Source organism: Teichococcus aerofrigidensis, assembly GCF_054073225.1.
In genome coordinates this window covers 1-52,311 of sequence record NZ_JBSXMU010000017.1, presented here as the reverse complement: position 1 = coordinate 52,311, position 52,311 = coordinate 1, and the positions used below count along the sequence as shown (strand labels likewise).

At 71.7% G+C, this 52,311-nt stretch carries 49 protein-coding genes, 1 tRNA gene and 1 pseudogene; 26 read left to right on the top strand and 25 right to left on the bottom strand.

From position 1 onward, the window contains the following. Both ACVMLK_RS06450 and ligA read left to right on the top strand, forming a co-directional pair. A pseudogene (locus ACVMLK_RS06450) lies at positions 1-611 on the top strand (DNA repair protein RecN); the annotation flags it as partial. Between the two features lie 76 nt (positions 612-687). Further along, the gene (gene ligA / locus ACVMLK_RS06445; RefSeq protein ID WP_457485919.1) at positions 688-2,874 is read left to right on the top strand and encodes an NAD-dependent DNA ligase LigA; all 2,187 of its coding nucleotides are present in this window, start codon (positions 688-690) and stop codon (positions 2,872-2,874) included. Here ligA and ACVMLK_RS06440 read toward each other — a convergent pair. Beyond that, positions 2,801-3,712, bottom strand: coding sequence for a hypothetical protein (locus ACVMLK_RS06440; RefSeq protein WP_457485918.1), 912 nt, complete (start codon positions 3,710-3,712; stop codon positions 2,801-2,803). The genes ligA and ACVMLK_RS06440 overlap by 74 nt on opposite strands. Continuing rightward, the gene (locus tag ACVMLK_RS06435; protein ID WP_457485917.1) at positions 3,682-5,463 is read right to left on the bottom strand and encodes an aminopeptidase P family protein; all 1,782 of its coding nucleotides are present in this window, start codon (positions 5,461-5,463) and stop codon (positions 3,682-3,684) included. Before ACVMLK_RS06435 ends, ACVMLK_RS06440 begins: the two co-directional genes overlap by 31 nt. Before the next feature lie 179 nt (positions 5,464-5,642). Here ACVMLK_RS06435 and ACVMLK_RS06430 point away from each other — a divergent pair, with 179 nt between their 5' ends. Next, positions 5,643-6,023, top strand: a complete 381-nt coding sequence (locus ACVMLK_RS06430; protein WP_198366092.1) for a DUF1127 domain-containing protein — start codon at positions 5,643-5,645, stop codon at positions 6,021-6,023. 159 nt (positions 6,024-6,182) lie between these two features. Here ACVMLK_RS06430 and ACVMLK_RS06425 read toward each other — a convergent pair whose 3' ends face one another. Genes ACVMLK_RS06425 through ACVMLK_RS06415 form a run of 3 tightly spaced genes read right to left on the bottom strand, consistent with a single transcriptional unit; the run spans position 6,183 to position 9,795 of the window. Beyond that, complete coding sequence (locus tag ACVMLK_RS06425) at positions 6,183-7,073, bottom strand: 50S ribosomal protein L11 methyltransferase (RefSeq protein ID WP_198366198.1); 891 nt, start codon at positions 7,071-7,073, stop codon at positions 6,183-6,185. Further along, positions 7,070-9,280 carry an ATP-dependent helicase gene (locus ACVMLK_RS06420; RefSeq protein WP_198366091.1) on the bottom strand — a complete coding sequence of 737 codons (2,211 nt, stop codon included), beginning with the start codon at positions 9,278-9,280 and terminating at the stop codon, positions 7,070-7,072. The genes ACVMLK_RS06425 and ACVMLK_RS06420 overlap by 4 nt, the downstream gene beginning before the upstream one ends. Continuing rightward, positions 9,277-9,795 carry a pentapeptide repeat-containing protein gene (locus tag ACVMLK_RS06415; protein ID WP_370591971.1) on the bottom strand — a complete coding sequence of 173 codons (519 nt, stop codon included), beginning with the start codon at positions 9,793-9,795 and terminating at the stop codon, positions 9,277-9,279. Before ACVMLK_RS06415 ends, ACVMLK_RS06420 begins: the two co-directional genes overlap by 4 nt. 207 nt (positions 9,796-10,002) lie before the next feature. Here ACVMLK_RS06415 and ACVMLK_RS06410 point away from each other — a divergent pair, with 207 nt between their 5' ends. Continuing rightward, positions 10,003-10,815, top strand: coding sequence for a hypothetical protein (locus tag ACVMLK_RS06410; RefSeq protein WP_232477033.1), 813 nt, complete (start codon positions 10,003-10,005; stop codon positions 10,813-10,815). On the opposite strand, the gene metF is transcribed toward ACVMLK_RS06410, so the two are convergent. Then, positions 10,812-11,813, bottom strand: a complete 1,002-nt coding sequence (metF, locus tag ACVMLK_RS06405) for a methylenetetrahydrofolate reductase (protein WP_457485916.1) — start codon at positions 11,811-11,813, stop codon at positions 10,812-10,814. The two genes, ACVMLK_RS06410 and metF, sit on opposite strands and share 4 nt — an antisense overlap. A 217-nt stretch (positions 11,814-12,030) precedes the next feature. Between metF and ACVMLK_RS06400 the strand changes: the two genes are divergently transcribed. Together ACVMLK_RS06400 and ACVMLK_RS06395 are read left to right on the top strand one after the other, a co-directional pair. After that, positions 12,031-12,846 carry an MlaA family lipoprotein gene (locus ACVMLK_RS06400; RefSeq protein ID WP_457485915.1) on the top strand — a complete coding sequence of 272 codons (816 nt, stop codon included), beginning with the start codon at positions 12,031-12,033 and terminating at the stop codon, positions 12,844-12,846. 11 nt (positions 12,847-12,857) lie between these two features. Further along, positions 12,858-13,490 (top strand): MlaC/ttg2D family ABC transporter substrate-binding protein, encoded by a 633-nt coding sequence (locus ACVMLK_RS06395; RefSeq protein WP_457485914.1) that lies wholly within the window; start codon positions 12,858-12,860, stop codon positions 13,488-13,490. 3 nt (positions 13,491-13,493) lie between these two features. Here ACVMLK_RS06395 and ACVMLK_RS06390 read toward each other — a convergent pair whose 3' ends face one another. Beyond that, positions 13,494-14,471: a hypothetical protein gene (locus ACVMLK_RS06390; protein WP_457485913.1), complete on the bottom strand. Its 978-nt coding sequence runs from the start codon at positions 14,469-14,471 to the stop codon at positions 13,494-13,496. 232 nt (positions 14,472-14,703) lie between these two features. On the opposite strand from ACVMLK_RS06390, the gene ACVMLK_RS06385 reads away from it, so the two are divergent. The 4 genes from ACVMLK_RS06385 (at position 14,704) to ACVMLK_RS06370 (ending at position 18,746) form a co-directional block, all read left to right on the top strand. Continuing rightward, positions 14,704-15,717: an ABC transporter ATP-binding protein gene (locus tag ACVMLK_RS06385; RefSeq protein WP_457485912.1), complete on the top strand. Its 1,014-nt coding sequence runs from the start codon at positions 14,704-14,706 to the stop codon at positions 15,715-15,717. Positions 15,718-15,732: 15 nt separating this feature from the next. Continuing rightward, a complete protein-coding gene (locus ACVMLK_RS06380) occupies positions 15,733-17,007 on the top strand; it encodes an ABC transporter substrate-binding protein (RefSeq protein ID WP_422921611.1) in 1,275 nt (424 codons plus the stop codon). A gap of 85 nt (positions 17,008-17,092) precedes the next feature. Then, positions 17,093-17,938: an ABC transporter permease gene (locus ACVMLK_RS06375; protein WP_198366084.1), complete on the top strand. Its 846-nt coding sequence runs from the start codon at positions 17,093-17,095 to the stop codon at positions 17,936-17,938. A gap of 1 nt (position 17,939) precedes the next feature. Beyond that, entirely contained in the window at positions 17,940-18,746 is an 807-nt protein-coding gene (locus tag ACVMLK_RS06370) for an ABC transporter permease (RefSeq protein ID WP_198366083.1), read from the top strand. A 4-nt stretch (positions 18,747-18,750) separates the two neighbouring features. Here the strand turns inward: ACVMLK_RS06370 and ACVMLK_RS06365 are convergent, their stop codons facing one another. Together ACVMLK_RS06365 and ACVMLK_RS06360 are read right to left on the bottom strand one after the other, a co-directional pair. Further along, positions 18,751-19,077, bottom strand: a complete 327-nt coding sequence (locus ACVMLK_RS06365; RefSeq protein ID WP_198366082.1) for a DUF1330 domain-containing protein — start codon at positions 19,075-19,077, stop codon at positions 18,751-18,753. A 20-nt stretch (positions 19,078-19,097) separates the two neighbouring features. Further along, positions 19,098-19,490, bottom strand: a complete 393-nt coding sequence (locus ACVMLK_RS06360; protein WP_422921612.1) for a hypothetical protein — start codon at positions 19,488-19,490, stop codon at positions 19,098-19,100. Positions 19,491-19,623: 133 nt separating this feature from the next. Here ACVMLK_RS06360 and ACVMLK_RS06355 point away from each other — a divergent pair, with 133 nt between their 5' ends. Continuing rightward, on the top strand, positions 19,624-20,430 hold the full coding sequence (locus ACVMLK_RS06355) for a helix-turn-helix domain-containing protein (RefSeq protein WP_457485911.1): 807 nt from the start codon (positions 19,624-19,626) through the stop codon (positions 20,428-20,430). 9 nt (positions 20,431-20,439) lie between these two features. Here ACVMLK_RS06355 and ACVMLK_RS06350 read toward each other — a convergent pair whose 3' ends face one another. From ACVMLK_RS06350 to ACVMLK_RS06330, 5 genes are all read right to left on the bottom strand, one after another. Beyond that, positions 20,440-20,862 (bottom strand): hypothetical protein, encoded by a 423-nt coding sequence (locus ACVMLK_RS06350; RefSeq protein WP_198366080.1) that lies wholly within the window; start codon positions 20,860-20,862, stop codon positions 20,440-20,442. A 226-nt stretch (positions 20,863-21,088) separates the two neighbouring features. Continuing rightward, positions 21,089-21,634: a GNAT family N-acetyltransferase gene (locus ACVMLK_RS06345; protein ID WP_232477030.1), complete on the bottom strand. Its 546-nt coding sequence runs from the start codon at positions 21,632-21,634 to the stop codon at positions 21,089-21,091. 10 nt (positions 21,635-21,644) lie between these two features. Continuing rightward, positions 21,645-23,324, bottom strand: coding sequence for an energy-dependent translational throttle protein EttA (gene ettA / locus ACVMLK_RS06340; RefSeq protein WP_198366078.1), 1,680 nt, complete (start codon positions 23,322-23,324; stop codon positions 21,645-21,647). Positions 23,325-23,439: 115 nt separating this feature from the next. After that, positions 23,440-23,512: transfer RNA gene (locus ACVMLK_RS06335), tRNA-Ile, on the bottom strand. A gap of 60 nt (positions 23,513-23,572) precedes the next feature. Continuing rightward, complete coding sequence (locus ACVMLK_RS06330; protein ID WP_422921615.1) at positions 23,573-24,796, bottom strand: E22 family MetX-like putative esterase; 1,224 nt, start codon at positions 24,794-24,796, stop codon at positions 23,573-23,575. A gap of 153 nt (positions 24,797-24,949) precedes the next feature. On the opposite strand from ACVMLK_RS06330, the gene ppa reads away from it, so the two are divergent. After that, positions 24,950-25,471: an inorganic diphosphatase gene (gene ppa, locus ACVMLK_RS06325; protein ID WP_422921616.1), complete on the top strand. Its 522-nt coding sequence runs from the start codon at positions 24,950-24,952 to the stop codon at positions 25,469-25,471. Between the two features lie 66 nt (positions 25,472-25,537). Here ppa and ACVMLK_RS06320 read toward each other — a convergent pair whose 3' ends face one another. The 4 genes from ACVMLK_RS06320 to ACVMLK_RS06305 form a co-directional block, all read right to left on the bottom strand. Further along, a complete protein-coding gene (locus tag ACVMLK_RS06320) occupies positions 25,538-26,113 on the bottom strand; it encodes an N-acetyltransferase family protein (protein ID WP_457485910.1) in 576 nt (191 codons plus the stop codon). Between the two features lie 2 nt (positions 26,114-26,115). Beyond that, entirely contained in the window at positions 26,116-28,041 is a 1,926-nt protein-coding gene (rpoD, locus tag ACVMLK_RS06315) for an RNA polymerase sigma factor RpoD (protein WP_457485909.1), read from the bottom strand. A gap of 194 nt (positions 28,042-28,235) precedes the next feature. Beyond that, entirely contained in the window at positions 28,236-30,098 is a 1,863-nt protein-coding gene (dnaG, locus tag ACVMLK_RS06310) for a DNA primase (protein ID WP_457485908.1), read from the bottom strand. A 42-nt stretch (positions 30,099-30,140) separates the two neighbouring features. After that, positions 30,141-30,599 (bottom strand): GatB/YqeY domain-containing protein, encoded by a 459-nt coding sequence (locus ACVMLK_RS06305; protein ID WP_457485907.1) that lies wholly within the window; start codon positions 30,597-30,599, stop codon positions 30,141-30,143. Between the two features lie 233 nt (positions 30,600-30,832). On the opposite strand from ACVMLK_RS06305, the gene carA reads away from it, so the two are divergent. The 5 genes from carA to ACVMLK_RS06280 all read left to right on the top strand — a co-directional run bounded on the left by carA (position 30,833) and on the right by ACVMLK_RS06280 (position 38,247). Further along, positions 30,833-32,263 carry a glutamine-hydrolyzing carbamoyl-phosphate synthase small subunit gene (carA, locus tag ACVMLK_RS06300; RefSeq protein ID WP_198366071.1) on the top strand — a complete coding sequence of 477 codons (1,431 nt, stop codon included), beginning with the start codon at positions 30,833-30,835 and terminating at the stop codon, positions 32,261-32,263. Between the two features lie 41 nt (positions 32,264-32,304). Further along, positions 32,305-33,057 (top strand): SDR family NAD(P)-dependent oxidoreductase, encoded by a 753-nt coding sequence (locus tag ACVMLK_RS06295; protein WP_422921620.1) that lies wholly within the window; start codon positions 32,305-32,307, stop codon positions 33,055-33,057. Positions 33,058-33,099: 42 nt separating this feature from the next. Next, positions 33,100-36,345: a carbamoyl-phosphate synthase large subunit gene (carB, locus tag ACVMLK_RS06290; protein WP_422921621.1), complete on the top strand. Its 3,246-nt coding sequence runs from the start codon at positions 33,100-33,102 to the stop codon at positions 36,343-36,345. A gap of 169 nt (positions 36,346-36,514) precedes the next feature. After that, a complete protein-coding gene (gene greA / locus ACVMLK_RS06285; RefSeq protein ID WP_198366068.1) occupies positions 36,515-36,988 on the top strand; it encodes a transcription elongation factor GreA in 474 nt (157 codons plus the stop codon). A gap of 5 nt (positions 36,989-36,993) precedes the next feature. Further along, positions 36,994-38,247: a threonine ammonia-lyase gene (locus tag ACVMLK_RS06280; protein ID WP_457485906.1), complete on the top strand. Its 1,254-nt coding sequence runs from the start codon at positions 36,994-36,996 to the stop codon at positions 38,245-38,247. Positions 38,248-38,262: 15 nt separating this feature from the next. Here ACVMLK_RS06280 and ACVMLK_RS06275 read toward each other — a convergent pair whose 3' ends face one another. Next, entirely contained in the window at positions 38,263-38,742 is a 480-nt protein-coding gene (locus ACVMLK_RS06275; RefSeq protein ID WP_198366066.1) for an Lrp/AsnC family transcriptional regulator, read from the bottom strand. 139 nt (positions 38,743-38,881) lie between these two features. On the opposite strand from ACVMLK_RS06275, the gene trxB reads away from it, so the two are divergent. Together trxB and ACVMLK_RS06265 are read left to right on the top strand one after the other, a co-directional pair. Then, entirely contained in the window at positions 38,882-39,853 is a 972-nt protein-coding gene (gene trxB / locus ACVMLK_RS06270; protein WP_198366065.1) for a thioredoxin-disulfide reductase, read from the top strand. Between the two features lie 4 nt (positions 39,854-39,857). Beyond that, positions 39,858-40,751, top strand: coding sequence for a LysR family transcriptional regulator (locus ACVMLK_RS06265; RefSeq protein ID WP_198366064.1), 894 nt, complete (start codon positions 39,858-39,860; stop codon positions 40,749-40,751). Positions 40,752-40,941: 190 nt separating this feature from the next. Here the strand turns inward: ACVMLK_RS06265 and ACVMLK_RS06260 are convergent, their stop codons facing one another. Further along, positions 40,942-41,358 (bottom strand): OmpA family protein, encoded by a 417-nt coding sequence (locus ACVMLK_RS06260; protein WP_198366063.1) that lies wholly within the window; start codon positions 41,356-41,358, stop codon positions 40,942-40,944. 115 nt (positions 41,359-41,473) lie between these two features. Continuing rightward, positions 41,474-41,785, bottom strand: coding sequence for a hypothetical protein (locus tag ACVMLK_RS06255; protein WP_198366062.1), 312 nt, complete (start codon positions 41,783-41,785; stop codon positions 41,474-41,476). 485 nt (positions 41,786-42,270) lie between these two features. Between ACVMLK_RS06255 and fhuF the strand changes: the two genes are divergently transcribed. The 7 genes from fhuF to ACVMLK_RS06220 all read left to right on the top strand — a co-directional run bounded on the left by fhuF (position 42,271) and on the right by ACVMLK_RS06220 (position 48,213). Next, a complete protein-coding gene (fhuF, locus tag ACVMLK_RS06250) occupies positions 42,271-43,032 on the top strand; it encodes a siderophore-iron reductase FhuF (protein WP_457485905.1) in 762 nt (253 codons plus the stop codon). Positions 43,033-43,072: 40 nt separating this feature from the next. Beyond that, positions 43,073-43,399, top strand: coding sequence for a multidrug DMT transporter permease (locus tag ACVMLK_RS06245; RefSeq protein WP_198366060.1), 327 nt, complete (start codon positions 43,073-43,075; stop codon positions 43,397-43,399). Positions 43,400-43,441: 42 nt separating this feature from the next. Beyond that, positions 43,442-44,332, top strand: coding sequence for an alpha/beta fold hydrolase (locus ACVMLK_RS06240; RefSeq protein ID WP_457485904.1), 891 nt, complete (start codon positions 43,442-43,444; stop codon positions 44,330-44,332). Between the two features lie 42 nt (positions 44,333-44,374). After that, the gene (locus tag ACVMLK_RS06235; protein WP_457485903.1) at positions 44,375-45,157 is read left to right on the top strand and encodes a M48 family metalloprotease; all 783 of its coding nucleotides are present in this window, start codon (positions 44,375-44,377) and stop codon (positions 45,155-45,157) included. Between the two features lie 97 nt (positions 45,158-45,254). Further along, entirely contained in the window at positions 45,255-46,457 is a 1,203-nt protein-coding gene (locus ACVMLK_RS06230) for a pyridoxal phosphate-dependent aminotransferase (RefSeq protein ID WP_198366194.1), read from the top strand. Continuing rightward, on the top strand, positions 46,454-47,485 hold the full coding sequence (locus ACVMLK_RS06225; protein ID WP_457485902.1) for a GNAT family N-acetyltransferase: 1,032 nt from the start codon (positions 46,454-46,456) through the stop codon (positions 47,483-47,485). Before ACVMLK_RS06230 ends, ACVMLK_RS06225 begins: the two co-directional genes overlap by 4 nt. Positions 47,486-47,625: 140 nt before the next feature. Then, positions 47,626-48,213, top strand: coding sequence for a type 1 glutamine amidotransferase domain-containing protein (locus tag ACVMLK_RS06220; RefSeq protein ID WP_457485901.1), 588 nt, complete (start codon positions 47,626-47,628; stop codon positions 48,211-48,213). Between the two features lie 58 nt (positions 48,214-48,271). Here ACVMLK_RS06220 and ACVMLK_RS06215 read toward each other — a convergent pair whose 3' ends face one another. From ACVMLK_RS06215 to ACVMLK_RS06200, 4 genes are all read right to left on the bottom strand, one after another. After that, entirely contained in the window at positions 48,272-49,474 is a 1,203-nt protein-coding gene (locus tag ACVMLK_RS06215) for a pyridoxal phosphate-dependent aminotransferase (protein WP_198366055.1), read from the bottom strand. Positions 49,475-49,607: 133 nt separating this feature from the next. After that, positions 49,608-50,417 (bottom strand): DUF2189 domain-containing protein, encoded by an 810-nt coding sequence (locus tag ACVMLK_RS06210; RefSeq protein WP_198366054.1) that lies wholly within the window; start codon positions 50,415-50,417, stop codon positions 49,608-49,610. A gap of 163 nt (positions 50,418-50,580) precedes the next feature. Further along, entirely contained in the window at positions 50,581-51,390 is an 810-nt protein-coding gene (locus ACVMLK_RS06205) for an ABC transporter permease (protein WP_370591970.1), read from the bottom strand. Then, the gene (locus ACVMLK_RS06200) at positions 51,387-52,259 is read right to left on the bottom strand and encodes an ABC transporter permease (RefSeq protein ID WP_370591969.1); all 873 of its coding nucleotides are present in this window, start codon (positions 52,257-52,259) and stop codon (positions 51,387-51,389) included. The genes ACVMLK_RS06205 and ACVMLK_RS06200 overlap by 4 nt, the downstream gene beginning before the upstream one ends. Positions 52,260-52,311: the final 52 nt, after the last annotated feature.

Here is a 52,311-nt window from a genome sequence, read left to right as displayed (position 1 = left end):
GCGCCGCCTATGCCGAGGCCGCCGGCGCGCTGTCCGCCGCGCGCGCCGCCGCCGCCCGGCGGCTGGAGAAGGCCGTGGCGCAGGAGCTGGCGCCGCTGAAGCTCGACCGCGCCCGGCTGCATATCGAGCTGGCCCCGCGCGAGGAGCGCGCCTGGGCTGCCGACGGGCAGGATCGCGTCACCTTCCTGGTCACCACCAATCCGGGCCAGAAGCCGGGCCAGCTGGAGAAGATCGCCTCGGGCGGCGAGCTGTCGCGGCTGATGCTGGCGCTGAAGGTGGTGCTGGCCCGCGGCTCGCCGGTGCCGACCCTGGTCTTCGACGAGGTGGACAGCGGCATCGGCGGCGCCACGGCGGCGGCGGTGGGCGAGCGCCTCGCCCGCGTGGCCGAGCGGCTGCAGGTGCTGGTGGTGACGCACAGCCCGCAGGTGGCGGCGCGCGGCGACCAGCACTGGCGGGTGTCCAAGGGCGTGCGCGCCGACCGCGCCGAGACGCGGGTGGAACCGCTGGACGTCGCCGCCCGGCGCGAGGAGCTGGCGCGGATGCTGGCCGGCGAGACGGTGACGGAGGCGGCCCGGGCGGCGGCGGATTCGCTGCTGGGCGGGCCGGCCTGACGGACGGCAAGGGCGCCGGAGGCCTCGGCGCGCCCGCCGGCTTCCCGCCGGGGCCGGGCTGGGTTAGCAGGGCAGCATGACCCCGTCGCCCCGCGCCATCGCCGTCGAGGATCTCACCGAGGCCCAGGCCGCCGCCGATCTGGCCGCGCTGGCCGCCGAGATCGCCGCCGCCGACATCGCCTACCACCAGAACGACGCGCCCGAGATCACGGACGCCGAATACGATGCGCTGCGCCGCCGCAACGCCGCCATCGAGGCGCGCTTCCCGGCGCTGAAGCGCGCCGACAGCCCGAGCGAGGCGGCGCCGGGGGCGGCCCCGGCCGCGGGCTTCGCCAAGGCCCGCCACGGCACGCCGATGCTGAGCCTGGACAATGCCTTCGGCGCCGGCGACTTCACCGAGTTCGCCAGGACCGTCCGCCGCTTCCTGCGGCTCGACGAGGCCGAGGTGCTGCGCTTCGTGGGCGAGCCCAAGATCGACGGGCTCTCGGTCAACCTGACCTATGAGAAGGGGGTGCTGACGCGGGGCGCGACGCGCGGCGACGGCACGCTGGGCGAGGACATCACCCGCAACCTGCTGACCCTGCCCGAGGCCGAGCTGCCCCGCAGCCTGGGCCCCGGGGCGCCGGAGCAGATCGAGATCCGCGGCGAGGTCTTCATGACCAAGGCCGACTTCCTGGCCTTCCGCGAGGAGCAGGCGCGGCTGGCCGAGGAGCGGGAGCAGCGCCGCGAGCGGGGCGAGAAGGTGGGGCCCGAGATCCGCATCCCCGCCAATCCGCGCAATGCCGCCGCCGGCTCGCTGCGGCAGCTCGACCCGGAGGTGACGGCGCGGCGGCCGCTGAAGCTCTTCGCCTATGCCCAGGGCGCTTCCAGCAGCCCGGTGGCGGAGACGCACTGGGACTATCTGCGGGCGCTGACGCGCTGGGGCTTCCGTGTGAACCCGCTCTCGGCGCTGCTGCCGGACGAGCGGGCGGCGGAAGCCTTCCAGGCCCGCATGGCCGAGGGCCGCGCCGGGCTGGACTACGACATCGACGGCGTCGTCTACAAGCTGGACCGGCTGGACTGGCAGAGCCGGCTCGGCTTCGTCGGCCGCACGCCGCGCTGGGCCATCGCCTGGAAGTTCCCCGCCGAGCGCGCCGAGACGGTGCTGCTGGAGATCCAGATCCAGGTCGGCCGCACCGGGGCGCTGACGCCGCGCGCGGTGATGCAGCCGGTCAATGTCGGCGGCGTCATGGTGCAGCACGCGACGCTGCACAACGAGGACGAGATCGCGCGCAAGGATGTGCGGGTGGGCGACACCGTCATCCTGCAGCGCGCCGGGGACGTCATCCCGCAGATCGTCGGCATCGTGCCGGAGAGGCGGCCGGCGGACAGCGCGCCCTGGCAGCCGCTGATGCATTGCCCCGCCTGCGGCAGCCATGCCGTGCGGCCGGAGGGCGAGGTGGTGCGCCGCTGCACCGGCGGCCTGGTCTGCCCGGCGCAGACGGTGGAGCGGCTGAAGCACTTCGTCGGCCGCACCGCGCTCGACATCGAGGGGCTGGGCGAGGAGAACATCATCGCCCTGCACGAGGCGGGGCTGGTGAGGAGCCCGGCCGACATCTTCCGCCTGAAGGACCATGCCGCGGCGATCCGGCAATGGGAGGGCTGGGGCAAGGCGTCGAAGCGGGATTCGAAGAAGCTGGCCAATCTGCTGGCCGCCATCGAGGAGCGCCGCCGCCCGGCCCTGGAGCGCTTCATCTTCGCCCTCGGCATCCGCCGCATCGGCGCGCAGAACGCCAAGCTGCTGGCGCGGCACTACCACGACGTCGATCACTGGCGCGCCCGGATGCGGGAGGCGACCGTCATCGGTTCCGAGGCGCGGGAGGAGCTGGGCTCGATCCAGGGCGTCGGCCCCGCCATCGCCAGCGAGCTCGCCGAGTTCTTCAAGGAGCCGCGCAACATGGCCGCGCTGGACGACCTGCTCGGCGAGGTCTCGCCCGCCCCGGCGGAAAGCCTCGGCGGCGGCGACAGCCCCTTCGCCGGCAAGGTCGTGGTCTTCACCGGCACGCTGGAGCGCACCTCGCGCGATGAGGCGGAGGCGGTGGCCGAGCGGCTCGGCGCCAAGGTGACGAAGAGCGTCTCGAAGAAGACCGACTTCGTCATCATCGGCGCCGATGCCGGCTCGAAGGCGAGGAAGGCCGCGGAGCTCGGCGTCAGGACGCTGACGGAGGCGGAGTGGCGGGCGATGGCCCATCCGGACGCAGCGGAGACGCCATCCGCCGGCTGAGCAGCAGGCCGAGCCCCTGGCGCAGGATGCCGATGGGGTCGCGCCCCTTGCCCTGCGAGACCGAGACGCGGTGGCCGCCGGTCACCACGCGGTGCATGGCACCAGGCAGCAGGGCGGAGGCGACGGAGACCAGCCCGTCATTCGGCCCCGCCCCCTGCCGCTCCATCCAGCGCACCATGGGCAGGTAGCGCCGATCCGGCCCGGTGATCCCGGCGGAGAGCCGGGCGGCGACGCAGAGCACCGGCATGGCGGCGGTGATCTCGGCCACCCGCGCCGCGTGCTCGCGCATCCAGGCCGCGCGGCCGGGGGTGGAAAGATCGGGCAGGCCGGCGCCACCGCCCATGCGCAGCGCCCGCACCAGCGCCGCCAGGCTGCGGTGCAGCCGCGGCCGGGCCAGCAGGGCATCGGCCACCGGCGACCCGAAGAAGGGCGACTGCAGTGCCAGCAGCCCCGTGCAGCGCGCCGCGACGGCGGGATCGAGCAGCGCCGCCAGCGCCTCCAGCCCCCCCTTGCTGTGCGCCACGATCAGGCAGGGCGCGGGCGAGGCCAGGATCGCCTCGGCCAGCAGGGCGGCGTTGGGGGCGATGGGCGCCGTGGTCGGCAGCTTGACCACCTGCGCCACCGCGCCCTGCGCCAGCAGCCAGCGCAGCTGCGTGTCCATGTAGTCCATGCCGAGGGGGGCCAGCCGCGCCGCGCCCTCCCCCAGCAGGCCATAGACCAGCAGCACCCGCCGCCCCGCCAGATCCAGCGGCCGCACCGGTGGCGCGGCGGGGATGGTGGGGCGGCGGAAGCGGCGCAGCCGGGCCTTCAGAGCGTGGCGCAGGCCCAAGACAGCCATTCCGCCACGGGGGCCTCCAGCTCGCCGCCGAGCTCGGCCAGCACGCGGGCATGATAGGCATCGACCCAGGCCCGCTCCCCGGGCGTCAGCAGGGCAGGATCGATCAGCCGGCGCTCATAGGGGGCGAGGGTCAGGGTCTCGAACTCCAGGAAAGGCTTCACCTGCCCCGGCCGCTCCGGCGCGGGCCGGACCAGCAGCAGGTTCTCGATGCGGATGCCATAGGCGCCCGGCAGATAAAAGCCCGGCTCGTCGGAAAGGATCATCCCGGCCTCGATCGGCACCGGCTTCGCCGCCCGGCTGATACTGACCGGCCCCTCATGCACCGAGAGGAAGCTGCCGATGCCATGGCCGGTGCCGTGGTCGAAGTCGAGCCCCGCCGCCCAGAGGGGCGCGCGGGCCACGGCGTCGATATGCGCGCCGCCGACGCCCTGCGGGAAGCGCAGCCCGGCCAGGGCGATATGCCCCTTCAGCACGCGCGTGTAGCGCTCGACCAGATCGGCGGGCGGGGTGCCGGGGCCGGTCCAGAGGGTGCGGGTGACATCCGTGGTGCCATCGGTGAACTGGCCACCGCTGTCGATCAGATAGGCCTCATTGGCGTGGATCGGCCGGTTGGTCGCCTCGGTCGCGCGGTAATGCACGATGGCGCCGTTCTCGCCCGCGCCGGAAATGGCTGGAAAGCTCTCGGCGCGGAACAGCGGCAGGTCGCGGCGGAAGGCCAGGAGCCGGGCGGCGGCACTCATCTCCGTCTCCCCTCCCTGCGGCGCCGACACCGAGAACCAGTGCAGGAAGCGGGCGAGCGCCAGGGCGTCGCGATGATGCGCCGCGCGGCTGCCCCGCTGCTCCACCGGATTCTTGCGCGCGCGGGGCAGGCGCACCGGGTCCTCGCCCGTCCGCAGCGTGGCGCCGGCGTCCCGCAGGCTGGCGGCGAACCAGGCGGGGGTGATGTCGGGGTCGATCCGCACCACCTGCCCGGCCATTCCGGCCAGCGTCGCGGGCAGGGCGGCGGGCGGCAGGCAGGTCACGGCATTGCCGAGATGCGCGCGCACCGGCTCGCCGAGCTTGGCCGGCTCCATGAACAGGTCGAGGCTGCCATCGGCGCGCAGCAGGGCGAAGCCCAGGGCCAGCGGCGTGTGCTCCAGGTCGCCGCCGCGGATGTTGAGCAGCCAGGCGACCGAATGCGGGTCGGTCAGGACCACGGCATCCTCGCCCGCCTCGCGCAGCCGCTCCGCCGCCGCCGCCCGCTTCGAGGCCGCGTCCTGCCCGGCATACTCGGCCGGCTGCGGCACCGCCGGGGCGCGCGGCGGCGCGGGGCGGTCGCGCCAGATGGCGTCCAGCGGATTGACCGCCAGCGGCACCAGGGTGAGGCCGGCGGCGGCGAGACGCTCCACCGCCGCCTGCGGATGCAGCCAGGGATCATAACCTAGCCTTGCGTCAGGCGCATGGCTGAACAGGTATTCATGAGGTGGCTGCTCGGTGATGTGCAGCAGAGTCCAGCACGACGGATCGGTCTGCGCCCGGGCCTGGGTGGTGTAGCGCCCGTCGGTGAAGAGCAGCGCGCGATCCGGCAGCACCACCGCGAGCCCGGCGCTGCCGGTGAAGCCGCTGATCCAGGCCAGCCGCTCGCCGCTGGGCGGCACGTATTCCCCCAGATATTCGTCGCCCCGCGGGATCAGGAAACCGTCCACCCCGAGGCGGGCGAGCTCGGCGCGGAGGGCGGCCAGGCGATCAGCTTGTTTCACTTTGATGAGCATCCCGTTAAGAACATGTTTCCTCACGTATCGATGCGCGAACCGCATATCTCAGCTTCAGCACCAGCACTCCTCTTCGCGCCCGCACAATATTACATCATGGCCACGCAGTTGGAGCGGGCGGTTGACGGCAGGAGCCGATCCCGCGGACCGCCCCCGCGCAAGAGACGGAACGCTAGACAATGAACGCCCGCATCTCCAAGCCGCAGCTCGACGCCGACGCCCTGCTTCCCGCCATGAAGCTGAACGAGGCTCAGGCCATTGCCCTCGCCGCCATGAAGAAGCGCGACGAGGCGGTCGGCAGCTGGATCCGCAACGCCGTGGTCGCCGCCTTCCGCGCCGTGGCCGACTATCCGGCCCGCCGCCGCGCCCATGACGAGCTGACCAGCCTCACCGACCGTGAGCTGGCCGATATCGGCCTGACCCGCGCCGATATCCCCCGCGTGCTGCGCGGCGAGGCTGTGAGCCGCGGCGAGGCCCCGGTGGCGGCGATGGCCCCCGCCATGACCGTCCGCCCGGCGGCCAATTCCAACACCCAGGCGCAGGACCGCCTGGCCGCCTGAGCGGAGAATATGTCCTGAAAAACCGGAGCCGGCCCGCAACCACGCCGCCGGACCTTCGTTAGACAGGGCAGAGACCAACGATCCGGTTCCTCCCCCCCTCCCCCCGCCGGATCGAGCCAGGCCGCCCCGCATCCCCCCAGATGCGGGGCGGTTTCGCATTCAGCGCCGGCGCAGTACCAGGGCCGACCAGGCGCCCTGGTCGATGCGGCGCTCCAGCACCATCCCGGCGCGGCGGTGCGCCGCCAGCACCATCCGCACCTGCGTGCCCAGCAGGCCGGCCAGGATCGCCGTGCCGCCGGGCGCCAGATGGTCCGACAGGCTCTTCGCCATGGCGCAGAGCGGGCGGGCGAGGATATTGGCGAAGACGAGGTCATACCGCCCGGCGCGCACCGCCCGATGGCGCCAGCCATCGGCCAGGCGGGAGCGGACCCGGTTGCGCAGCCCGTTCATCCGCGCGTTCTCCTCGGTGATCCGCACGCTCCAGGGCTCGATATCGGTGGCCAGCACCGGCCGCCGCAGCCGCTTCGCCGCCGCCATGGCCAGGATGCCCGAGCCGGTGCCGAGATCGAGGATGCGGCGCGGCCGACGGTGGGCCATGCGCTCGAAGCCGATCAGGCAGCCGCGCGTCGAGCCGTGCTCGCCGGAGCCGAAGGCCAGACCGGCGTCGAGCCGCAGCACGATGCGGCCATAGGTCGGCGGGTTGGGCAGGTGCGTCGGCCGGATCAACACCCGGGCGCCGATCTCCTGCTCGGGGAAGGATTGCAGCGTGCGCGCCAGCCAGCCCTCCGCCTCGACCGGGGCGCGCTGCAGTTCGGGCGGCTCGATGCCGGAGAGCGCCGCGGCGAGGACCAGGGCCGGCAGCAGCTCGTCATCCCCCGATCCCGTCTCGCGCACCGCCTCGAGCCGCCAGGTGTCGGTGGCGTCGTCCTTGAAGTAGCCGACGCTGGGGCAGACCGTCTGCAGGGCCGCCTCGAAGGCCGGCACCGCCTCCTCCGGCAGGCCGTCCAGGGTCAGGGTCTCGAGCGTCGGAGGGTGACGGTTCACGGTCAGGCCTTTTCCACGAAGGTATCGAGCACGCGCTTGCGGCCGGCCTTGTCGAACTCGACATCGAGCTTGTTGTCCTCGGCCGCCACCACGCGGCCATAGCCGAATTTCTGGTGGAAGACCCGCTGCCCCGCCGGAATGGCCGCCGCGCGCGCCGGGCGCTCCGCCACCTCCCAGGCGCCGGCCTCGATGACGCGGGGGCGCCGCGCCACCAGCGGGAACTGGCCGGAGAAGGCCGAGGGCTGCGCGGCCATGCGGGCGCGGGCGCCGCCGGCGGCCCCCTCCTGCTCGATCTGGTCGGGCGGCAGCTCGTCGAGGAAGCGGCTCGGGATGGCGCTGGTCCAGTTGGCGTAGATGCGCCGGTTGGCGGCATGGCTGATGACGCAGTGCCGCCGGGCGCGGGTGATGCCGACATAGGCGAGGCGCCGCTCCTCCTCGAGCCCCTTGTCGCCGCCCTCGTCCAGCGCGCGCTGGTGCGGGAACAGCCCCTCCTCCCAGCCCGGCAGGAAGACGCTGTCGAACTCCAGCCCCTTGGCGGCATGCAGGGTCATCAGATTGACCCGGCCATCCTCCGACTGCTCGTCATTCTCCATCACGAGCGCGACATGCTCCAGGAAGCCGGCCAGGCTCTCGAACTCGCCGAGCGCGCGCAGCAGCTCCTTCAGGTTGTCGAGCCGCCCCGGCGCCTCCGGCGACTTGTCCTGCTTCCACATCTCCGTGTAGCCGCTCTCGTCGAGCAGGGTGGCGGCGACCACCACATGGCCCTCGCGCGGCAGCATCTCGCGCCAGCGGGCGAAGCCCTCCAGCAGCTCGCGCAGCGCCTGGCGCGGCTTGGGCCGCAGCGCCCCGGTCTCGATCAGCCGCCAGGCGGCGACCACCAGGGGCCGCCCCTCCGCCCGGGCCAGGTCATGCATGGCGCGCAGCGCCGTGTCGCCCAGGCCGCGCTTGGGCGTGTTGACGATGCGCTCGAAGGCGAGATCGTCGGCCGGCTGGCTCAGCACCCGCAGATAGGCCATGGCGTCGCGGATCTCGGCGCGCTCATAGAACTTCTGCCCGCCGACGACGCGGTAGGGGATGCCGAGGGTGATCAGCCGCTCCTCGAAGGCGCGGGTCTGGAAGCCGGCGCGGACCAGGATGGCGATCTCGGAGAGGTCGTGGCCGCCCCGCCGCGCCGCCTCGATGCGGGAGCCCACCATCCGCGCCTCCTCCTCCGAATCCCAGAGCGAGACGACGCGCACCTTCTCCCCCGCCGCGTCGTCGCGGCCCGGGCGCAGGGTCTTGCCGAGGCGGCCGCTGTTCCGGGCGATCAGCCCGGCGGCGGCGGCCAGGATCGGCGCGGTGGAGCGGTAGTTGGATTCCAGGCGCACGATGGTGGCGCCGGGGAAATCCTTCTCGAAGCGGAGGATGTTCTCGATCTCGGCGCCGCGCCAGGAATAGATCGACTGGTCGTCGTCGCCGACGCAGCAGATGTTGCGCTCGGCCGGGTTCTCCCGCTGCGCCAGCAGCCGCAGCCACAGGTACTGCACCGTATTGGTATCCTGGTACTCGTCGACCAGGATGTAGCGGAAGCGGCGGTGGTAGTCGGCCAGCACGTCCGGCTGGGTGCGCAGGATCTCCGTGACGTGCAGCAGCAGGTCGCCGAAGTCGCAGGCGTTGAGCTGGCGCAGCCGCTCCTGGTAGGCGGCATAGAGGCCGCGGCCGCGGCCGCCGGCATAGTCGGTGTCCTCGGCGGCGGTGATGCGCGCCGGCATCAGCCCGCGATCCTTCCAGCGCTGGATGATGGCCATCATCCCCTGCGCCGGCCAGCGCTTGAGGTCGATGCCGGCCGCCTCCATCACCTGCTTGAGCAGGCGCATCTGGTCGTCGGTGTCGAGGATGGTGAAGCTGCTCTCCAGCCCGACCAGCCCGGCATGGCGGCGCAGCATGCGCGCGCAGAGGGCATGGAAGGTGCCGAGCCAGAGGCCCTCGGCCGGCTGGCCCAGCATGGCGGCGACACGCTCGCGCATCTCCCGCGCCGCCTTGTTGGTGAAGGTGACGGCCAGCACCTGGTTGGGGAAGGCACGGCGGGTCATCAGGATATGCGCGAAGCGGGTGGTCAGCACCCGGGTCTTGCCGGTGCCGGCGCCGGCGAGCACCAGCAGCGGCCCATCCACCGTCTCGACGGCGGCGCGCTGCTCGGGGTTGAGGCGGCTCAGGTAACCGGCGTCGCTCATCGCTGGCAGGACCCCACGGAGGCCGCGGCGCAGCGGGTCTCCCCGTCGACCCAGAGGGCGCCGCCGAGTCGGGCGGTGGAGAGATCGGCGCCGGCGATGATGGCGCCGGTCAGGTCGGCCTCGCTGAGATCGGCGCGGAAGAAGCGGGCGCCGCGCAGGTCGGCCTGGCGCAGGACGGCGCGGCTCAGGTCGGCGCGGGTGAAGTCGGCGCCGCGCAGCACCGCCCCGGCCAGGCTTGCCCCGCTCATCTCGGCCGAGGTGAAGCGGGCATCGGGCGCCTCCGCCCGGTCCAGCACGGCATCCTGCAGGCGGCCGCGGGCGAAGCTGGCGTCGCGCAGCACGGCCCCGCTGAGATCGGCGCCGCGCAGGTCCTTGCCGTCCTGCAGGCAGCGGCGCCAGTCCACCCCCGGCGCCGCCGCGTCGGAACAGGCCGCCTGGGCGGGCGTGCCGAGGAGCGGAAGGGTCAGCAGGACCGGGAGAATGCGGCGGAGGGGAAGCGGGATTGGCCTGGGCACGCCCTGGATATAGAACGGGGAGCGAACGCGGCCAACCACCGGCCGCCCGCAGCCGGAGCGCTTTCCATCGCCAGCCTGATTCGTGCCCTGGAATGGTCCGCGCGCCAGGGGGGGCCGCTGCTCGCCCTGGCCATCTTCGCGGGCCTCTTCCTGCCGCCGCTCGCCAGCGCCGCGCGGCCGCTGCTCACCCCCTCGGTCGTGGTGCTGATGACGCTGGTGCTGCTGCGGGTCGATCCGGCGCAGGTGCTGGCCTATCTGCGCCGCCCGCTGCTGGTCGCCGCCCTGCTGGCCTGGCTGCTCCTGGCCTGCCCGCTGGTCACCTACGCGGTGGTGCGGACGGCCGGGCTGGAGGCGGGATTCGGCGCCGGCATGGTGGTGATGGCGACCGGCTGCGCCGCGACCTCCTCCCCCGCCTTCGCCCGCCTGGTCGGGCTGGATGGCGAGATCGCGCTGGTGGTGGCCCTGCTCTCCACCCTGCTGCTGCCCTTCACCGCGCCGCCGCTGGCGCTCGGCCTGCTCGGCATCGACCTGGCGCTGACGGTCGGCGGGCTGACGGCCCGCCTGCTGCTGGTGGTGGGGCTGCCGCTGCTGGTCTCGCTCGCCATCCGCGCCCTGGCCGGGCCGGCGCGGCTGGCCCGCTGGGGCCGGGCGGTGGATGGCGCCTCGGTGCTGCTGGTGGTGGTCTACGGCTTCGGGGTGATGGACGGCATGCTGGGACGGATGCTGCAGGCGCCGGCGATGATGCTGGGCGGGCTGCTGCTGGCCTTCGCCACCTGCTTCGGACTGAACGCCCTGACCGCCCTGGCCTTCCGCCCGGCCGGATGGCGGCTCGGCCTGTCGGCCGGGCTGCTCTCCGGCAACCGCAACATGGCGCTCTACCTCGCGGTGCTGCCGGCGACGGCGGATGCGCGCATCCTGATCTTCTGCGCGCTCTGCCAGTTCCCGCTCTTCCTCAGCCCCTTCCTGCTGCGCCCGGTCTATCGCCGGCTGGCGCCGGAGAGCCCGGCGCGGCCGGCCTAGGCCGGGTCGGCCGGCGCCTGCCGCATCGGCCGGGCGCCCAGGATATGGGCGATGGCATAGGTCAGGTCGGCGCGGTTCAGGGTGTAGAAGTGGAACTCGTCCACCCCGTTGGCCTGCAGCAGCCGCACCTGCTCGGCGGCGAGGGCGGCCGCCACCATGCGGCGGGTCTCGGGATCATCGTCCAGCCCCTCGAACAGGCGGCCCATCCAGGCCGGCACGCTGGCGCCGCACATGGCCGAGAACTTGGCCACCTGGGTGAAGTTGGAGACCGGCAGGATGCCCGGCACGATCGGCACGGTGATGCCGGCGGCATGCGCCCGGTCGAGGAAGCGCAGATAGACCTCGGTGTCGAAGAAGTACTGGGTGATGGCGCGGGTCGCCCCGGCATCGATCTTGCGCTTGAGGTTGTCGAGGTCCTCCTGCGCCGACCGGGCGGAGGGATGCGTCTCGGGATAGGCGGCGACCGAGATCTCGAAATCGCCCGCGCGCCGCAGCCCGGCCACCAGGTCGGCGGCATAGGCATAGCCCTGCGGGTGCGGCACATAGCTCTCCTGCCCGGCCGGCGCGTCGCCGCGCAGGGCGACGATATGGCGCACGCCCGCCGCCCAGTAGCGGTGCGCCACCTCGTCCACCTCGGCCCGGCTGGCACCGACGCAGGTCAGGTGCGCCGCGGGGGTCAGCGAGGTCTCCCGCACGAGCCGCGCCACCATGGCATGGGTGCGCTCCTGCGTGGTGCCGCCCGCGCCGTAGGTGACGGAGACGAAGCGCGGCGCCAGCGGCTCGAGCCGCCGCACGCAGGCCCAGAGCTGCTGCTCCAGGCTCTCGGTGCGCGGCGGGAAGAACTCGAAGGAGAGCGCCGGCGGCGGCAGCTCGGTCGGCAGGGGCAGGCCGGCGACCCGGGGTCCCGTCAGCCAGCGTTGCAGGGTCCCGGGACTCGCGCCGGCGGAGAGATCCGCGGCGGCAGGGGCAACATTGGCGTGGTCGGGGAGATGGCTCATGCCTCCTCTCTACCGCAGACCCGGGAGAAATTGAACGTCCAGGGAAAATGGAACATCCGGGAGAAATTGCGTCCCCGCGGCCGGGAGAATGCTATCCCTCGTCGTCGCGGAACGTTGTTCACTGAGACTTGGCCATAGCCTGTTCCATACATCCATCCGCGGATGTATGTACCCGTAGCCAGCGCCGTGCCGCGCGCCGTCAGGAACCCTGCCCACCATGCCCGTCCGCCGCCCGCTTCTCCTGCTGCTCGGCCTGCTCGCCCTGTCCGCCTGCGCCACGCGGCCGCCGGCCAGCGATCCCGAGGCGCTGGCGGAGTTCGAGCAGAACAACGACCCGCTGGAGCCCTTCAACCGCGGCATGTACGCGGTGCACGAGGGCATCGATACCGTCGTGCTGGAGCCCGCGGCGCGGGTCTACCGCTTCGTCCTGCCGCAGCCGGTGCGGGGCGGCGTGCGCAATGTGCTGACCAACCTGCGCAGCCCGGTGATCTTCATGAACGACGTGCTGCAGGGCAGCGTGGAGCGCAGCGCCACCACCCTGGCCCGCTTCCTGATGAACAGCAGCTTCGGCATCGGCGGGTTGTTCGACGTGGCGAAGGAGGTCGGCCTGCCCGGCCATGGCGAGGATTTCGGTCAGACCCTCGCCGTCTGGGGCCTGGGCGAAGGCCCCTATCTGTTCATCCCCGTGCTCGGCCCCAGCAACCCGCGCGACCTTGTGGGGTTTGGAGTCGACATCGCCGCCAACCCGATCACCTGGGTGGTGGCCAATGGGGACAACACGGCGGAGACACTGGGTTGGGTGCAGACCGGGCTGACCATCCTGGATACGCGTGAGGGGCTGCTGGACACCATCGCGGACGTCAGGGCGACCAGTCTCGACCCCTACAGCACCATCCGCAGCGCCTACCGCCAGGGCCGCAATTACGAGATCCGCAACGGAGGCGGCACCGCGCCGGAGGCCCGGGCCACCGGCTTCGGCATCGGCGGGCCGCTGGACACGCGCCCCTCCCTCGCTCCGCTCGGCAAGGAATGAGATCGAACCGGATGAACCGCCGCCTTCTCCTGGCCAGCGCGCTGGCCCTTCCCTTCACCGCGCAGTTCCTGGCCGCCGGCGCCGCCCGCGCGCAGGTCGATATCGGCCGCGCCGGCAGCTTCATCGAGACCACCGGCCGGGATCTCGTGAGCGCGATCAACGCGCAGCAGGACATCGCCACGCGGCGCCAGCAGGTGGCCGCGATCCTGCGCCGCGCCGTGGATGTCGAGGGCGTGGGCCGCTTCGTGCTCGGCCGGTGGTGGCGCGTGGCCACGCCTGCCGAGCAGCAGGAATACATGCGGCTCTTCGAGGAGACCCTGATCCGCAACCTCTCGGCGCGCTTCGGCGAGTATCAGGGGGTGCGCTTCAGCCTGGGCCGCAGCCAGCAGCGCACGGAGGATGACGCGCTGGTGAACACCGTCATCGAGCTACCCAACAGCGCCCCCTTCAGCCTCGACTGGCGGGTCAGCGAGGTCGGCGGCCAGCCGCGCGTGGTGGACGTGATCGCCGAGGGCACCTCGCTCCGCCTGACCCAGCGCAGCGAGTACTCGGCGGTGATCAGCCGCAATGGCGGGCAGGTCTCCGCCCTGCTCGACGCCATGCGGCGGCAGATCGCCGCCCTGGCGGCGCGCGAAGGGCGCTGAGCCTCAGCGCCGCCGGCGCTCCGCCACCGCATAGACCAGCCGGCCTTCCGGGCTGCTGAAGGCGCGGCAGGTCGTGAGCTGGGCCGGCGGCAGCACCGCGAAAGCCGCCAGCAGGTCCTGCGTTGTGCGCCACGTCGGGCGCCAGTGCAGGAAGGCCTCCATCCAGGCCGCTTCCGGCGCCGGGCCGGCGGGACTGCCGATCAGCAGCATCCCGCCGGGCTTGAGCGCCGCGAAGGCGGCATCGGCCAGGTTCCGCAGCCCGTTGGCATCCAGCGCATCCGGCAGCAGGGGCAGCAGGATGAGGTCGAAGCAGCCACGCATGTAGGGCCGGCGCACGAAGCCGCCGAGGCTGCAGCGCAGGCTCCGCACCGGCAGACCAGACGGCAGGCTGTCCCGCATCCGCGTCAGGACGTCTTGCTCCGTGGCCTGCGCCACCCAGCGGCCGATGGCGCCGCGCTGCCGCACCAGGGCGGCCTCGCGCAGATGGCCCGCGCCGAGCGTGAGGATCTCCGCCCCCGGCTGCCGCTCCAGCACCCCCTCGACCACGCTGGCCAGGAAGGCGGCCTGGCCCCTCAACCCGGCGGGCAGGCCGATCTGCGAGGAGACCGCGAAAAGATCCCGCCCGGCCCGCGAGGCCTGCTCCAGCATCCGCGGCCCTTCGCCCAGGCCCAGCAGCAGGTCGCGCAGGAGAGGATGGCCGGCCGTGTCGCCAGGATGCTCCAGCGCCAGCCGGGCCAGCGGGTCCTCCATCACCAGGCGGCGCACGGGATGCTCCCGCAGGCTGTGCCGAAGCATCGCCCATTTCTCGGGATCGGTCCCCTCGCGCAGCGCTCCGCAGAACTGGACCAGGCGCACCAGGGCGGCAGGCGCCCAGCCGGGATGCCAGGCCGCGTCCACCACCGCATTCAGCGTCGGCACCAAACAGGCCATGTCCGCCAGGGACGGGCAGGTCCCGCAGATCGTGGAGGTGGTGTCCGGCATGAAGGTCCTTTGTCCTGTCCTTCCAGATTAAGAGACACAAGTCCTCCTCGCATCCTCAGAATGAAGGAGGTGCCCAGGAGGCCGGCAGAGCCCCGGCCGGTGGCGGGAGCATCTGCCTTCATCCTGGGCAATCCGCCCTTCCGACCGTGGTGCCGATCGCCGGCGCGCCGGTGGGCGCCTCCCTGGTGCGGCGCTTGCATGGGGGGCGGCGGATGGCAGGAGGAGGACGGGCTTGCGGCCGGATGTGGAGCTGATCGGCGTCACCAAGCGTTATGGCGCCACCGTCGCGGTGGACGGCCTCTCCCTCCTGATCCCCGGCGGCAGCTACTGCTGCCTGCTCGGCCCCTCCGGCTGCGGCAAGACCAGCACCCTGCGGATGATCGCCGGCCATGAGAGCATCAGCGCGGGAGACATCCTCCTGGCCGGGCGCAACGTCACGGACCTGAAGCCGGCCGAGCGCGGCACGGCGATGATGTTCCAGAGCTACGCCCTGTTCCCGCACCTCTCGGCGCTTGAGAACATCGCCTTCGGGCCGCGCATGCGCGGGGTGGGCAAGGCGGAGCGCCTGACGCGGGCGCGGGAGTTCCTCCGCCTGGTGCAGCTCGAGACGATGGCGGACCGTCTGCCCGCGCAGCTCTCCGGCGGCCAGCAGCAGCGCGTCGCCCTGGCCCGCGCCCTGATCACCCGCCCCAAGGTGCTGCTGCTCGACGAACCGCTCTCCGCCCTCGACCCCTTCCTGCGCGGCCAGATGCGCGAGGAGCTGAAGCGGCTGCAGCGCGAGCTCGGCATCACCTTCATCCATGTCACGCACGGGCAGGAGGAGGCCATGGCGCTCTCCGACCTCGCCGTGGTGATGGATCATGGCCGCATTGCCCAGGCCGCGCCGCCGCGCGAGATCTTCGAGCGCCCGGCCAGCGCCTTCGTCGCCCGCTTCATCGGCGGCCACAACGTGCTGGAGTTGCCGCAGGGCCGCTTCGCCATCCGCACGGACCGCACGCGCCTCGCCCCGGCCGCCGCCGGGCCTGACCTCGCGGGGCCTGACCGCGCCGGGCCCAACCTCGCCGGACAGGTCACCGCCGTCGAGTACCAGGGCAGCGCGGTGCGCGTCGTGCTCCGCGCGGCGGACGGGCAGACGGCCGAGGCGCTGCTGCCCGATGCCAGCTTCCACGCCGCCCCGGTCGCGCCCGGGGAGGCCGCCACCCTCGGCTGGTCTGCGCAGGACGCGCATGCCCTGCCCCCCGCCTGACAGGAGCGCCTGACGATGCACGAGACGAAGACCGCCCTCACCCGCCGCGGCGCCCTGGCGCTGGCCGGCGCCGCGCTGGGCAGCGGCGCCATCACCGGATTCCCGACGATCTGGGCGCAGAACATCAAGGATGTGACGCTGCGCCAGATCGGCACCGGCGTGTCCGGGCTGAACCCGATCGCCGAGCAGGTGAAGAAGGATCTCGGCTTCACCCTGCAGCTCACCGTGACCGACACGGATGCCGTGGCGCAGCGCGCCGCCACCCAGGCGCGCAGCTTCGACATCGCCGACATCGAGTACTTCTCGATCAAGAAGGTCTATCCGACCGGCGCGGTGCAGCCGATCGACACGACGCGGATCAAGCTGATCGACAAGCTCGTGCCGATCTTCACCACGGGGAAGCTGACGCCGGACAGCCAGATGGGCCAGGGCACCTCGCCCTTCTCCGTCGGCTTCGTGGACAGCAGGGATGCCAAGAGCTTCGCCGGCAAGCGCACCGAGCTGATGACGCTGCTGCCCACCATCTACAACGCCGACACGCTCGGCATCCGCCCCGATCTGGTCGGCCGGCCGATCAGCCACTGGAAGGACCTGATGGACCCGGCCTTCAAGGGCCGCGCCTCGATCCTCAACATCCCTGGCATCGGCATCATGGACGCCGCCATGGTGGCCGAGAGCGCCGGCGTCGTGAAATACGGCGACAAGGGCAACATGACGCGCGAGGAGATCGACAGGACCATCGCCTTCCTGATCGAGGCCAAGCGCGCCGGGCAGTTCCGCGCCTTCTGGAAGACCTTCGACGAGAGCGTCAACCTGATGGCCTCGGGCGAGGTGGTCATCCAGTCCATGTGGTCGCCCGCCGTCGCCGCGGTCCGCTCGCGCGGCATCCCCTGCACCTACCAGCCGCTGGCGGAGGGCTACCGCGCCTGGGGCTCGGGCCTCGGCGTCATGCGCCACGTCTCGGGGCTGCAGCTCGACGCCGCCTATGAATACCTCAACTGGTATCTCTCCGGCTGGGCCGGCGCCTTCCTCAACCGCCAGGGCTACTATTCGGCGGTGCTGGAGACGGCGAAGCAGAACATGAGCGAGAATGAGTGGGGCTACTGGATGGAGGGCAAGCCCGCCACCGCCCCGATCCTCTCGCCCGATGGCCGCGAGATGGAGAAGGCGGGCGCGGTGCGCGACGGCGGCGCCTTCGCCGAGCGCATGGGCCGGGTGGTCTGCTGGAACTCGGTGATGGATCAGGACCGCTACATGGTCCAGAAGTGGAACGAGTTCATCGCCGCCTGAGGCTTCCCGCGCGGCCTGTCCCGCGCGACACCATCCCGGGGGGCCGCGCGCCCTCCCGGGCTTCCGGCCCGGAGTGATGCCCTTCATGTCCCGATGGATGCCCTGGCTGCAGGCCGCGCCGCTGGCTCTGGTGCTGGCCGTGTTCCTCGTCGTGCCGATGGCGATGCTGGTGGTCGTCAGCTTCTACGATTACGACAGCTTCAGCCTGATCCCCGACTTCGTGCTGACCAACTACCGGGAGGTGTTCTCCTCCTGGGTCACGTGGCAGACCTATCTCAAGACCCTCTGGTTCGCCGGCCTGACCTGGGCGATCACGCTGCTGCTCGGCTTCTGGCTGGCCTATTTCCTGGCCTTCGTGGTGCGGGACCCGACCTGGCGCATGCTGCTCTTCGTGCTGACCACGGTGCCGTTCTGGACCTCCAACCTGATCCGCATGATCGCCTGGATCCCCTTCCTCGGGCGCAACGGCATCCTGAACAACACGCTGATCGGGCTCGGCGCCATCGACCGGCCGCTGGAGTTCCTGCTGTTCTCCGACTTCGCCGTCATCCTCGCCTTCGTGCATCTCTACACGCTGTTCATGGTGGTGCCGGTCTTCAACACCATGATGCGCATCGACCACCGGCTGCTGGAGGCGGCGCGCGATGCGGGAGCCGGCTTCTGGCAGACGCTCTGGTGCGTCATCCTGCCGCTCTGCAAGCCGGGCATCGGCATCGGCTCGATCTTCGTCGTCGTGCTGGTGATGGGCGACTTCGCCACGGTGCGGCTGATGAGCGGCGGGCAGAGCGCCTCGGTCGGGCTGATGATCTCGAACCAGATCGGGCTGATGCAGTATCCCGCCGCCGCGGCCAATGCGGTGGTGCTGCTGGCCATGGTGCTGCTGCTGGTCGCCGCCATGCTGCGCGCCATCGATATCCGCAAGGAGCTCTGAGATGCCCGGCCGTGCCGCGCGCCTGCTGCTTGGCGCGCTCTTCGCCGCCTTCCTGCTGTTCCTCTACGGCCCGACCATCACCATCGCCATCCTCTCCTTCCAGGGGCCGGATGGCGGGCTGACCTTCCCGATGAACGGTGTCAGCACGGTCTGGTTCACGCGGCTGTTCCAGCCCCAGGCGGTGGGTGACCTCGGCGCCGCCATGCGCCGCACCCTGGCCCTGGCGGCGATGGTCACGGCCTGCACGGTGGTCGTCTCGCTCGCCGCCGGCATGGCCTTCCGCCGCCGCTTCGCCGGCAGCGGCGCGTTGTTCTACCTGACGCTGGCCAGCCTGATCGTGCCCTCGATCCTGGTCTCCCTCGGCATCGGGCTGCTGTTCACGCTGATGGAATGGGAGCCGGCCTGGTATTCCTCGGCCTTCGGCGCGCAGCTCACCTGGACGCTGCCCTTCGGCCTGCTGATCATCTTCGCCGTGTTCAACCGCTTCGACCGCAGCTGGGAGGAGGCGGCGCGCGACCTCGGCGCCACGCCGTGGCAGGGCTTCCGGCACGTCGTGCTGCCGATCATCGCGCCCGGCGTGGTCGGCATCGCCCTGTTCGGCTTCACCCTGTCCTTCGACGAATTCGCCCGCACCCTGCTCACGGCCGGCAGCGGCAACACCCTGCCGCTGGAGATCCTGGGCATGACCACAACAGTGACGACGCCGGTGCTCTACGCGCTCGGCACCGTCTCCACCGCCCTGTCCTTCCTGGTGATCGGCGGCGCCCTGCTCGGGGTGCGGCTGCTGCGCCGGCGGCGCGGCGCCTGAGGCTTCAGGCCCCGCGCAGGATGTCGGCCGCGCGGTGCCCCTCCTCCACCCCGTCGATCAGGAAGACCTCTCCCTTCGCATGGCGCTGGCGGAAGGGCAGGATGGCCCGGTAGGCTGGCGAGGCGTACCAGGCGCGGGCCGCCGCCCGGTCGGGAAAGGCGATGACGATCAGGTCGCGGTCGCACTGCCCTTCCAGCGCCTCCCGCGGCCCGCCATGGATCAGGAAGCGGCCGCCGAAGGGCGCCAGCGTGGCGTCGATCCCTTCGAGGTAGGCCACGATCTCCGGGCCCATCTCCACCGCGTGCAGCAGACCGACGGCATGGCAGGTCATGGCCCGATCCTCCGCGCGCATCAGGCCGCCACCGCCGGGGCGCGCCCGGCCGTGGCCTCCAGCCAGGCCATGATGCCGACGAAGCCGGCCTGGCCCAGCAGGAAGGCCCAGCCCGCCGCGTTGGGGGAGACCAGCCCCAGCAACGGCAGCAGCAGGCTCGCCGCCACCCAGAGCAGGTTGCCGGCCACCACCAGGCGCAGCCCCCAGCGCGGCACGCCGGGCCCGCGCGCCAGCCAGGCCATGAAGGCCGCCACGGGCAGCAGCGCCAGCCCCGCCCCGCTCAGCAGCGCCGGCGGCAATGCCATCCAGCCGCCCAGCGCGGAGGGGGCCGCCAGCAGCACGGCGCCCATGCCGGCGCAGCTCAGCGCATCGAGCCCCAGCAGGGCGCGGAGGGAGGGAATAGGCGTGGTCATGGCAAGCTCCTCGGTCGCTCGCGGCGCCACGGGATGCGGTGCCGGCGGGCCGATGCTGAGCCGGGAGGCGGGAGCGGCGCGATAACCTCGGAGGTCATTGTCGGGCGGCGGGAGGGCTGGCTAGGTTCGGCGCATGATGAGCGCGGAGCGTCCCACCGCCGGCGCGCTGCTGCGCCACTGGCGGCAGCAGCGGCGGCTGAGCCAGATGGCGCTGGCGCTGGAGGCCGAGATCTCGCAGCGGCACCTGAGCTACCTGGAAGCCGGCCGCGCCATGCCCAGCCGCGCGATGGTGCTGCACCTGACGGAGCAGCTCCGCGTGCCGCTGCGCGAGCGCAACGCCATCCTGGCCGCGGCGGGCTTCGCGCCGGCCTATGGCGAGCGGCCGTTGCAGGCGCCGGAGCTGGCGGCGGCGCGGCAGGCCGTGGAGCGCATCCTGCACGGCCACATGCCGCATCCGGCGCTGGCGGTGGACCGGCACTGGACCCTGCTCTCGGCCAATGCCGCCGTGTTCCGGCTGCTGGGCGGCCTGTCCGGCCCTCTGATGCAGCCGCCGGTGAACGTGCTGCGCCTCAGCCTGCACCCGGAAGGGCTGGCGCCGCGCATCCTGAACTTCGCCGAGTGGCGCGCGCACCTGCTGGCGCGGCTGGCGCACGAGGTGCAGGCCTCATCGGACGCCGTGCTGCTGCGGCTGCTGGAGGAGCTGAAGGGTTATCCACCGCCGCCGCAGGCGAGAGGCGCCCGGGCGGCGCCGGTGGAGGAGGGCGGCATCGCCGTGCCGCTGCGGCTGGCAGGCGTGGCCGGGCCGCTCAGCTTCCTCAGCACCACGACCGTGTTCGGCACGGCGGTGGATGTGACGCTGTCGGAAGTGACGATCGAGGCCTTCTTCCCGGCCGACGACGCCACCGCCACCGCGATGGCCCGGCTGGCCGCCGCCGGCTGAGGCGCCGGCTCAGAACACCAGGCGCAACCGGGCGAGGCCCAGGAGCGGGCGGCGCTCCTCCCCCGCGGGCGGCTCTGCCCCCGCCGAGATCAGCCCGTCGAGCGACAGCCGGGCGCCGCCGATCTCGGCCAGGCCGAGGCCGGCACCGAGCACGTATTGCGGCCGGGCGTCGAAGACCGGCCGGACCAGGCCGGAGAGCGGCAGGGTGCTGGCCAGGGAGAGGCGGCGGCCGGCGGCGGGACCGGCCAGCGTCGCCACCACGAAGGATTCCCGCCGGGCATAGGGCATGGCGCCTCCGAAAGCGGCGCGCAGCGTGAAGCCGGCCTCGGCTGGAGACAGCGGCTCCACCGACTGGGCGCGAAGGGGCGGGCTGGCGCCCAGCGCCAGGAGGCCGACGAAAAGACCGGTCAGGATGCTGCGGAACGACGACATCAGGCCCCCTCAGGCGCTGGTCCGTTTGCTCCCCGGCCTCCTTATCTTTTGTGCGACGCAGCGACACAAGTGAAAATAAGGCGGGACCGCCTTATTTCATCCAGGCGAAACCTTACATCTCGATCATAATCAATTGAAAAAACTCGATAATCTCGATGGAGAGAATTGTGGCGGGATTGTGTTCATCGTGGGCTGTGACCGCGTCGCCACAATCCTCCCCTTCTCCTCAGCCCCCCTGCTGCGCCAGGGGCGGCGGGGCGCGCAGGCTCTCGAACACCATCATCGGATGGCCCTGGTGCATGAAGCGGCCGCAGGCCCGCAGGCCAAGATCCCCCAGCACCCCGCGGGAGGCCAGGTTGCTCTCCCGCGCCACCGCGATGATGCGCGGCAGCCCGGCGCGATGACCGAAGTCCAGCGCCGCACGGGCCGCCTCCCGCGCATAGCCACGCCCGCGCGACCAGGGCCAGAGGGCGAAGCGCAGCGCCACCCCCCGCCCGTCCGGCCGCTCCATCAGGCCGACGATGCCCAGGAAGGCCTCGTCCTCGCCACGATGCACCGCCCAGGTGCCGTAGCCCCGGACCGACCAGAACTCGATGTCATCGCGCAACTCCTCCGCTGCCCGCTCGGGCGTGCGGAGGCCGTGCAGCATCAGGCCGAAGGCCGCCTCGTCCCCCTTCAGGGCGACAAGATCGGCCAGATGCCGCGGCTCGACGGGGCGCAGCACCAGGCGGGCGGTGCGCACCGTGTGCGGGGATTCCACCCGCGCCGGCATGTCCACCGGCTTACCGGGTGAGCGGCCGGTACTTGATCCGGTGCGGCTGATCGGCCGCCGCGCCAAGACGCCGACGTCGGTCGGCCTCGTAGGCCTGGTAGTTGCCCTCGAACCATTCGACGTGGCTGTCGCCCTCGAAGGACATGATGTGCGTGGCCAGCCGGTCAAGGAACCAGCGGTCGTGGCTGATGATCACGGCGCAGCCGGCGAAGTCCTGCAAGGCCTCCTCCAGCGCGCGGAGCGTGTCCACGTCGAGGTCGTTGGTCGGCTCGTCGAGCAGGATGACGTTGTGCGGCTCCTTCAGCATCTTCGCCAGATGCACCCGGTTCCGCTCGCCGCCCGAGAGCACGCCCACCGGCTTCTGCTGGTCGGAGCCCTTGAAGTTGAAGGCGGCGGCATAGGCGCGCGAGGGCACGCTGCGCTTGCCCATGGTGATCAGGTCCTGCCCGTCGGAGATCTCCTGCCAGACGGTCCGCTTGTCATCCAGCGTGTCGCGCGACTGGTCGACATAGCCGAGGGAGACGGTCTCGCCGATCCGCAGCGTGCCGCCATCCGGCTTCTCCTTGCCGGTGATCATCTTGAACAGGGTGGACTTGCCGGCGCCGTTCGGGCCGATGACGCCGACGATGCCGCCGGGCGGCAGCTTGAAGGACAGGCCGTCGATCAGCAGGTTGTTGCCGAAGCCCTTGCGCAGATCCTCGGCCTCGATGACCGTGTTGCCCAGCCGCGGGGCGGGCGGGATCTGGATCTCGGTGGGGTCGGGCGCGCGCTCCTGGCTCTTGGCCAGCAGCTCCTCATAGGCCTGGATGCGCGCCTTGCTCTTGGCCTGGCGGGCGGCGGGGCTGCGGCCGATCCACTCCTGCTCCTCGGCGAGCTGGCGCTGGCGGGTGCTCTCCTCCTTCTCCTCCTGCTGCAGCCGCTTGCGCTTGGCGGCGAGATAGGCGGAGTAGTTGCCCTCATACGGGATGCCGCGGCCGCGATCGACCTCGAGGATCCAGTTGGTGACGTTGTCGAGGAAGTAGCGGTCGTGGGTGACGATCAGCACCGCGCCCTGGTACTCGCGCAGCGTCTTCTCCAGCCAGGACACGCTCTCGGCGTCGAGGTGGTTGGTCGGCTCGTCGAGCAGCAGGAGGTCGGGCTTCTCCAGCAGCAGCTTGCAGAGCGCGACGCGGCGCCGCTCGCCGCCCGAGAGGTTGGTCACCGGGCTGTCGGCGGGCGGGCAGCGCAGCGCGTCGAGGGCGATGTCGATGGTGCGGTCCAGATCCCAGCCATTGGCGGCGTCGATCCGCTCCTGCAGCTCGGCCTGCTCGGCGAGGAGGGTGTTCATCTCCTCCTCGCTCATCTCCTCGGCGAACTTCATCGAGATCTCGTTGAAGCGCTCCAGATCCGCCGCCAGCGAGCCGAAGGCGTCGCGGACGTTCTCGCCCACCGTCTTGTCCGGGTCGAGATGCGGCTCCTGCGGCAGGTAGCCGACCTTGACGCCCTCGGCCGCCCAGGCCTCGCCGCCGAACTCGCGGTCCATGCCCGCCATGATCCGCATCAGCGTGGACTTGCCGGCGCCGTTCGGGCCGAGCACGCCGATCTTGGCGGTGGGCAGGAAGGAGAGGGTAATGCCTTTGAAGATCTCGCGCCCGCCCGGGTAGGACTTGGTGAGATCCTTCATCACGTAGACGTACTGGTGAGCGGCCATGGTCGGACATATCCCGGGGCAGAGGTTCGGCCCCGGTTCTAGCCAGCATGGCGCCGCGCGCCAAGCGTAAGGGTTTCCCCGCGCCCTTCCCTGCCCCCTCCCCTGCCCCCTCCCCTGCGCCCGGCAGGACTCGAACCCGCAACCAAGCCGTTATGAGCGGCCCGCTCTGACCATTGAGCTACGGGCGCGCCGGGAAGGCGGGGGCGGCGAATCGCGCCCCTTCCGGCCAAGAGCTAGACCGGCGGCGCTCAGGCGGCAAGGAAGCCGCGAATGGCCTCTCCCGCCTGGGCGATGTTGGCCACGCCCTCCAGATGCCCGAGCCCGCCCGAAAGCTCGGCCTCCTGCACCGCCTGGCCGGCGGCGCGCAGCCCGGCCACCAGCTCGCGGCTGTATTCGAGGGGGAAGACCCGGTCGCCCCGGCTGGGCACGACCAGCCAGCGCGCCCGGCTGCGCGCCAGAGCCTCCGCCGTGCTGCCGTACTCGCTCAGGAAGAGCTGGTTGGCGCGCACCAGGTAGAGGAAGGAATTGGCGTCCGAGAGCCGCGCCCGCGCCGCCGCCGCGCCCTCCAGCCAGGTCTCGATGGCGTAGCGGTCCTGGATGCGCCGCGCCGGGTCCTGCCCCTCGGCGGGGCGGCGGCCGAACTGCGCCGCCGCCCAGCCGCGGTCGCGCGAATGCAGCGTCACGAGCTTCAGCGCCTCGGTCAGGCCGCGGATCGGCGGGTCGCGCCCCTGGGTGTAGTAGTCGCCGCCCCGCCAGTTCGGATCGGTGCGGATCGGCGCCGCCCAGAGGTCGAGCCAGCCCAGCATCCAGGCATCCATCTCCCCGGTGCCGATCACCGGCATGGCGCGCTCGACCATCTCGGGATAGGCCGCCGCCCATTCGATGACCTGCAGCGACCCCATGCTCGGCCCGGCGACCAGGGCCAGCCGCCTCACGCCCAGATGCTCCAGCAGCCGCTTCTGCACCTCGACGAAGTCGCGGATCGAGACCACTGGGAAGCTCATGCCCCAGGGCCGGCCGGTCGAGGGGTTCACCGAGGCGGGGCCGGTGGTCACGGTGTAGCGGTCGGGGGCGTTGAGGTTCACCAGGCTGTCCGCGGCGACGACGAAGTAGCGGTCGGTGTCGATCGGGCGGCCGGGGCCGATGACGGCGTCCCACCAGCCGAGCGGCCCGTCCGGGTCGTTACGGCCGAAGGCCTGGCCGTTGCCGCTGAAGAAATGCGTGATCAGCACGGCGTTGTCGCCGGCGGCGTTGAGCCTGCCGGCGGTCTGGTAGCCGGTGCGGATGGCCGGCAGGGTGGCGCCACCGCGCGTCGTGTAGCCCTGGACGGTGAAGTCGCGGCGCGGCACCGGTGGCGCGGCCTCCTGCGCCCCGGCGCTCCGCCCCGGCCCGGCAGCGGCCAGGGCGAGACCCACGGGAAGACCCAGGGGAAGACCCAGGCTGGTGGCCAGCAGGCGGCGGCGGGTGGTCATGCTCGTATCCTCCGGCCGCCATGCTGCGCGACCGGCCGGGCGCCCGGCAAGGGCCCAGACGCCCAGGCATCCCAACCCGGCCTCCCGCATGGACGCCGCCGCCGCCCCCTGCTAACAGCCGTGGCTCCGACGCCAGATGATGGATGGCCCCTTATGGACGTGACCAAGCTCTCCACCGGCAAGAACCCGCCGCACGACATCAACGTCGTGATCGAGATCCCGCAGGGCAGCTCGGTGAAGTACGAGGTGGACAAGGAGAGCGGCGCCGTCATCGTCGATCGCTTCCTGTTCACCCCGATGGCCTATCCGGCCGCCTATGGCTTCGTCCCCGGCACCCTGGCCGATGACGGCGACCCGTCCGACGCCCTGGTCCTGGTGCCCGCCCAGGTGGTGCCCGGCGCGGTGATCCGCGCCCGGCCGATCGGCGTGCTGTTCATGGAGGATGAGAGCGGCCAGGACGAGAAGCTCATCTGCGTGCCGCACGACAAGATCTCCCTCGTCTTCACCGAGGTGAAGGAGATGGACGACCTACCGAAGATCACCCGCGACATGATCGAGCACTTCTTCACCCGCTATAAGGACCTGGAGCCCGGCAAGTGGGTGAAGGTGAAGGGCTGGGGCGACGCCGCCCAGGCGGCCGAGATCCTGACCCGCCAGATCGCCGCGGCGAAGTAACGGGCCCCGGCCGGGCGGGGGGATGACGGCGGTGCCTCTCCCCACCGGCCAGGGGGCGGGGCCGGGTCAGGCCAGCAGCCGCTCCGGCACCTTCAGGCCGAGGCGCAGCGGCACCGGCCAGACCTCCCGCACCGTCCGCAGCCGCGTGAAGCCCGCCGCCAGGTAGTTCGGCAGGGCGCGGGCATGGTCGGCGGTGCAGGTGTTGACCGTGACCAGCGCGCCGCCCTCGGCCCAGGCGGCATCCACCGCCGCGCGCAGGAAGACCTTGCCGAGCCCGCGGCCCACCGCATGCGGCAGCAGCCCGAAATAGGCGATGTTGGTCTGGCCTGCGGCGGCGCGGTGCTCCAGCTCGAAGAAGCCCGCCGGCTCGCCGCCCTCGTAGAGCACATGGATGGAGACGCCCGGATCGGCCAGGATGGCGGCGATCTCGGCGTCGCTGGCGGCCCGGCGCAGCCACCAGACGTAATCCTGCCCCACGGTGTTGTAGAGGTAGCGGTAGAAGGCCACGCTGCACCGCGCCAGGCGCTCCAGCCGCAGCCCGGCCGGCAGGGCGGGCGCCGCTTCCCGGGGCGGGGCGGCCATGCGCAGGAAGGTGACATCCACCACCACCCGCTGCGCCGGCTCGACCAGGGACAGGGCCATCCTCAGCTGTCCAGGAAGGAGCGCAGCTTCCGGCTGCGGCTCGGGTGCTTGAGCTTGCGCAGCGCCTTGGCCTCGATCTGGCGGATGCGCTCGCGCGTCACGTTGAACTGCTGCCCGACCTCCTCCAGCGTGTGGTCGGTGTTCATGCCGATGCCGAAGCGCATCCGCAGCACGCGCTCCTCACGCGGCGTCAGGCTCGACAGGACGCGGGTGGTGGCCTCGCGCAGGTTCGACTGGATGGCGGCATCGAGCGGGATGATGGCCGCCTTGTCCTCGATGAAGTCGCCGAGGTGGCTGTCCTCCTCGTCGCCGATCGGCGTCTCGAGGCTGATCGGCTCCTTGGCGATCTTGAGGACCTTGCGGACCTTCTCCAGCGGCATGCCGAGCTTCTCGGCCAGCTCTTCCGGCTGCGGCTCGCGGCCGATCTCGTGCAGCATCTGGCGGCTGGTCCGCACCAGCTTGTTGATCGTCTCGATCATGTGGACCGGGATGCGGATGGTGCGCGCCTGGTCGGCGATGGAGCGGGTGATCGCCTGGCGGATCCACCAGGTGGCGTAGGTCGAGAACTTGTAGCCGCGGCGGTATTCGAACTTGTCCACCGCCTTCATCAGGCCGATGTTGCCCTCCTGGATCAGGTCCAGGAACTGCAGGCCGCGATTGGTGTACTTCTTGGCGATGGAGATCACGAGGCGCAGGTTGGCCTCGATCATCTCCTTCTTCGCCTGGGTCATGTCGCGCTCGCCGCGGCTGACCGTGGCATAGACCCGCTTGAACTCGCCGACCGGCAGGCCGGTCAGCGCCGCGGTCTGGCCGATCTGGCCGCGGATCCGCTCCGCCTCGGCGCGCGAGCGCTCGACGAAGTTCTTCCAGGATTTCTGCGGCAGGGCCGCGATGCGCTCGAACCAGGCTGGGTCGATCTCCGCGCCGCGCCAGTGGTCCAGGAAGTCGTCCCGCTTGACCTTGCTGGCCTCGGCCAGGCGCAGCACCTGCCCCTCCAGCCCGGTGATGCGGCGGTTCAGCCCCTTGAGCTGGTCCACCAGCTCCTCGATCCGGTTGTTGTGCAGCTGCACCCGCTGCACCAGCGCGACCAGCTCCTGGCGCTGCCGCTCATAGGTCTTCTCGGTGCGGGCGGCGAACTCCTCGCCGGCCGTATAGGCCTCCATCCGCTTCGACTGCAGCTTCTGCAGCTTGGTGTAGAGGTCCTCGATGGCCTCGAAGGTCGCCAGCGCCTCGGGCTTCAGCTTCTCTTCCAGAGCGGAGAGGGAGAGGCCCATGCCCTCGCCTTCCTCGCCCTCCTCGAACTCCTCCGCCTCGGCGGCGGGCGGCACGTCGGGGCTGTCGGCGGCGTTGGTCGCCTCGAGGTCGATCACGTCGCGCAGCAGCATGCGGCCGTCCTTGACCGCCTCGTGCCAGGTGAGGATGGCCTGGAAGGTGAGCGGGCTCTCGCAGAGCCCGCCGATCATCGCGTCCCGCCCCGCCTCGATGCGCTTGGCGATGGCGATCTCGCCCTCGCGGGAGAGCAGCTCGACACTGCCCATCTCGCGCAGGTACATGCGGACGGGGTCGTCGGTCCGGCCGAGGCTCTCCTCGTTGACGTTGCCGGAGCTGTCCTCCTCCTCCTCTTCCTCCTCGCCCTCCGCCTTGGCGGCGGGCTTGGCGGCGGCGGTCTCGGTGTCCTCGGGCTCCTCGGCCTCCACCACATTGACGCCGAGATCGCTCAGCATCGCCATGGTGTCCTCGATGAATTCGGAGGAGACCTGGCTGTCCGGCAGCGCCTGGTTGAACTCGTCATAGGTGACGTAGCCGCGCTCCTTGCCGCGCACGACCAGCTTCTTGACCGCCGCCGCGACCGTGTCGAGGAGCGCCCCCTCGACGGCCTCATCGCGGTTCTCGACCGTGTCGGTGCTGTTCGCGACCTTGCTCGCCATGCCGATCCGCTCCGTCTGACGCTGTCCGGCAGCCCGCGAGGACAACCGGAACTCTCGTCTGGGTCCCAGGGCCCCGCCGTGGCGGGGGCCGAATACCGCGCCGGGTTGCACCCCCGATCGCCGCCTCCATCCGGGGCCATAACGCCCCCGCACCCCGCAGCACAAGAGCACCCCGGAGATTGCCACGCCCCCGTTCAGCCGCCCTCGCCGGCGGTCTCGTCCTCCATCTCGCCGCGCCGCTGCGCCGCCAGCAATTCGTTCAGACGGATCAGGCGCCGTTGCGCCGCCGCATCGCCCGAGGCGGCGAAGTCGCGGGCCGCCTCCTGCCGCTCCTGCAGCAGCGCGGCCTCGCCCCGGAAGCGGCCGAAGAAGTGCCACCAGGCCTCGGCCACCGCCTTGGGCAGGGCATCGGCCGCGGCGGCGGCCGGCATGCCGTCGAAGCGCCGCACCCAGTCGAGCCCCTCCGGCTCGGCCTGCCGCAGGTGCCCGGCCAGGGCCTCGGGGTCCGGCGCCTCCGCCCCGCCATGCCAGGCGAGAAGGACGCCGCGCAGCCGGTCCGGCAGGCCGGAGGGCAGGTCGAGCTGCCCCAGCGCCTCCTCCACCTCGGCCAGCAGCCAGGGATGGGCCACGACCAGCGCCAGCAGGCAGCGCGCCTGCTCCAGCCGCACCCGGGCGGGGTCGATGTCCGGGCGGGGCAGGTTGAGCGGCGGCGAGGCGCCCCAGCCCTGGCGCCCGCCCGCCCGCCCCATCTCCCGACCGGCCGCGCGGGAGACGGGCCGGGCGGGCGCGGCGCGGCGGCCCTCCTCGAAGAAGCGGTCGAGCAGCTGCCGGCGGTACTCGGCGCCGAGGATCTTGTCCGGGATGCTCCCGGCGGCGGCGACCAGCCGGTGCCGCAGAGCCGCCCGCGCCTCGGGCGAGGCGCCGGGGGATTGCGCCGCCAGCATGTCGTAGAGCACCGAGGAGAGCGGCCGTGCCGCGTCCAGCACGGCCTGGAAGGCGCGCGCGCCCCCCTTCCCCACCAGCGTGTCCGGATCCTCCCCCGCCGGCAGGGTGACGAAGCCCAGCCGGCGCTCGGGGCTGTCGAGCATCGGCAGGGCCAGTTCGATGGCGGTGCGGGCGGCGGCCCGGGCGCCGGCGGCGTCGCCGTCGAAGCAGAGCACGGGCTGCGGCGTCAGGCGCCACAGCGTGGTGAGCTGTTCCTCCGTGAGCGCCGTGCCGAGCGGGGCGACGGCGCCGCCGAAGCCCGCCTGGTGCAGGGCGATGACATCCATGTAGCCCTCCACCACCACCACCGGCGCGCCGCGGAAGGCGGCGTCGCGCGCCAGGTCGATGCCGTAGAGGTTGCGCCGCTTGGAGAACAGCCCGGTCTCCGGCCCGTTGACGTATTTCGGCTGCCCGTCGCCCAGCAGGCGGCCGCCGAAGGAGACGATGCGGCCGCGCCGGTCGCGGATCGGGAACATCACCCGGTTGAAGAACAGGTCGGTGGGCGCCGCCTCGTCCTCGCCGGCCCGCATCAGCCCGGCCTCGACGAGCTGGCGCGGCTCGATGCCCTGCGGCTTCAGGTCCGCCGCCAGGGCGCCGCGCCCGCCGCCGGACCAGCCGAGGCCGAACCGGCGGATGGTCTCCTCGGTCAGCCCCCGGCGCCGCAGGTAGTCGAGCCCGGCGCGGCCCTCCGGCAGGCGCAGCCGGCGCTGGAAGGCCTCCGCGGCGGCCTCCATGACGGCATGCAGGTCGCGCTGCCGCGCCTCCCGCCGGGCCTGTTGCGGGGTCGCCTTCGGCACCTCCATCCCGGCCTCGGAGGCCAGCCGCTCCGCCGCCTCGGGAAAGCTCGCGCCCTGGCTCTGCATGACATAGGCGATGGCATCGCCATGCGCGCCGCAGCCGAAGCAGTGGTAGTGGTCGTCATAGACGTAGAAGGAGGGGGTCTTCTCGCCGTGGAAGGGGCAGCAGCCGCGCCAGTTCCGCCCGGCCCGGGTCAGTCGGACATTGCGACCGATCAGCCCCGGGAGCGGCGTGCGGAGGCGGAGCTCCTCCAGGAAATCGGGCGGAAGCGACATGGCGGTCCACCCTTAATGGGTTCACCGCCCCGATGCACGGCCTCAGCCGCCCAGCGCCGCCTTCACCATCGGCCCCGCCTTGGCCATGTCCATCGTCGCGGCGTGCCGCGCCTTCAGCGCCGCCATCACCTTGCCCATGTCCTTCACCGAGGCGGCGCCGGTCTCGGCCACGGCGGCGGCCACCGCCTCGCGCATCGCCGCCTCGTCCATCTGCTGCGGCAGGAAGCCCTCGATCACCGCGATCTCGGCCGCCTCCTTCTCCGCCAGCTCGGGACGGTTGCCCTGGCGGTACATCGCCTCGCTCTCGCGCCGGCTCTTCACCATGCCGCGCAGCATGGCGACGATCTGCTCCTCCGGCACCTGCTCCACCCCGGCCGGACGCGCGGCGATGTCGGTGTCCTTCAGCTTCGCCAGGATCATGCGGATGGCGGAGGTCCGCGCCGCGTCCTTGGCCAGCATGGCGGCCTTCAGGCTCTCGGTGAAGCGCGCGCGCAGGCTCATCGGTCTTCTCCTTCTCGCGGCCGGCTCGCCGGGAGGTGAGGCCGGCCGGCCCTGATGCGGGGCTATAAAGCCCGCCCGCCCCGGCAGGACAATGGTGAAGGGCGACACACAGCCTCGTCGCCTGGGAAAATTCTTCCCAGAAATTTTTCCCCTATCTGCCTGACGGACGAAGAATCATCGAATGGCCTCAAGGAATCCTTGTTTTGGGAAATTTTTTCCCAGATAACCGCTCCATGCGGACCGTGGAAGACATCCTCGCCCTGATGGGTGGCGCCGAGGCGGTGGCCAAGGCCTGTGGCGTCGGCACCGAGGCCGTGCGCAAGTGGCGACAGGCCCGCGCCATCCCGCCCAAGCACTGGGCCGCCCTCAGCGCCGCCTCGGGCCTGCCGCTGGCCGTCCTGGCCGCCACCAGCCAGGACATGCCCCCCGCCCCGCAACCCGACCCGAGCCCGGAGACGACGAGCATGGCCGCTGCGACCCCGACCCCCGACGCGTCCGGCACCCCGCCGGGCCAGCCGCCGGCGGGCGCCACCGCGGTCCTGGTGCTGGCCGATGGCAGCGTCTTCTGGGGCGTGGGCTTCGGCGCGCGGACGGCGAGCGTCGGGGAGATCTGCTTCAACACCGGCATGACGGGCTATCAGGAAACCCTGACCGATCCTTCCTATGCCGGGCAGATCATCACCTTCACCTTCCCGCATATCGGCAATGTCGGCGCCAATGCGGAGGACAGCGAGAGCATCACCCCCGCCGCGCGCGGCCTGGTGGTCAAGCTCGACCTGACCGAGCCGGCCAATTACCGCGCCACCCGCCACCTGGACGACTGGCTGAAGAGCCACGGCATTCCCGGCATCGCCGGGGTGGACACGCGGGCGCTGACCACCCGCATCCGCGACGGCGGCGCGCCGAACGGCGTGCTGGCCTATCCGGCGGATGGCCGCTTCGACCTCGCGGCCCTGAAGGCGCAGGCCGCCGGCTGGCCCGGGCTCGAGGGCATGGACCTGGCGCGCGAGGTCTCCTGCCGCCAGCCCTATGCCTGGGAGGAGGGCCTCTGGTCCTGGGGCCAGGGCTTCGAGAAGAACCCGGTGCGCAGGCATAAGGTGGTCGCCGTGGATTATGGCGCCAAGCGCAACATCCTGCGCTGCCTGGCCGATGCCGGCTGCGCCGTGACGGTGCTGCCCGCCACCGCCACCGCGGAGGAGATCCTGCGCCATCAGCCGGACGGCGTCTTCCTCTCCAACGGCCCGGGCGACCCGGCGGCGACCGGCGCCTATGCCGTGCCGGCCATCCGCGGCGTGCTGGAGGCCGGCACCCCGGTCTTCGGCATCTGCCTCGGCCACCAGCTCCTGGCGCTGGCGCTGGGCGCCCGGACCTACAAGCTGGAGCGCGGCCATCGCGGCGCCAACCAGCCGGTCAAGGACCTGGCGACGGGCAAGGTGGAGATCACCAGCCAGAACCACGGCTTCGCGGTGGACGAGAAGTCCCTCCCCTCCGGGGTGCGGGTGACGCATGTCAGCCTCTTCGACGGCTCGAACGAGGGCATCGCCGCGAGCGACCGCCCGGCCTTCTCCGTGCAGTATCACCCCGAGGCCAGCCCGGGCCCGAGCGACAGTCACTATCTCTTCCACCGCTTTGTCGAGATGATCGAGAAGCACAAGGCGGCCTGAAGCGCGGGGCCGCCGCGAGAGGGAGAGCAGGAATGTCTGGGATGTTCGATCTGACCGGGCGCGTCGCCCTGGTCACGGGCGGCAATGGCGGCATCGGGCTCGGCATGGCGCGCGGCCTCGCCGCGGCCGGGGCGCGGGTCATCGTGGTCGGCCGCAATCCGGACAAGAACGCCGCGGCCGTGGCGGAGCTGGGCCAGGGCGCCTTCGCGCTCGAGGCCGATCTCAGCCGGCCCGGCGAGCCGGCGCGGGTCATGCAGGCCGCGCTGGCCGAGACCAGCGGGCAGCTCGACATCCTGGTGAACAACGCCGGCACCAACATCCGCCGCCTGCCGCAGGACGTGACCGACGAGGACTGGGCGGCGGTGATCGACATCAACCTGACCAGCGCCATGCGCCTGACGCGCGAGGCCTATCCGGCGCTGAAGGCCAGCGGCCATGGCCGCGTCCTCTGCATCGGCTCGATGATGTCGATCTTCGGCCTGCCGCTCTCCCCGGCCTATGGCGCCAGCAAGGGCGGCATCGTGCAGTACACGCGCTCCCTCGCGGTCGCCTGGGGGCCGGACGGCATCACCGCCAACGCCATCCTGCCCGGCTGGATCGAGACCGATCTGACCGCCGGCGCCAAGCGCGACATCCCGACGCTGAACGACAGCGTGCTCGCCCGCACGCCGCAGAAGCGCTGGGGCAGGCCCGGCGACTTCGGCGGCATCGCCGCCTTCCTGGCGAGCGACGCCGCCGCCTTCATCACCGGCACCGCCATCCCCGTGGATGGCGGAATGTCCGTCCACGGCTGATCCCGGCCCCCGGCCGGCACTTTCGCAGATAGGGTCCCCCCGATGCCGAAGCGTACCGACATCAAGTCCATCCTGATCATCGGGGCCGGCCCCATCGTCATCGGCCAGGCCTGCGAGTTCGACTATTCCGGCGCGCAGGCCTGCAAGGCGCTGCGGGCGGAGGGCTACCGGGTGGTCCTGGTGAACTCCAACCCCGCCACCATCATGACCGACCCCGGCCTGGCGGACGCGACCTATATCGAGCCGATCACGGTCGAGATGGTCGAGAAGATCATCGCCAAGGAGCGCCCCGATGCGCTGCTGCCCACCATGGGCGGGCAGACCGCGCTGAACACCGCGCTGAAGCTGGCCGAGGCCGGGGTGCTGGAGAAGTACGGCTGCGAGCTGATCGGCGCCAAGGCCGAGGTGATCGACAAGGCCGAGGACCGGCTGAAGTTCCGCGATGCCATGACCAAGATCGGCATCGAGAGCCCGCGCTCGGCCATCGCGCACACGATGGAGGAGGCGCGCGCCGGGCTGGAGGAGGTCAAGCTCCCCTGCGTCATCCGCCCCTCCTTCACGCTGGGCGGCACGGGCGGCGGCATCGCCTACAACCGCGAGGAGTTCGAGCAGATCGTCTCCGCCGGCCTCAGCGCCTCCATGACCAGCGAGGTGCTGATCGAGGAAAGCGTGCTGGGCTGGAAGGAATACGAGATGGAGGTGGTCCGCGACAGCGCGGACAACTGCATCATCGTCTGCTCCATCGAGAACCTGGACCCGATGGGCGTGCACACGGGCGATTCCGTGACCGTCGCCCCGGCGCTGACGCTGACCGACAAGGAATACCAGCGCATGCGCGATGCCTCCATCGCCTGCCTGCGCGAGATCGGCGTCGATACCGGCGGCTCCAACGTGCAGTTCGGCGTGAACCCCGCCGATGGCCGCATGGTGGTCATCGAGATGAACCCGCGCGTCTCGCGCTCCTCCGCGCTCGCCTCCAAGGCCACCGGCTTCCCGATCGCCAAGATCGCCGCCAAGCTCGCCGTCGGCTACACGCTGGACGAGCTGAAGAACGACATCACCATGGTGACGCCGGCGAGCTTCGAGCCGACCATCGACTATGTCGTCATCAAGATCCCCCGCTTCACCTTCGAGAAGTTCCCCGGCACGCCGGCGACGCTGACGACCTCGATGAAGTCGGTGGGCGAGGCGATGGCCATCGGCCGCTCCTTCAACGAGGCGCTGCAGAAGGGGCTGCGCTCGCTGGAGACCGGCCTCTCCGGTCTCGACGACATCGGCAATCCCGGCGACGGCTCGAAGGAGGCGCATATCGCCTCGCTGGCCACGCCGAAGCCCGACCGCGTGCTGGACGTGGCGCAGGCCTTCCGCGCCGGCCTGACGGTCGAGGAGATCCACCAGGCCTGCAAGTTCGAGCCCTGGTTCCTGCGCGAGATCGAGAAGATCGTCCGCGCCGAGGAGGCGGTGCGCGCCGATGGCCTGCCGCGGGACGCGACCGGGCTGCGCCGCCTGAAGGCCATGGGTTTCTCCGACCGGCGCCTCGCCGTGCTGTCGGGCCAGGCCGAGGCGGCGGTGCAGGCGCTGCGCGAGCGGCTCGGCGTGCTGCCGGTCTACAAGCGCATCGACACCTGCGCGGCCGAGTTCGCCTCCGACACACCCTATATGTACTCGACCTACGAGGGCGGCTTCGGCACGCCGGTCTGCGAGAGCCGGCCGACGGAGAGGAAGAAGATCATCATCCTGGGCGGCGGTCCCAACCGCATCGGCCAGGGCATCGAGTTCGACTATTGCTGCGTCCATGCCTGCTACGCGCTGCGCGACGCGGGCTTCGAGACCATCATGGTCAACTGCAACCCCGAGACGGTCTCCACCGACTACGACACCTCCGACCGCCTGTATTTCGAGCCGCTCACCGCCGAGGACGTGATCAGCCTGATCCGCCGCGAGCAGGAGAAGGGCGAGGTGCTGGGCTGCATCGTGCAGTATGGCGGCCAGACGCCGCTGAAGCTCTCCCAGGCGCTGCACAAGGCGGGCATCCCCATCCTCGGCACCTCGGCCGAGGCGATCGACATCGCCGAGGACCGCGAGCGCTTCCAGCAGCTGCTGAAGGGTCTCGGCCTGAAGCAGCCGCAGAACGGCATCGTCCGCACGCTGGACGAGGCGGTGGAGGAGGCCGAGCGCATCGGCTACCCCGTCGTCGTCCGCCCCTCCTACGTGCTCGGCGGCCGCGCGATGGAGATCGCCTACAACAAGGAGCAGCTGCTGCGCTTCGGGCAGGAGGCGGTGAAGGTCTCGGGCGAGAACCCGATCCTGATCGACCAGTACCTGCAGGACGCCATCGAGGTCGATGTGGACTGCATCGCCGACGAGGCGGGCGAGGTCTATGTCGCGGGCGTCATGGAGCATATCGAGGAGGCCGGCATCCATTCCGGCGACAGCGCCTGCTCCCTGCCGCCCTATTCCCTCTCGCCGGCCATCATCACCGAGCTGAAGGCGGAGACCGAGGCGATGGCCAAGGCCCTCAAGGTCAAGGGCCTGATGAACGTGCAGTACGCGGTGAAGGACAACGAGATCTATGTGCTCGAGGTCAATCCCCGCGCCTCGCGCACCGTGCCTTTCGTCGCCAAGGCCACGGGCGTGCCGGTGGCCAAGATCGGCGCCCGCGTCATGGCCGGCGCGAGGCTCGCCGAATTCACGCTGGATGACGAGGCGATCAGCCGCCACGTCGCGGTGAAGGAGGCCGTGTTCCCCTTCAACCGCTTCCCCAATGTCGATGTCATCCTCGGCCCCGAGATGAAGTCCACCGGCGAGGTGATGGGCCTCGACGCCTCCTTCGAGCGCGCCTTCGCCAAGTCCCAGCTCGGCGCCGGGGTGAAGCTGCCCGAGGCCGGCACCGCCTTCCTCTCGGTCAAGGACAGCGACAAGAAGTCGGTCATCTCGCTCGCCCGCCGGCTGAACGAGATGGGCTTCCAGGTGATGGCGACGCGCGGCACCGCGGCGGCGCTGCGCGAGGCCGGGCTCGGCGTCTCGGTGGTGAACAAGGTGATGGAGGGGCGGCCGCATTGCGTGGACGCCATCCGCAACGGCGAGATCCAGCTCGTCATCAACACCACCGGCTCCGGCCGCGCGGTGGCCGACAGCTTCGACATCCGCCGCGGCGCCCTGACCCAGGGCGTGCCGCACTACACCACCATGGCGGGCGCCCGCGCGGCGGTGCACGCCATCGCCGCGCTCCGGGCCGGAACCCTTGATGTGGCGCCGCTCCAGGCCTATTTTCCTCCTTCGTTCTGAAACAGAACGATCATTCGCGGGGCGGGGGCGGGTCCGGGTCGGACCCGGGCTCCGCCCGCTCTGTCTTTCCGTCGTGGGCGCCGGCAGTCGTGGAGACTGGCAAGGGCGCCGCACAACCGCCGGACATCTTGCCCGGCGGTCACTGCTGCGTATGAAGGAAGGGACTGCCGTGCAGAAGTTCCCGATGACCGCCGAGGGGCTCAACCGGCTTGAGGGAGAGCTGCGGCACCTGAAGTCCGAGGAGCGCCCCGCCGTGATCCGGGCGATCGCCGAGGCGCGCGCCCATGGCGACCTCTCGGAGAACGCCGAGTATCATGCCGCCCGCGAGCGGCAGTCCTTCATCGAGGGCCGCATCGCCGAACTCGAGAGCGTCATTCCCTCGGTCGAGGTGATCGACGTCTCCAAGCTCTCCGGCGACCAGGTCCGCTTCGGCGCGACGGTGACGATCATCGACGACGAGTCGGAGGAGGAGAAGACCTACCGCATCGTCGGCCAGCACGAGGCGGACACCAAGCAGGGCTCGATCTCGCTCTCCTCGCCGCTGGCCAAGGCGCTGCTCGGCAAGTCGGTGGGCGACACGGTCGAGGTGCCGGCGCCGGGCGGCGCCCGCGCCTACGAGATCACCAAGGTCCGTTTCCGCTGACCGCCATGCCGGGACGCAGCCTGCCGGGAGCCCTGGCCGAAGCCCCCCTCGACACCGCCGTGACCCTGGCCGAGGTGCGGGAGGCCGCCGCGCGCATCCGGGGCGCGGTGTCGCGCACCCCCCTGGTGCGCGCCCCGGCCATCGACCGGGTGGCCGGCTGCGAGGTCTGGCTCAAGCTCGACAATCTCCAGGCCACCGGCGCCTTCAAGGAGCGCGGGGCGGCCAACCGGCTGGCCCTGCTGACGGCGCGCGAGCGGGCCACCGGCGTCATCGCCATGTCCGCCGGCAACCATGCCCAGGCAGTGGCGCGCCACGCCAGCCTGCTCGGCATCGCCGCCACCATCGTCATGCCGCGGTTCACCCCCTCCACCAAGGTGGTCCGCACCGAGGGCTGGGGCGCGACGGTGGTGCTGCACGGCGAGACCCTGGCCGAGGCGGCGGCGCATGCGCATGCCCTGGCGCTGCGGGAGGGGCTGACCTTCATCCATCCCTATGACGATCCGGGGATCATCGCCGGCCAGGGCACCATGGCGATCGAGATGATCGAGGAGGCGCCGGGGCTGGACACGCTGGTCTTCCCGGTGGGCGGCGGCGGGCTGCTGGCCGGCTGCGCCGCGGCGGCCCTGGAGACGAACCCGGCCCTGAAGGTCTACGGCGTCGAGGTCGAGGGCTATCCGGCCATGGCGCAGCGCCTGGCCGGCCAGGCGGTGGCCGTGGGCGGCCCCACCATCGCCGAGGGCATCGCGGTGCGCGATGTCGGCGAGACGCCCTATGCCCTGCTGAGGCGCCTGGGCATCGAGGTGCTGGTGGTGCCGGAGCGCGCGGTGGAGCAGGGGATCGCCCTGCTGGCCGAGGGCGCCAAGGTGGTGGCCGAAGGCGCCGGGGCGGCCGGCGTCGCGGCGCTGCTGGCGCATCCGGCCCGCTTCGCCGGCCGGCGCGTCGGCACGCCGGTCTGCGGCGGCAATATCGATGCCCGGGCGCTGTCCAACGTGCTGCTGCGCCAGTTGCTGCGGGACGGGCGGATCATGCGGCTGCATTTCGACATCCCCGACCGGCCCGGCGTGCTGGCCGATATCTCGAAGCGCATCTCGGATGCCGGCGGCAATGTCATCGAGGTGAAGCACCAGCAGCTCTTCGGCGCGCCCACCGTGCAGTCGACCGAGCTGGAGCTGATGATCGAGGTGCGCGACGCCGTTCAGGGCCAGGCGATCGTCTCGGCCATGATGGCGGCGGGCTACGCCGTGCGCCGCGCGCAGTAGACCGCCCGGCCGGGATCACCGCTCCAGCGGCACGCCCGGCACCTCCTTGGCCGTGTGGATGGTCTGCAGCGTCGTCACCCGGCCGACATGCGCCGCCGCGGTCAGCCGGTTGGTGAGCTGGTTCTCATGCGCCGTGTCGCGCGCCACCAGCCGCAGCAGGAAGTCCCCGCCGCCCCGGATCATGTGGCATTCCCGCACCTCCGGCCAGGTGGTCACATCCGCCTCGAAGCCGGCCAGGATGGCGTGCTTCTGGCTCTCCAGCCCGACCAGGGCGAAGAAGGTGATCTCCCAGCCCAGCGCCACCGGGTCGATATCGGCGTGATAGCCGCGGATGATCCCCGCCTCCTCCAGCCGCCGCACCCGCCGCAGGCAGGGCGGCGCGGAGAGGTCCACGCGCCGCGCCAGCTCCACATTGGTCATCCGACCGTCATTCTGCAGCTCGGCCAGGATCTGCCGATCCACGGTATCAAGATTGTCGGTCGTCTCGGGCTTCATCGGAACCGTTTCATTGCTCACGCGGCGTTCGAGGCGCAATATCCTTGCACGCGCCCCTGTATTCAAGGCATCGGGTTGCGGCAGGCGCCTATCTTTCCGATATCCTGCGTCACCAGAGCGATTCCCAGGACCATAAGCCTTGCCCGAACTGCACCGCACCCGCCTCCTGATCCTCGGTGCCGGCCCCGCCGGATACACGGCGGCGATCTACGCCGCCCGCGCCGGGCTGTCGCCCCTGGTGGTCGCGGGCATGCAGCCGGGCGGCCAGCTGACCATCACCACCGAGGTCGAGAACTACCCGGGTTTCGCGCAGCCGGTGCAGGGCCCCTGGTTGATGGAGCAGATGCGCGAGCAGGCCGAGCATGTCGGCGCCGCCATCCGCCATGACCTGATCACCGCGGTCGATCTCTCCGTCCGCCCCTTCCGCTGCACCGGCGATTCCGGGGACATCTACGAGGCCGAGTCGCTGATCATCGCCACCGGCGCCCAGGCCAAGTGGCTGGGCATTCCGGGGGAGAAGGAGCTGTCCGGCTTCGGCGTCTCGGCCTGCGCGACCTGCGATGGCTTCTTCTACCGCGGCAAGGATGTGGCGGTGATCGGCGGCGGCAATTCGGCGGTGGAGGAGGCGCTCTACCTCTCCAACCTGGCGAGGTCGGTGACGCTGATCCACCGCCGCGACTCGCTGCGCGCCGAGCGTATCCTGCAGAAGCGCCTCTTCGCCCGGCCGAATGTCACCATCCACTGGGACACGGCGGTCGAGGAGGTGCTGGCCGAGACCGGCGGGCGCACGCCCGTCGCCCGCGGCCTGCGGCTGCGGCAGAAGGATGGCACGCGGCGGGAGCTGGCGGTGGATGGCGTCTTCGTCGCCATCGGCCATGCGCCGGCCACCGCCTTGTTCAGGGGGCAGCTCGAGATGGATGCGGAGGGCTATGTGGTGACGGCGCCTGATTCGACGCGCACCAGCCGGGACGGCGTCTTCGCCGCCGGCGACGTGCAGGACCGCGTCTTCCGCCAGGCGGTGACCGCCGCCGGCACCGGCTGCATGGCCGCGCTGGAGGCGGAGAAGTTCCTCGCCCTCGGCGAGGATGCCGCCCAGGCCGAAGCCGCCTGACGCCATGCCGCTGGATTGGGACAAGCTCCGGGTCTTCCACGCGGTCGCCGAGGCAGGCAGCTTCACCCATGCGGGTGAATCGCTCAACCTCAGCCAATCGGCCGTCTCCCGCCAGATCCAGGCGCTGGAGGAGGCCCTCCAGGTGCCGCTCTTCCACCGCCATGCGCGCGGCCTCATCCTCACCGAACAGGGCGAGACGCTGAACCGCACGGTGCGCGAGGTCTTCGCCAAGCTGGCGATGACTGAGGCGTTGCTGACGGAGAGCCGCGAGCGCGCCGCCGGGCGCCTCAAGGTCACCACCACCACCGGCTTCGGCGCCACCTGGCTGGCGCCGCGCCTGCGCAAGTTCATGTCGCAGCACCCGGACGTGACGGTGACGCTGCTGCTCGACGACGCCGATCTCGACCTCGCCATGCGCGAGGCCGATGTCGCCATCCGCATGCATCCGCCGAAGCAGCCCGATCTGATCCAGCGCCATGTGGCGACCTTCGGTTGGCGCATCGTCGGCTCGGCGGACTACCTGAAGCAGGCCGGCGCGCCGCAGCGCGCCGAGGATCTCGATGCCCACCGGCTGATCGTCTATGGCGACTACCGGCCGCCGGTGGAGAGCATCAACTGGCTGCTGGAGGCCGGGCGGCGTCCGGGCAGCCCGCGCCGCGCCGCGGTCGAGGTGAACAGCCTGCCGGCGATGCTGCATGCGGTGCGCTCCGGCCTCGGCCTGGCGGCCATGCCCGATTACATGGGGGAGGAGCTCAGCGACCTGGTCCCCGTGCTGACCGACCTGAAGTCGCCGCGTGTCGATTCCTACTTCGTCTATCCCGAGGAGATGCGGCACTCCAAGCGCGTCGGCGTGTTCCGCGATTTCCTGGTGTCGGAGCTGGCGAATCTGCAGTCCTGAGGCTTCCATGCCCTGAGCGCATGGCGGGACGGCAATAATCGGGCTGGGAGCATGGCGCCGCCATGCCTAAGTTGCCGGTGTCCGGCGATTTTGGCCGGGGGGTCCCAGGACCCCACGTCTCCCAGACGTGAAGCCTCCCTGTATGACTTGGCCGCTGCCCCAACGGGTTAGCGGCCTTCTTTTTGGGCGCTCAGCCCGGATCGATGCGCACCTCGACCCGGCGGCTCTCGATCGAGGACATGGCCGGCGTGGTGGCGCCCCGCCATTCGGTGCGGATGCGCGCCGCCTCGACGCCCTGCGCCTTGAGTTCATCCGCGACCACGGTGGCGCGCAGCCGCGAGAGCTGGGTATTGGCCTCGGGCGTCCCGGCCGGATCGGCGAAGCCCACCACCAGCAGCGGAACCTGCGGATACGCCCGGGCCAGCGCCGCCGCCTGCCGCAGCCCTTCCCGCGCCGGCGCATCCAGTGCGCCCGACCAGGCCTCGAAATAGACCGGATAGGCCTTGCGCGTGGTTTCGACGGCCTGGGTCGTCGCGGGCCCTTCGCCCGGCGGCGCGCAGCCGGCGAGCAGGCAGGTCAGGATCATGGCCTTCGCCAAGCGATTCATGGTCATCCTCCTGCGGTCGCCGGAGTGGCGCCGCGGGACGCAGGCTAGCAAACAGCCCAGCCCCGGTCAGGCATTCCGGTCAGGCATTCCGGTCGTCCTCGGGTCCGGCGCCGCCCTAGCGGCAGCCGTCGCCCCGTCGATCGAAGTTCAGCACGCGACTGTCGCGCACCTCGAAGGTCACGGCGCAGAACTCCGGTACCGAACTTCCGCCAAAACCGAAGCCCAGGCCGAGGCCACCGCCGACGCCGCTACCCCAGCGCCCGCTGCCGCCGCCAAAGCCGATTCCGAGGCTGGGGCTCACGGTGCTGGCCGGCGCCGAGGCCGTCTGGAACTGGAGAAAGCGCCGGCCTTCCGTCTCATAGACGCGCTGCGGAACGCCGAGATCCTCGATCAGGCGCGACTCCGGTCCACCGACATAGGTCGCCATGCGCTGATCGAAGGTGCCCGCATCGGGTCCCGCGCAGGCCGCAAGGGTCAGGAGGGCAACACAGGCCATCCGAGAGGCAGAAGAGGAGAACATGGCGCGCGCCTTCCACGAGATCGGTCCGGAGGGACAATGTCTCGTCGGGCATCGCGTTTCCAGAAGGGCTTCGGCAGGCCGCACGGGGCGGCGGAAGCAGAGCCCGGAACGACAGGCGGCCGCCACCTCACATGATGGTGGCGAGCCACCCGCCGGACAGCGCGGCAATCACCATCGACAGGAAAGCTATGATCCAGGTCTCGCTCATCCCGAACCTCCAAACGCGAAGCCTCTCTAGCATAGCTACCTATAGTTGCAATTGATTCCTTAATAAAACCGGAACGACGGGTGCGCCTCCTATCCTCTCTGAAGGGCCACGGCACCGCACCAAGGCTTCTTGCAAACGCCTCTCATCCTCATCATTGTCCCGTCGGCCGAGCCCGGAGACCGCCTTGCAGAGTGAGCCTTTCGATTTCCTGCGGGGCGCCGCCGGCCGGGCGGGCCGGCGCCTGGTGCCGCCCCGGAGGCAGGACGAGGCGGCGGCGGAGGCGGTGCCGCTGCGCGCGCTGATGGCGCCGGGGGGCATGCGCCGCAGCCTTGACCTTTGCTCCGGCCATGCCGGCAGCGACCCTCGGGCGCTGCTCTCCCTCTGGAGCCGCCACTACTTCCACACCCTGATCCCGCCCGTGGTGGTGACCAGCCTGCTGGCCTTCCGGCGGCTTCCGCTGGCCGTCGCCGGGGCCGCGGTGCAACTCGATCCGCAGGGCTTTCCGGTCGCCGTGGTGCTGCCCCATGGCGGCCGGCCGGCACCCGCCCCCGAGGATCCCTTCCGGCGTTTCGCCGCGCTGGCCGATCAGCATCTGGCCCCGCTGATCGCGGCCTGGGCGGCGGAGCTGCGGGTCGCGCCCCGTCTGCTCTGGGCCAATGCCGCCGGCTACTTCGCCTGGGCCGTGCGGGAGGCGGCGGCGGAGGATGCCGAAGCCGCCCGGCCCGGCCTCGCGATCCTGGCGGCGGACCACCGCCCCGACGGGACGCCGAACCCGCTGCGCGAGCCGTTGCGGCTGGTCGAGGGGCCGCACGGCCCGGAGCCGCGCCGGACCGTCTGCTGCCTGCTCTACCGCCTGCCCGGCCGTGGGGAGTGCGGCCACTGCCCCCTCTCCCGCGCCGCGCCGCGATCCGGCCGGCCGGCCGGCGGCGGGCATGGCCCGACATGACGGCTTGGCAATCCGGCGCGGCCAAGCTACCGCGACGGTCATGGATCCCTTCCTGCCTGCCCTGATGCTGCTCTCCGGCGGCGCCTTCATCCACAGCCGCGCCAGCGTGCCGGAACTGCGCCCCGCCTCGGACGGCGCCGACGCCGCCTGGCGCCTGCTGGCGCGCTTCGCCTTCTTCCTCTGGATCGGCCTGCTGGTCTGGGGGCTCTACATGCGGCCGCTGCTGGTGGTCGGCCTCGGCTTCGCGCTCTCCCTGCTGTTCAACCTGCTGCTGGCCCTGCGCGGCCCGCGGCCGGTCTGGCCCGGCCTGTCCATGGTGCTTTGCGTGCTGGGCCTGGGCTGCGGCCTCTATACCGTGCTTGGCTGACACCGCGTCGCGGCCCTCTCACGGGCGGAGGAAAGGAAGACCATGCTCTTCGAAGGCTTCACGCTGGAGGAACGCGACATCGCCGGGCAGCGGCTGCGCCTGCGGCATGGCGGCAAGGGACCGCCGCTGCTGCTGCTGCACGGCAATCCGCAGACCCATCTGATGTGGCACAGGCTGGCCCCGGCCCTGGCGCGACGCTTCACGGTGATCTGCCCCGACCTGCGCGGCTACGGCTTCTCCGGCAAGCCGCCGGTCAGCGACGACCACGCCGCCTATTCCAAGCGGGCCATGGCCGCCGACATGCTGGGGCTGATGCGCGGCCTGGGCCATGCGCGCTTCCAGGTGCTGGCGCACGACCGCGGCGCCCGCGTGGCGCACCGCCTGGCGCTGGACGCGTCGGAGGCCGTCCATCGCCTGGCGGTGCTCGACATCGTGCCGACCCTCGAGCATTTCGAGCGGACCGACATGGCCTTCGCCCTGGGCTATTATCACTGGTTCTTCCTGGCCCAGCGGCACGACCTGCCGGAGCGCATGATCCTGCGCGACGTCGAGGACTGGTTCGACCTGCAGACCTCGCGCGAGCCCAAGGACCGGAGCTTCTTCCACCCCGAGGCGCGCGCCGACTATCTCGCCGCGCTGCGGCAGCCCGGCACTGTCGCCGCCATCTGCGAGGACTATCGCGCCGCGGCCGGGATCGACCTGGAGCACGACCGCGCCAGCCGTGCCGCCGGGGAGAGGATCCGCTGCCCGCTGCTGGCGCTCTGGGGCGCCAGGGGCCGGATCGGCCAGTGGTATGCCCCGCTCGACATCTGGCGCGCCTATGCCGCCGGCCCCGTCTCCGGCGGGCCGGTGCCGAGCGGCCATTACCTGGCGGAGGAGGCGCCGGAGGCGGTGCTGGCCGCGCTCGACGGCTTCCTCGACCCCGCCGCCTGACCCCGCCCCACACGGACAACACCTGACACCGGACGGAGGATCATGATCCGCCCTGCCCTGCCCTGGCTGCTCCTGCCGCTTCTCGCCGGCTGCGCGCCGGCCCTGTACCAGCCCCCCGCCATCTCGGCCGCCGAGCAGCAGGCGGTCCTCGCCGAGATCGGCCAGGGCCAGGCGCCGGTCCGGCGCGAGCTGGGCGATGCCGAATCCCGCCTGGCCATCGCCCGCGTGGCGCGCCGCCTGGCGCCCGCCGGCAGCGCCGTCTGCCAGGAGCTCGGGCGGAGCTGCCAGTGGCGCTTCATCTACGATCCGAGCCGCGAGCTGAACGCCGCCGCGACCGGCGAGGGCGATATCGTCGTCCAGCGCGGCGTCGCCGAATATGCCCGCACGGATGGCGAGCTGGCCTTCGTCATCGCGCACGAGATGGCGCACCACGCCGCCAACCACGTCCAGAGCACGACGCAGCGCGCCCAGCTCGGCGCCGCGCTGGGCGGCATCCTGGCCTCCCTCGCCGGCGCCTATGCGGGCGTCGCCACGGACGGGCTGGCCCAGGGGGCGGCGGGAATCGGCTCGCAGCTCGCCGTGATCTCCTACAGCAAGGCGCAGGAGCGCGAGGCCGATGCGCTCGGCGCCGCCATCCTGCGGCGCGCCGGCTACGACGTGGCCGAGGCCCGCAGCATGCTCCTGGCCATGGCGCGCCTGTCCGGCCGCAGCGAGACCGGCCTGCTCTCGACCCATCCGGCCGGTCCGGACCGCATCGCCTCCTTCGACGCGGCGATCGCCGGGATGCAGGCCGCCGGCTGGCGGGTCGGCGCCGCCCGGCCCTGAGCGGGGCGGCGCCGATCGGGGTCCGGGGCGCTTGGCGCGGGGCGGCGGCGGGCCTAGGCTGCATCCCCTCGCTGACATGTCGGAGTTCATCCCGCTGATGCCTGCCCTCGCCGGTCGCCTGAAGGACATCGCCGTTTCCGCCTCGGTCGTCATGGGCGTGCGCGCCCGCGCGCTCGCCGCCGAGGGCCACAAGGTCATCAGCCTGGCGAGCGGCGAGCCCGACTTCGCGACGCCGGACCACGCCATCGAGGCGGCGCACCAGGCGGCGCTGCGCGGCGACACCAAGTATCCGCCGACCGACGGCACGCCCGCCCTGAAGAAGGCGGTGCAGATGAAGTTCCGCCGCGACAACGGCCTCGACTACGCGCTGGACGAGATCCTAGTCGCCAATGGCGGCAAGCAGATCATCATGGACGCGCTGCTGGCCACCTGCGACCCCGGCGACGAGGTGCTGATCCCGGCGCCCTACTGGGTCAGCTACGCCGACATGGCGAAGCTCGCCACCGGCACGCCGACCTTCGTCAGCTGCCCGCAGAACAACGGCTTCAAGCTGCGGCCGGAGGATCTGGAGGCGGCGATCACGCCCAGGACCAAGTGGCTGATCCTGAACTTCCCGAACAACCCGACCGGCGCCGCCTGCTCGCGCGCCGAGATGCAGGCCATCGCCGAGGTGCTGCTGCGGCATCCGCATGTCTGGATCATGACCGACGACATGTATGAGCACCTGGTCTATGACGGGCTGGAGTTCTGCACCATCGCCGAGGTCGAGCCGCGGCTGAAGGAGCGGGTGCTGACCGTCAACGGCACTTCCAAGACCTATGCCATGACCGGCTGGCGCGTCGGCTTCGCCGGCGGGCCGAAGCCGCTGATCAAGGCGATGGCGAACATGCAGGGCCAGCTCACCAGCGGCATCAGCACGATCAGCCAGGCCGCCGCCGTGGCCGCGCTGGAAGGGCCGCAGGATCTCATCGCCGAGCGCGCCGCGATCTACCGCGAGCGCCGCGACCTGGTCTGCGGGCTGCTGGCCGAGGCGCCGGGCCTGTCCTGCCACAAGCCCGAGGGCGCCTTCTACGTCTATCCGAACATCGCCGGCTGCCTCGGCAAGTCCAGCAAGGGCGGGCGCGCAATCGGCAACGACACCGACTTCGCCCTGGCGCTGCTGGAGGAGAAGCACGTGGCGACGGTGCAGGGCGCGGCCTATGGCATGAGCCCCTATATCCGCGTCTCCTACGCCACCGATACGGAGAGCCTGCGCGAGGCCTGCCGCCGCATCGTGGAGTTCTGCCGGGAGCTGTCGTGACCGCCGTCTCGCCCACGACCCGTCCCTCGCCCCATCCCCTCTCCATCCGGCCGGGCCGCGACGAGGATGCCGAGGGCTACATCCGGCTGATCGGCACGGCCTGGGCCGAGTACCCCAACTGCGTGCTGGACGTGGATGGCGAGGTGCCGGAGCTGCGCGCGCTGGCCACCTATTTCGCCACGGCGGGTGGCGCCGTCTGGGTGGCGGAGGCGGGCGGGCGGATCGTCGGCATGGTCGCCACCCGCCCGCTCGGCTCCGACCGCGCCTGGGAGATCTGCAAGATGTATGTCGAGGCGTCGCAGCGCGGCAGCGGCCTCGCGCATACCCTGCTGGGCGGCGCCGAGGCGCATGCCCAGGCAGAGGGCGCCGAGCGGCTGGTGCTCTGGACCGACACCCGCTTCGAGGCGGCGCACCGCTTCTACGAGAAGCGCGGCTATGTCCGGGCCGGCTCGATCCGCATCCTCGACGACATCTCGAAATCGCTGGAGTTCCGCTACGCCAAGCCGGCGCGGGGCCTGGTGGTGGAGGCGCTGGACGCCGCCGCCGCCGCCAGCGCCGAGCGCAACCTGGCCGAGATGCTGGTCACCTGCGTGGCCGACGGCGCCTGCCTCGACTATCGCGCGCCGCTGGCGCCCGAGGTGGCGCGCGCCGCCTGGCGCCGCGTCTCGGCCGAGGTGGCGATGGGCTCGCGCCTGCTGCTGGTGGCCTGGAAGGAAGGGCGGATGGCCGGCTCCGTGCAGCTCGACCTTGGCACGCCCCAGACCCAGCCGCACCGCGCCGTGGTGGCGCAGCTGCTGGTGCATCCCGACTTCCGCCGCCAGGGCGTCGGCCGGGCGCTGCTGCAGCGGGCCGAGCAGGCGGCGCGCGGCATCGGCCGCAGCCTGCTGACGCTGGACGGCCGCGCCGGCGATGCCGCCGAGCGGCTCTATCGCGCGCTGGGCTGGGTGGAGGCCGGGCGCATCCCGGGCTTCGTGCGCAATCCGGATGGCAGCCTGGGCGACCAGCTGTTCTTCTACAAGGCGCTCTGACGTCCCCTGACCGTTTCCGCCGTGGCGGTTGCCGTGCGGCCACCGCCACCCAGCCCTGTCCGCATCGGGTGGCGGTCGCGGAACCCGGCCGGGGGGAACGCCGTTTCCCTCGTGACCCCAGACCGCGAAGGAGGCTCACGATGCCCGATATCAAGCAGGCGAAGATCCTGATCCTGGCCACCGACGGCTTCGAGGAATCGGAGCTGACCGTGCCGCTGGAGAAGCTCAGCGCCCAGGGCGCCGAGGTGCATGTCGCGGCGCCCGAGGGCACGCGCGAGCCGGGCCGCATCCGCGGCTGGGACGGGTCCAGGACGCCGCCCGACTGGGGCCAGGCCGTCCCGGTGGACCGCGGGCTCGCCGAGGTGCAGGCCGCGGACTATGACGCCATCGTGTTGCCGGGGGGCCAGATGAACCCCGACAAGCTGAGGGCCGAGCCCGCGGTGCTGGATCTCGTCCGGGCCTTCGCCAGCGGCGGCAAGGTGGTGGCGGCGATCTGCCACGCGCCCTGGATCCTGGTCGAGGCCGGGCTGGCGAAGGGGCGCAAGATGACCTCCTTCGCCTCGATCCGCACCGATGTGGTCAATGCCGGCGCTGAGTGGAGCGACCAGCCCGTGGTGACCGACAAGGGCATCGTCACCAGCCGCAATCCCGGCGACCTGGAAGCCTTCGTGGCGAAGATCGTCGAAGAGGTGAAGGAAGGCAGCCACGGCGACCGCCGCGCCGCCTGAGCGCGACGATGGGAACAAGGGGGGACGGGGCGGAAATGTGCCCCGTCCCCGTTCCCGCCTACTTCAGGCCGGCGCAGAAGCGCCGGATGCGCGCGCAGGCCTCGGTGAGCGAGGCATCGTCGGTCGCGTAGCTGATGCGGAAGTGGCCCGGAAACATGAAGGCCGAGCCGTGCACTGCGGCGACGCCCTCATCCTCCAGCAGCGCGGTGACGAAATCCTCGTCCGTCTCGATCCGCTTGCCCGAGGCGGTGGTCTTGCCGAGGCAGCCATGCACCGAGGGGAAGACGTAGAAGGCGCCCTCGGGCGTCAGGCAGTGGATGCCGGGCGCCTGGTTCAGCAGCCCCACCACCAGATCGCGCCGCCGCTCGTAGACCTTGCGCATCGCCTCCACCGAATCCTGCGGCCCGGTCAGCGCCTCGATGGCGGCGGCCTGGGAGATCGAGGAGGTGTTGGAGGTGGACTGGCCCTGCAGCTTGTCCATGGCCTTGATCAGCGCCAGCGGCGCGCCGGCGAAGCCGATGCGCCAGCCGGTCATGGCATAGGCCTTCGAGCAGCCGTTCATGGTCACGGTGCGGTCCTTGAGCCGCGGCTCGACGGCGACCAGCGTGCTGGCCTTGAAGCCGCCATAGACCAGCTTCTCGTAGATGTCGTCGGTGAAGACCCAGACATCCGGGTGGCGCAGCAGGACCTCGGCCAGCGCCTTCAGCTCGGCGGGCGCGTAGGCGGCGCCGGTCGGGTTGGAGGGGTTGTTCAGGATCAGCCACTTGGTCTTCGGCGTGATCGCGGCCTCGAGCTGCTCGGGCGTGATCTTGAAGCCCTGGTTCTGGCCCGCGGGCACGATCACCGGCTTGCCGCCGGCCAGCGAGACGATGTCCGGATAGCTGACCCAGCAGGGGGCGGGGATGACGGCCTCGTCGCCATCGTCGATGGTCGCCAGCAGCGCGTTGAAGATCACCTGCTTGCCGCCGGTGGAGACGACGATCTCCTCCGGCTTGTAGTCGACGCCGTGCTCGCGCCGGAAGTAGGTGGCGCAGGCCTCGCGCAGCGCGCGGGTGCCGGAGACGTCCGTGTAGCGCGTCTCGCCCTTCTGGATCGCCGCGATCGCCGCGTCCTTGATGTTCTGCGGCGTGTCGAAGTCCGGCTCGCCGGAGGACAGGCCGATGACGTTCTTGCCCTCCGCCTTCAGCGCCCGCGCCTTGGCGGTGATGGCGATGGTCTGCGAGGGAGCGATGCGGTCGAGCCGCTCGGCGGTCAGCTTCATGGTGGGGACGGATCCAGGACGAAAAGACGCCGGACCCTACCCCTCTCCGGGCGGCGGCGGCAACCCGCGCCAGGGCCGGAGCGCCCTCCCCGCCGCCGCATGGCGGCCCCGGCCGGACGACTCGGCCGGCCGCTCAGTCGGCCACCACGCGGCGATAGAGGTGCCAGGTGGCGTGGCCCAGCACCGGCAGCACGACGGCGAGGCCGACGAAGAGCGGCAGGCTGCCCAGCGCCAGAAGGCCCGCCACGATCAGGCCCCAGAGCAGCATCGGCCCCGGATTGGCGCGCACCGCCCGGAGCGAGGTGCGGATCGCGGTCCCCGCATCCACCGCGCGGCCCTCCGCCGCCCGGTCGAGCAGCAGCGGGAAGGAGACGACCGTCAGCGCCAGCACCGCCAGGGCGAAGACCCCGCCCACCAGGTTGCCCAGCACGATCAGCCGCCAGCCCTCGGGGGTGCGGAACAACTGCTGGACGAACTCCGCCACCGACAGGGCCGGCGGCAGCGCCCCCATGGTCATGCCATGGATCAGCCGGGCGGCGAGCAGCCACAGCAGGAAGAGGCCGAGCAGCATCAGCCCGAGCCCGAGGATCGACAGGATGGCCGGCGAATGGCGCACGTCGAAGGCATTCGACCAGCTCACCGGCAGGCCGCGCTCGCGCCGCCGGCTGAGTTCGTAGATGCCGAGCGCCGCCACCGGCCCGATCAGCGCGAAGCCGGAAAGCATCGGCCAGAAGAGCGGCATGACCGACCGCCCGGCCATGGCCTGGGCGGCGATCAGCCCGATTACCGGGTAGATTACCGCCAGGAAGACGAGCTGGGTCGGGTTGGCCTTGAAGTCACGCCAGCCGGCGGCCAGCGCCTCCCGCACATCGGCCACGCCGATGCGGCGGATGGCCGGCACGCTCGGCGCCCCGCCGCGCTCCAGGATCAAGGTGGTCGCCATGGTCAGCCTCCCCTCGCGCCGCGTCATGGCGCGGCGGCGTTGTGCCTCGCTGCGGAGGGCCCGATGGAGGTCTGACCGCCGCGCCGTCAGCCCGGCCGGGTCGTCCACATTTCTGGCATCTGGGTCGTGCCGCGGCCGATACAAGCGGGGGCGCGGCGCGGCCTCACCGCCGCCGCAGCAGGCGCAGCGCCAGCAGCCCGAGGCCGCCCGCCAGCCCGGCCAGCCCCAGGATCACCACGGCCAGGGCGTTCACCTCCGGCGTCAGGCCGAGGCGCAGCATGGAGAAGATCACCATCGGCAAGGTGGTCCCCGCCGGGCCGGAGACGAAACTCGCCACCACGACGTCATCGAGCGACAGGGTGAAGGCGAGGAGCCAGCCGGCCAGCAGGCTCGGCGCCATCAGCGGCAGGGTGACGGTCAGGAAGGCGGTGGCCGGGCCGGCGCCGAGGTCGCGTGCGGCATCCTCGAGCTCCGGCTCCATCTCGGCCAGCCGCGCCTGCGCCAGCACCGCGGCATAGGCGGCGCCGATGGTAGCGTGCGCCAGCAGGATGGTGAGCGCGCCGCGCTCGGCCGGCCAGCCGGTGGCCCCCTCCAGCAGCACGAAGAGCAGCAGCAGCGAAAGGCCGATCACCACGTCCGGCAGCACCAGCGGCGCCCCCGCCAGCCCGCCGAGGATCGCCCGGCCGCGGAACGGGCCATGCCGCGCCAGCACCCAGCCGAGGGCGCCGCCCAGCAGCGTGGCCAGGCTGGCGGCGCCGAGGGCCACCCGCAGCGACAACCAGGCCGCCTCCAGCAGCCGCCCGTTCGCCGCCAGGGCCTCGAACCAGCGCAGCGAGAAGCCGCCCCACTGGAACGGGATGCGGTCGGCGCTGAAGGCGTAGACCACCAGCAGCACGACCGGCAGCCAGAGGAAGGCGAGGCCGCAGCCGAGGCCGATCCAGGCCCAGGGCAGGGACAGGGGCCGGCGCCTCACCGCCGCGCCTCCAGCCGCTGGAACAGCAGGATCGGCAGCAGCAGGGCGAGCAGCAGCAGCACCGCCAGGGCGGCCGCCACCGGCCAGTCGCGGTTCTGGAAGAACTCCTGCCACAGCACCCGCCCGACCATCTGCGCCCCCGGCGGGCCGAGCAGCTCGGGGATGACGTATTCCCCGGCGGCGGGGATGAAGACCAGCAGGAAGGCCGCCGCCGCGCCGGGCGCCACCAGCGGCAGGGTCACGGTGGCGAAGGCGGTCCAGCGGCCGGCGCCGAGATCCGCCGCCGCCTCCTCCAGCGCCGGGTCGAGGCGGGAGAGGCTGGCGTAGAGGGGCAGCACCGCGAAGGGCAGGTAGGCGTGCAGCATGCCGAGCAGCAGCGCCGGGGTGGAGTAGAGCAGCGGCAGCGGCGCCTCGATCAGCCCGAGGGAGAGCAGCACGCCGTTGATCCAGCCCTCGTCGCGCAGGATGCCGATCCAGGCGCCGAGGCGGGGCAGGAAGCCGGTCCAGAAGGGCAGCAGCATGGCGAGCAGCAGCGGCCCGCGCCAGGCGGGGCCGGCGCGGACGATGCCGAGCGCCATGGGGAAGCCGAGCAGCAGGCAGAGCGCCGCCGTGGCGCCGGCGGCCTGGACCGAGCCCAGGAAGGCGCCGCCGTAGAAGCCGTCGCCCAGGATCAGCGCGAAGGCCTCCGGATTGGCGCCCCGCCCCTCGCTCCCCTGCCCCCCGCTCCAGGGCAGGGTGAAGGGCGGCACGCCGTCGGCCGGCCAGGACAGCGCGATGGCCAGCACCAGCAGCAGCGGCGCCGCGACCAGCGCGAGCAGCCAGGCGGCCGGCAGCAGCCGCGTCAGCAGCGCGGCGGGCGTCGCCCTCACGCGGCCAGCGGCACCAGCGCGGCCGCCTCCCAGCCCAGGCGCAGCACGGCCC

Bases quoted from the DNA above. Each gene is read 5' to 3' on its own strand.
- ligA (WP_457485919.1), top strand. From the start codon at position 688: ATGACCCCGTCGCCCCGCGCCATCGCCGTCGAGGATCTCACCGAGGCC.
- ACVMLK_RS06440 (WP_457485918.1), bottom strand. From the start codon at position 3,712: ATGGCTGTCTTGGGCCTGCGCCACGCTCTGAAGGCCCGGCTGCGCCGC.
- ACVMLK_RS06435 (WP_457485917.1), bottom strand. From the start codon at position 5,463: ATGCTCATCAAAGTGAAACAAGCTGATCGCCTGGCCGCCCTCCGCGCC.
- ACVMLK_RS06430 (WP_198366092.1), top strand. From the start codon at position 5,643: ATGAACGCCCGCATCTCCAAGCCGCAGCTCGACGCCGACGCCCTGCTT.
- ACVMLK_RS06420 (WP_198366091.1), bottom strand. From the start codon at position 9,280: ATGAGCGACGCCGGTTACCTGAGCCGCCTCAACCCCGAGCAGCGCGCC.
- ACVMLK_RS06410 (WP_232477033.1), top strand. From the start codon at position 10,003: ATGACGCTGGTGCTGCTGCGGGTCGATCCGGCGCAGGTGCTGGCCTAT.
- metF (WP_457485916.1), bottom strand. From the start codon at position 11,813: ATGAGCCATCTCCCCGACCACGCCAATGTTGCCCCTGCCGCCGCGGAT.
- ACVMLK_RS06400 (WP_457485915.1), top strand. From the start codon at position 12,031: ATGCCCGTCCGCCGCCCGCTTCTCCTGCTGCTCGGCCTGCTCGCCCTG.
- ACVMLK_RS06395 (WP_457485914.1), top strand. From the start codon at position 12,858: ATGAACCGCCGCCTTCTCCTGGCCAGCGCGCTGGCCCTTCCCTTCACC.
- ACVMLK_RS06390 (WP_457485913.1), bottom strand. From the start codon at position 14,471: ATGCCGGACACCACCTCCACGATCTGCGGGACCTGCCCGTCCCTGGCG.
- ACVMLK_RS06380 (WP_422921611.1), top strand. From the start codon at position 15,733: ATGCACGAGACGAAGACCGCCCTCACCCGCCGCGGCGCCCTGGCGCTG.
- ACVMLK_RS06375 (WP_198366084.1), top strand. From the start codon at position 17,093: ATGTCCCGATGGATGCCCTGGCTGCAGGCCGCGCCGCTGGCTCTGGTG.
- ACVMLK_RS06370 (WP_198366083.1), top strand. From the start codon at position 17,940: ATGCCCGGCCGTGCCGCGCGCCTGCTGCTTGGCGCGCTCTTCGCCGCC.
- ACVMLK_RS06365 (WP_198366082.1), bottom strand. From the start codon at position 19,077: ATGACCTGCCATGCCGTCGGTCTGCTGCACGCGGTGGAGATGGGCCCG.
- ACVMLK_RS06360 (WP_422921612.1), bottom strand. From the start codon at position 19,490: ATGACCACGCCTATTCCCTCCCTCCGCGCCCTGCTGGGGCTCGATGCG.
- ACVMLK_RS06355 (WP_457485911.1), top strand. From the start codon at position 19,624: ATGATGAGCGCGGAGCGTCCCACCGCCGGCGCGCTGCTGCGCCACTGG.
- ACVMLK_RS06350 (WP_198366080.1), bottom strand. From the start codon at position 20,862: ATGTCGTCGTTCCGCAGCATCCTGACCGGTCTTTTCGTCGGCCTCCTG.
- ACVMLK_RS06345 (WP_232477030.1), bottom strand. From the start codon at position 21,634: ATGCCGGCGCGGGTGGAATCCCCGCACACGGTGCGCACCGCCCGCCTG.
- ettA (WP_198366078.1), bottom strand. From the start codon at position 23,324: ATGGCCGCTCACCAGTACGTCTACGTGATGAAGGATCTCACCAAGTCC.
- ACVMLK_RS06330 (WP_422921615.1), bottom strand. From the start codon at position 24,796: ATGACCACCCGCCGCCGCCTGCTGGCCACCAGCCTGGGTCTTCCCCTG.
- ppa (WP_422921616.1), top strand. From the start codon at position 24,950: ATGGACGTGACCAAGCTCTCCACCGGCAAGAACCCGCCGCACGACATC.
- ACVMLK_RS06320 (WP_457485910.1), bottom strand. From the start codon at position 26,113: ATGGCCCTGTCCCTGGTCGAGCCGGCGCAGCGGGTGGTGGTGGATGTC.
- rpoD (WP_457485909.1), bottom strand. From the start codon at position 28,041: ATGGCGAGCAAGGTCGCGAACAGCACCGACACGGTCGAGAACCGCGAT.
- dnaG (WP_457485908.1), bottom strand. From the start codon at position 30,098: ATGTCGCTTCCGCCCGATTTCCTGGAGGAGCTCCGCCTCCGCACGCCG.
- ACVMLK_RS06305 (WP_457485907.1), bottom strand. From the start codon at position 30,599: ATGAGCCTGCGCGCGCGCTTCACCGAGAGCCTGAAGGCCGCCATGCTG.
- carA (WP_198366071.1), top strand. From the start codon at position 30,833: ATGCGGACCGTGGAAGACATCCTCGCCCTGATGGGTGGCGCCGAGGCG.
- ACVMLK_RS06295 (WP_422921620.1), top strand. From the start codon at position 32,305: ATGTTCGATCTGACCGGGCGCGTCGCCCTGGTCACGGGCGGCAATGGC.
- carB (WP_422921621.1), top strand. From the start codon at position 33,100: ATGCCGAAGCGTACCGACATCAAGTCCATCCTGATCATCGGGGCCGGC.
- ACVMLK_RS06280 (WP_457485906.1), top strand. From the start codon at position 36,994: ATGCCGGGACGCAGCCTGCCGGGAGCCCTGGCCGAAGCCCCCCTCGAC.
- ACVMLK_RS06275 (WP_198366066.1), bottom strand. From the start codon at position 38,742: ATGAAGCCCGAGACGACCGACAATCTTGATACCGTGGATCGGCAGATC.
- ACVMLK_RS06265 (WP_198366064.1), top strand. From the start codon at position 39,858: ATGCCGCTGGATTGGGACAAGCTCCGGGTCTTCCACGCGGTCGCCGAG.
- ACVMLK_RS06260 (WP_198366063.1), bottom strand. From the start codon at position 41,358: ATGAATCGCTTGGCGAAGGCCATGATCCTGACCTGCCTGCTCGCCGGC.
- ACVMLK_RS06255 (WP_198366062.1), bottom strand. From the start codon at position 41,785: ATGGCGACCTATGTCGGTGGACCGGAGTCGCGCCTGATCGAGGATCTC.
- ACVMLK_RS06245 (WP_198366060.1), top strand. From the start codon at position 43,073: ATGGATCCCTTCCTGCCTGCCCTGATGCTGCTCTCCGGCGGCGCCTTC.
- ACVMLK_RS06240 (WP_457485904.1), top strand. From the start codon at position 43,442: ATGCTCTTCGAAGGCTTCACGCTGGAGGAACGCGACATCGCCGGGCAG.
- ACVMLK_RS06235 (WP_457485903.1), top strand. From the start codon at position 44,375: ATGATCCGCCCTGCCCTGCCCTGGCTGCTCCTGCCGCTTCTCGCCGGC.
- ACVMLK_RS06230 (WP_198366194.1), top strand. From the start codon at position 45,255: ATGCCTGCCCTCGCCGGTCGCCTGAAGGACATCGCCGTTTCCGCCTCG.
- ACVMLK_RS06220 (WP_457485901.1), top strand. From the start codon at position 47,626: ATGCCCGATATCAAGCAGGCGAAGATCCTGATCCTGGCCACCGACGGC.
- ACVMLK_RS06215 (WP_198366055.1), bottom strand. From the start codon at position 49,474: ATGAAGCTGACCGCCGAGCGGCTCGACCGCATCGCTCCCTCGCAGACC.
- ACVMLK_RS06210 (WP_198366054.1), bottom strand. From the start codon at position 50,417: ATGGCGACCACCTTGATCCTGGAGCGCGGCGGGGCGCCGAGCGTGCCG.